Genomic DNA, 57,192 nt, shown 5'->3' with positions numbered 1-57,192 from the left:
AACATAAGGATCCCGGAAGAATGACGCGCCGGACGTTACCCATCGGTATGGGGGTCGGGATAGAGGGTGACGCCGAGATGTCTTGTGCGTCACATGGTGGAGGTGGCTGATATGCAGCCTAGTCCAGGCGTTCGGGAACACGGAAGCAATCGTGGGTCCTCAGGGGGCGTACACCCTTTTTCCGGACCCTCCCGCGAGGTCGCGCGGGCGATCTAGGGTGGGGCCATGCGAGTGCACGTAGTGAGCGATGTACACGGCAACAGCCAGGACCTCGCGAAGGCGGGCGAAGGGGCCGACGCCGTGGTCTGCCTCGGCGACCTCATTCTCTTCCTGGACTACGCCGACCACTCGCGCGGCATCTTCCCCGACCTCTTCGGGGTCGAGAACGCCGACCGGATCGTCGCCCTGCGCACCGCACGCCGGTTCTCCGAGGCCCACGAACTCTCCCGCCGCCTGTGGGCCGGCATCGACCGGCAGGCGGCGACGGAGGCGGCCGTGCGCAAGCAGTACGCGGAACTGTTCGCGGCCTTCCCCTCGCCGACGTACGCGACGTACGGGAATGTCGACATGCCACTTCTGTGGCCGGAATACGCCCGCGCCGGCACCACCGTCCTGGACGGCGAGACCGTGGACATCGGCGGCCGGCGCTTCGGCTTCGTCGGCGGCGGACTGCGCACCCCGATGCGCACCCCGTACGAGATCGACGACGAGACCTACGCCTCGAAGATCGCCGCGCTCGGCGAGGTCGACGTGCTCTGCACCCACATCCCGCCCGATGTGCCCGAACTGTGCTACGACACCGTCGCGCGCCGCTTCGAGCGGGGCAGCTCGGCGCTGCTGGAGGCCGTCCACACCCTCCGCCCCCGCTACCACGTCTTCGGCCATGTCCATCAGCCGCTCGTCCGCAGAATGCGGATCGGCGCCACCGAGTGCGTCAACGTCGGCCACTTCAACGCCACCGGCACCCCCTGGGCCCTGGAGTGGTGACCCGCAGGGCACGGGGGTTCCCCGGCGCGGGGTAGCCTTCGACGGCAGGCGCTCCCCACGCCACACGGACGGGGGAAGCCGGGACGCGCCCCTCCGTGTGGGCGACCCCTGGGAAGCACGCACGCACAGACACACGGGCAGCCGGCGGCATACGGAAATCGGGCACATCGGAGGGCCATGGCGATGGCGGAACACACCAGCTCTAGCATCACCGTCGACGCAGCACCCGGCGCGGTGATGAAGGTGATCTCCGACTTCCCCCGCTACCCCGAGTGGGCGGGCGAGGTGAAGGAGGCCGAGGTCGTCGAGCACGACGAGCGTGGCCGCGCGGAGAAGGTCCGCCTGCTGCTGGACGCCGGGGCCATCAAGGACGAGCACACGCTCGCGTACGAGTGGGTGGGCGAGCCCGAGCCCAACGAGGTCCGCTGGTCCCTCGTGAAGTCCCAGATGCTGCGCTCCCTCGACGGCGTGTACCGCCTGACCCCCGTGGACGGCGGCGAGCGCACCGAGGTCATGTACCAGCTCACCGTCGACGTCAAGATCCCCATGCTCGGCATGATCAAGCGCAAGGCCGAGAAGGTCATCATCGACCGGGCGCTGGACGGGCTGCGCAAGCGCGTCGAGTCCGGTGGCGCCGAGGGGGCCGAGAGCTGAACGCCGACCGGCGGCCCCAGACCGTACTCGTCACCGGAGCCGGCGGCAGCGGACGTACGACCGTCGCCGCCGCCACGGCCTGTGCCGCCGCGGCGCAGGGCCACAGGACGCTGCTGCTGAGCGCCGAGCCCGCCGTACGCCTGGACGCGCTGCTCGGCGCGGTGGCCGGGGACGCCGTGCCCGGGACGGAAGAGACGGACAGCGGTACGCGCTCCGGGCGGCGCCCGCCCGTCACGGTTCCCGCCGTGCCCGGACTGTGGCTTCTGCGAGTCGACGCGGGTGAAGAGTTCCGTACGCAGGCCGTCGCGCTCCAGGAGCACGGCAAAGCGGCACTGGACATGCTCGGCGCCGCACCCCTCGACGAGGACGAGCTGACCGAACTCCCGGGCGCCGGCGCCTTCGCCCTGCTGCGCGCCCTGCGCACCGCACACGGCGGCGCGGGCGACGACGGGAGCGGGGAGGCCGCGGGAGCCGCGGAGGGTTCGGAGTACGGAGGGTACGGAGAGGACACAGAGGAAGCCGAGTACGCAGAGGGCGCGGAGTACGCCGGGGACCCCGCGGAGTACGCCGGGGACGCCGGGTTCGTCGCCGCCTGGGACATCGTCGTCGTCGACATGCCGCCCACGCCCGACGGGCTCAACCTGCTGGCGCTTCCCGAGCAGTTGAGGCGGTACCTGCGCCGCCTCGTTCCGCAGGAGCGGCAGGCGGCACGCGCGCTGCGGCCCATGCTGGCCCAGCTCGCGGGCGTACCCATGCCCGAGCAGTGGCTCTTCGAGGCCACGGCGCGCTGGGGTGCCGAACTGGCCGAGGTGCAGCGCATAGTCGAGTCTCCGACCACCGCCGTACGCCTGGTGACCGAACCCGGGCCGCTCGCCGCCGAGACGCTGCGCACCTCCGGCGCCGGACTGCGGCTGCACGGCCTGGAGCTGGAATCCGTGATAGCCAACAGGCTGCTGCCGGCGGGTTCGCCCGACTCCTGGCTCTCCGCGCTCTCCGGCCAGCAGCAGACCGCGCTGAAGGAACTCCGCGAGAAGTGCGAGGCGGAGTCCGTACCCCTCTGTGAACTGCCCCACCTCGGCCGCGACCCCCGCGGCCCCGAGGACCTGGCTTCCCTGGCGGGCGCGGCCCGTACGGCCGTGACGGCCGGCGCTGGACAGGGCGCCGCGCGGGACTCCGAGCCCGCTGGCAGGCGCGCTGGGCCCGGCACCGATGTCGCACACGGCTGGGTCGAGGACCGTCTCACGGAGGACGGCAAGTTCGTCTGGCACCTCCCGCTTCCCGGCGCTACCCGGGACGAGCTGGAACTGGTGCGGCGGGGCGATGAGTTGACCGTAGGAGTCGGCCCCTACCGGCGTGTCCTCGCGCTGCCCTCCGCACTGCGCCGCTGCCGGGTCTCCGGCGCGGGCCTCAACGCGGGCGCCCTGCACGTGCGGTTCAGCCCCGACCCCTCGCTGTGGCCGGGGTACGGCAGGGAAGACGGCGCGGGTACGGCCCGGAGCGACGGCTCCCCGGACTGAACGGGCGTACTGGTCGGCCGGGCGGGACAGCTGGGCGGAGCGGTAGGGCGGCTGGGCGGGAAATCCGCCGGCACTCAACGACGTGCCGCCGTTCGGGTAACGTCGGAAGGTACACCGGTCCCACCACACCTGGCAGGACCGGCCCGCCATCTCCGGCAAGCAACCGCACTCCGTCGCCCGTAGGAGCCCGCCATGAGCGATGACGCCGAGCGTCCCGACCCCGAGCGCGCCGACGCAGGCGCCCCGTCAGGTTCGCCCGCACCGTCCCCGGCGGATGTGCCGGACGAGCCGGACGAGAAGGACGCGAGGGAACCGGTGGACGCGAAGAACGAGACGGACGCGCAGAAGAACGGCACCGGAGCGGGCACGCCTCCGGACGCCGATGCCTGGGCCACCGCCTGCGAGGAGGACCTCGCGGCGGAGAAGGCCCGCCGCCGCGCACAGTACGGAGCGCCGCCCACCAGCGCCGCCGAGGAGCTGCGCCGCCTGGCCGAGGCCGTGACCGAGAAGGTCGCCGAGTTCGGCAAGCCGTTCGCGGGAGCCGCGGCTTCGGGTGCGGCGCAGGGCGTGGCCCAGCAGCTGATCGCGCAGGCCAAGGCGTCCATCGAGCCCGTGGTCCAGCGCAATCCCCAGCTCTTCGACCATCTCGCAGCAGCGGGCAACGAACTGCTCGCCGCCTACCGCGCCGCCGTGCACGAGTCCGAGCGCCGCTGGACGGAGCCCACGGACGCCAACGGCGACGACGTGACGTCCTCGGGCACCGAGCGCATCGACCTCGACAGGCTCGACGGACCGGACGACCCCCGGCGCGACGGCGGGGACGGTGACAGCGGCAAGGGCGACAGCGGCGGCAAGGGTGAACACGGCGACGGCTGACGGGTGATGGGGCCGGCACCCGTGGAACGCGGTGCCCGGCGGCAGGGCGATACCGCCACAAGCCGGACGGTGCCCAGCGCACGAGGCCCCTCCGGTACGGTGGGCGACGGCGGGGTTCACACCGGATGACCGAGGGACACATGGGACTCACTATTGGGGTCGACATCGGCGGCACCAAGATCGCGGCCGGCGTTGTCGACGAAGAAGGCACCATCCTCGAAACCAGCAAGGTGCCGACACCCTCCACCCCGGAAGCCGTCATCGACGCCATCGCCGAGGCCGTGCGCCGGGCCAGCGCCGCACATGAGGTGGACGCCGTCGGGATCGGAGCACCGGGTTACGTCGACGACAAGCGCGCCACCGTCCTGTTCACGCCCAACCTGAGCTGGCGCCACGAACCCCTCAAGGACAAGGTCGAGCAGCGCATCGACCTCCCCGTCGTGATCGAGAACGATGCCAACGCCGCCGCGTGGGGCGAGTACAAGTTCGGCGTCGGCACGGGGCACGAGGACGTCGTCTGCATCACCATCGGCACGGGCCTGGGCGGCGGCTCCATCATCGGCGGCAAGCTGCACCGCGGACGCTTCGGCGTGGCAGCGGAGTTCGGGCACATCCGGATGGTGCCCGACGGCCTGCTGTGCGGCTGCGGCAACCAGGGCTGCTGGGAGCAGTACGCCTCGGGACGCGCTCTTCTCCGCTACGCCCAGCAGCGCGCCACCGCCACCCCCGAGAGCGCGAGCATCCTGCTCGGCCTCGGCGACGGCACGGCCGAGGGCATCGACGGCAAACACGTCAGCCAGGCCGCACGCCAGGGCGACCCCGTGGCCATCGACTCCTTCCGCGAGCTGGCCCGTTGGGCCGGAGCCGGGCTCGCCGACCTGGCCTCGCTCTTCGACCCGGGGGCCTTCATCGTCGGCGGCGGTGTCTCCGACGAGGGTGAGCTGGTGCTCGACCCCATTCGCAAGTCGTACAAGCGCTGGCTGGTCGGCAGCCGTTGGCGCCCGCACGCCGAGGTGCTGGCCGCGCAACTCGGCGGCAAGGCGGGCCTCGTGGGCGTCGCCGACCTGGCCCGCCAGGGCTGACCGAGGGGAGCGGGCGCTGATGGCAGCAGAGCCGGCGGTCCCCGCCGCACTGTCCGACCTGCCTCCCTCACGGACCGGGCCCGACGGCTCGGCCGTGGTCAGGCTTCTCAGCTACAACGTCCGCTCCCTGCGCGACGACAAGGAAGCGCTCGTCCGGGTCATCAGGGCGTGCGCCCCCGACGTCGTCTGCGTCCAGGAGGCGCCCCGCTTCTTCCGCTGGCGCAAGTACGCCTCGTGGCTGGCCCGCAGGACGGAGCTGACCTACGTCACCGGGGGAGCGACGGCCTCGGGCCCGATGATCCTCGCCTCGCTGCGGCCGTACGTCGAACGTACGGAAGACGTGCTGCTGCCGCGCACCCCCGGGCTGCACCAGCGCGGATTCGCCTCCGCCGTCCTGCGGTTCGGGCCTGCTGCCCGGCTGGGCGTCGTCAGCTTCCACCTGAGCCTCCAGACGCGCGAACGGCAGGAGCAGGGACGGGCGCTGCTCGAACGGGTGCGGGGACTGGGGGAGTTCGCCGTCGCGGCGGGTGATCTGAACGACCGTCCCGGCGGGCGGACGTTCGGCCTCCTCGGGCACGGTCTGCGTGACGCGTGGACGGTGGCGCCGTGGGGCGCCGAGTACACCTCGACGCCGGCCCGTCCCCACCAGCGCATCGACGCCGTCTTCACCACCCCCGGCGTCGAGGTCCTCGGCGCCGGGGTCCCTCGCGGGCTGCCGGGCGTCACCCCCGCCGACCTCAGCGCCGCCACCGACCACCTGCCGGTGCTGGCAGCGCTACGGGTGCCTGGCGTTGGCGCTGCCGCCTCCGCCGGAGAATCGCGCCGGCGCGACGCTTTGACGTGAGGCCGGAGGCTTTGTCGTGAGGCCGGACGCTTTGACGTGAGGCCGGGAGAGCGGCGCGTGCCCCGTCCGCTTCTGCTTCGTACAGCGCCGGGACTCCCGGGGGGCGCGGCTCAGACGACGGCGCCGCGTCCCGGATCGTCCCAGTCGTCCTCGTCGCGGCCGTCGCGCATCCGCGCGACCAGCGTGCCGAAGCCACCGAGGAAACCCCCCACGCCCAGGGTGACGATCCACCAGGTCAGGTCGATCTGGAAGAGGATCGCACCGATGAGCAGGAGCGGCCCGCCCAGTACGGCGAGCCAGGCGAACTTGGTCGTCGTGTCGGTCTCCGGCAGCGGCGGCGGTTCAGGCGGCTCGAAGTGACCGTCGTCGTCCTCGGGGGCGTCCCAGTCACGGGGCCCGGTACCGGCGGCGTAGACGGTGAAGCTGCGTACGGACGGCTCGCCGCCGGCGTCGGCGCCCCCTTCGTCGGGCGCCTGGCGCGGCTTGGTGAGGGTGTCACCGTCAGGTTCGGCGCCGTCGGTCTTCTCCCGCGCTTCGGCGGGCTCTTCGGCCGTCGGCTCGTCGCCGTAAGCGGCCACGATCGCCGCCCACGCCGCTTCCTCGTCGGGAGGCAACGACGGCTCACGCCGCCGCTCGCGCGGGTCTTCGCCCGCACGCGCCTCGTCGCTCTCACGGGGAGCGTCGCTCTCGTGAGGGATGCCGCTCTCGCGCGGCACCTCGCTCTCCTGGGGCAGACCGCCCTCCTGGGGCACACCGCTCTCGCGCGGCACCTCGCCCTCGTGGGGAGTGCCGCCCTCGCCCTCGCGGGGGGTGTCGCCCCCGCGTGGGATGCCGGCCTCGTCGGGGTCGCGCTCGGCGCCCGGGTCACGCTCCGTCACTGGAGGCCCTTTTCGTGAACCGCCGGCCGCGGTGCCGCGAGCCGGGTGATGAATCCGTACGAGTCCGCGAAGATCCGCTCCGCGTCGTGGTCGAGCGTGGCGACGTGGAAGCTGCGTTCCAGAACGGTCTCCGTCACATCGGTCGAGGAGACGCGGCCGAGGACGAGGGCCGAGTCGGAGGGCGGCACCACGTGGTCCGTCCTGCTGCGCAGGAGCAGCAGCGGCTGGGTCACCTGGGGCAGGTCGGAGCGGACGACGCGGCAGAAGTTGCGCATCGCGTACGCCGCCCGGGTCGGCACCCTGGCGTACCCCAGCTCGTGCCTGCCCTCCTTGGCGATGTCGTCGGTGATGCCCTTGACCGACCTGAGCAGGAAGCGGCCGAGCGGCAGCGCATATCCCTCGGCGCGGGGGAACGTCGCCGCCGGGTTCACCACGACGACCCCGCTGACCACGTCGCCGTGCCGCGCGGCGAGCCGCAGCGCGAGGGCGCCGCCCATGGACAGGCCGCAGACGAAGACGCGCTCGCAGCGTTCGCTCAGCACCCGCAGTTCGCGGTCGACGGTCGCGTACCAGTCCTCCCAGCTCGTCTGCTCCAGGTCCTCCCAGCGGGTGCCGTGCCCGGGCAGCAGCGGCAGCGAGACGGTCAGTCCCCGCCCGGCCAGGTACTCGGCCCAGGGGCGCAGGGACTGCGGTGATCCCGTGAAGCCGTGGCAGAGCAGGACGCCGGTCGTTGATCCGTCGCGGTGGAAGGGCTCGGCTCCGGGGAGGATGGGCGGCACGGTGGGCCTCCAGGGGGCTCGGCTGCGGTTCGGGCGCCGTCGGCGGGCGGCTGCCGGCGTTCAGCGGTCGGTCGGCGAGGAGTGCTGCCACCCTACGCGCGCGTGACGACACCGGGTAGCGCCGTCGCGACCGTGAGAGCGCCCCGGGACCTCTCCGTATTCCCCCGGGGACCGTCCGCCTCCTCCGGGGAGTGTGCCGCGGCGCGGCGAGATAAGGTCTGGGCGTCAGACGGAGGAGGTCCAGGTGTTCTACGGCGCGATGAAGCTGTCGGTGGGCAGTACGTTGAAGCTCGCGTTCCGGCCCTGGGTCGAGGGGCTGGAGAACGTCCCTGAGGACGGCCCGGCCATTCTCGCGAGCAACCATTTGTCCTTCTCGGACTCCTTCTTCCTGCCCGCCGTGCTCAACCGCAAGGTCACCTTCATCGCGAAGGCGGAGTACTTCACCTCGCCCGGTGTGAAGGGCAAGCTGACCGCCGCGTTCTTCAAGGGCGTGGGCCAGCTTCCCGTGGACCGTTCGGGCGTGCGCGGTGCGGGTGAGGCGGCGATCAGGAGCGGGCTCGAAGTGCTGGAGCGCGGTGAGCTGTTCGGGATCTATCCCGAGGGGACGCGCTCGCCCGACGGCCGTCTCTACCGGGGCAAGCCGGGCGGCCTGGCCCGCCTCGCGCTGCGCTCGGGAGCCCCGGTCATCCCGGTGGCGATGATCGACACGGAGAAGATCCAGCCGCCCGGCAAGGTGATGCCCAAGCTGATGCGCCCGGGCATCCGCATCGGCACTCCGCTGGACTTCAGCCGCTATCAGGGCATGGACAACGACAGGTTCATCCAGCGTGCCGTCACCGACGAGGTCATGTACGCGATCCTGAAGCTGTCGGGCCAGGAGTACGTGGACATCTACGCGACGGCGGCCAAGCGGCAGATCGCGGAGGCGGCCAAGGCCGAGAAGGCGGAGGAGAAGGCCGCCAGAGAGGCCAAGGAGGCTGAGGTCGCCAAGGCCGCCGGCGCGGAGCAGGCCGAGGACGCCGGGCAGGCCGGGCACGCCGGGAAGCCAGGGCGGTCCGAGGGCGAGACCGGCGCCGGGGGCAACAGGGCGGCGTAGTCCCGCACTTGGTCCGAGGGCGGGAGCCGAAGCAGAACAGGGGGGCCGTCGTGGCCGCGAAGAAGATGTCCGTCGAGCAGCCGCTGTGGCACGCGCTGACCGGATACCGCGTACTGACGGTCCTGTACGCGCTCGTCGTCTTCGGCTGGGCCTACGACGAGTACAGCGCGCCCGTCCCCGGCGGGATCTTCCTCGGGGCGCTCACCGTGTGGACGTTCACCACGCTCCGCAACGTCCAGTCGGCGGCGCGCTGCACGCCCCCGTTCCTCGTCGCCGACATGGGCTTCGCCGTCGTCGGCATCCTGATCTCGCCGCTGATCGACGCCCACGACAAGGTCGGCCCCACGCTGCCGTCCATATGGGTCGCGGGCCCCGTACTGGCCTTCGCGCTCAAGGGAGGCTGGCGCTGGGCAGCGGGTGCCTCCCTCCTGGTGGGCATCGCCAACGTCATCGAACGCGGCATGGTCACCCGGCCCACGCTCCACAACGTGCTGCTCGTCTGCGTGGCGAGCGTGGCCATCGGCTACGTCGTCGAGGTGGCACGCGCCAGTGAACGGACCCTCGCGCGCGCCCTCCAGATCGAGGCGGCCACCCGCGAGCGTGAGCGGCTGGCGCGGGACATCCACGACAGCGTGCTCCAGGTCCTGGCCATGGTGCAGCGCCGCGGCACCGCCATCGGAGGCGAGGCCGCCGAGCTGGGCAGGATGGCGGGCGAACAGGAAGTCGCCCTGCGCACCCTGGTGTCCAGCGGCATCGTGCCCCACCAGTCACGGGCGGCGGACGGGGCGCCCGACGGACTTCCGGCCGGCGACGCGGCGCCGAACGGGTCGGCGCCCGGAGCACGCGGCTCCGAAGCGGCGTACGGCAGCGCGCAGGGGCACACCATCAGCGCCGCCACCAGAGCCGGTACCTACGCCGATGCCGACTCCGACTCCGACAGCGCCCTCTGCGACATCCGTGCCCTGCTCTCCTCGCACTCCGCCGCCCGCGTCTCCTTCGCCGAACCCGGCGCCCCCGTCCTGCTCCCCGCACGTGTCGCCACGGAGCTGACCGGCGCCGTCAGCGCGGCACTGGACAACGTGCGCAGGCATGCCAGGGGCGAGTCCGGGGAGGAGGCACACGCGTGGATCCTGCTGGAGGACGAGCCGGGCGCCGTGATCGTGACCGTACGGGACGACGGCCCCGGCATCCCCGCCGGGCGGCTCGCGGACGCCGAGGCCGAGGGGCGGATGGGAGTGGCCCTGTCCATCAGGGGGCGGCTGCGCGACCTGGGCGGCACGGCGGATCTGGTGTCCGTGCCCGGCCAGGGAACAGAAGTGGAACTGAGGGTGCCGAAGAGAACCGGGGGTGCGGAAGCATGACGAGTGAACGGGGCGGCACGGGATCGCCGCAGGAGGACGGAGCGGGGCAGCCCGTGCGCGTGATGGTCGTCGACGACCACCCCATGTGGCGGGACGCCGTGGCCAGGGACCTGGGCGCGGCCGGATTCGAGGTCGTCGCGACGGCGGGCGACGGCCACCAGGCCGTGCGCAGGGCGCGCGCGACCTCGCCCGACGTCCTCGTACTGGACCTGAACCTGCCCGGGATGCCCGGCGTCGAGGTCTGCCGCGAGCTGGTCGGCCCGGGCTCCTCGCTCCGCGTCCTGGTGCTCTCGGCGAGCGGCGAGCACGCCGATGTGCTGGAGGCCGTGAAATCGGGTGCCACCGGCTATCTGGTGAAGTCGGCGGGCCCCGAGGAGCTGATGGACGCCGTACGGCGCACCGCGCTCGGCGACGCCGTGTTCACGCCGGGCCTCGCGGGGCTCGTGCTCGGCGAGTACCGCAGGCTGGCCTCCGACCCCGCGCCGCCGGCCCAGGACCGCTCGGGGGTCCCGCAGCTGACGGAGCGTGAGACCGAGGTGCTGCGGCTCGTCGCCAAGGGCCTCAGCTACAAGCAGATCGCCGAACGCCTGGTCATCTCGCACCGCACCGTGCAGAACCACGTCCAGAACACCCTGGGCAAGCTCCAGTTGCACAACCGCGTCGAGCTGGTCAGGTACGCGATCGAGAGCGGCCTCGACGGAGAGTGACCGACGAGGGGCACGTCTGTCCTTCGTACGGGTGACTGCCCGGAGCCCAAGTCCCCGATCTCCCAACGGAATCCGCCGCTGACCTCATCCCCTGTGACGTGGATCACCGTTAGCGTGGCGACAGTTGCGCCGTGTTCACGGCGTCTCGTCCATGCGCGTCCACGCGGAGAAGGGAGATCCCATGCGGGTCGGAGTGCTGACCGGCGGGGGCGACTGCCCCGGTCTCAATGCGGTCATGCGGGCCGTGGTCCGTAAGGGAGTCCAGCGTTACGGCTATGACTTCGTCGGGTTCCGCGACGGCTGGCGGGGTCCGTTGGAGGGGGACACCGCACAGCTCGACATCAGCGCCGTACGCGGCATGCTGCCGCGCGGTGGCACGATCCTCGGCTCCTCCCGCACCAATCCACTCAAGGAAGAGAACGGCGTACGCCGTATCAAGGAGAACCTGGCGAAGCACGAGGTCGACGGGCTGATCGTCATCGGCGGCGAGGACACACTCGGCGTCGCGGCCCGGCTCACCGACGAGTACGGCATCAAGTGCGTCGGCGTTCCCAAGACCATTGACAACGACTTGTCGGCGACGGACTACACATTCGGGTTCAACACCGCGGTCACCGTCGCCACCGAGGCGATCGACCGCCTGCACACCACCGCCGAATCCCATATGCGCGTCCTCGTCGTGGAGGTGATGGGCCGCCACGCTGGCTGGATCGCCCTTCACTCCGGCCTCGCGGGCGGCGCCAACTGCATCCTCATCCCGGAACAGCGCTTCGACATCGAGCAGGTCTGCGCCTGGATCACCTCCCGTTTCCAGGCCAGTTACGCCCCGATCGTCGTCGTCGCCGAGGGCGCCATGCCCAAGGGCGGCGAGATGGTACTCAAGGACGGCAGCACGGACTCCTTCGGCCACGTCCGGCTCTCGGGGGTCGGCGAATGGCTCTCCAAGGAGATCGAGTCCCGCACCGGCAAGGAGGCCCGTACGACGGTGCTCGGTCACGTCCAGCGCGGCGGCACCCCCACGGCCTTCGACCGCTGGCTCGCCACGCGGTTCGGGCTGCACGCGATCGACGCCGTACGGGACGGGGAGTGGGGCTCCATGGTCGCGCTGCGCGGCACGGACATCGTGCGCGTTCCGCTCGCCGAGGCGACGGAGAAGCTGAAGACCGTCGACCCCGCGCTGTACGAAGAGGCAGACGTTTTCTTCGGCTGAGCCGTTCCTCCGTTCGTCCCCCGTCCGCGTCCGCGCCGTCCCGTCTGCTCCGGCCTGTCCCCGTCCCTCGTTTCCCGTCCCCCGAAGAACCGCGCCGCATGCTCGTCCTCAAGCTCCCGGAGGTCTGACACCGGGCCTCCGGGGGCACCTCCCGGCAGGAGGCCGGGGGAGTAGGGGAGGGTTTCTCCGTGAGCGCACCACAAGCGGAAGCCCTCTCCGCCACTCTCCTGGCCGCCGTACTCATCTGGGCGGTGGCCCGTCCGCAACGCTGGTCCGAGGCGGTGGTGGCCGTCCCCGCCGCCGCACTCGTCATCGCGACGGGCGCGATCAGCCTGGCCCACGCCAGGGACGAGGCGGCCAGGCTGGCCCCCGTCATCGGCTTCCTGGCCGCGGTACTCGTACTGGCCAGACTCTGCGCCGACGAGGGCCTCTTCCACGCGTGCGGCGCGTGGATGGCGAAGGCGGCGGCCGGCGGCGGAGGACCCCGCCGCCTCCTGGCAGCGGTCTTCGTACTGGCATCGCTCACGACGGCCGTGCTCAGCCTCGACACGACGGTCGTCCTGCTCACTCCCGTGGTGTTCGCGACGGCGGCACGTCTCGGAATCCCCGCACGCCCGCATGTGTACGCGTGCGCGCACCTGTCGAACAGCGCTTCGCTGCTCCTCCCGGTCTCCAACCTCACCAACCTCCTCGCCTTCGCCGCCAGCGGCCTGAGCTTCGCCCGCTTCGCCGGGCTGATGGCGCTGCCGTGGGCGGTGGCGATCGCGGTGGAGTACGTGGTCTTCCGCCGCTTCTTCGCAGCCGACCTGACGGCTGCCCCGATCCCCGACCGGGCCGACGGCCGCACGGGCGGGCTCACCGGCGGCCTTGCCGGTGGACTCCCGCACGGTTCCGCCGACGGCTCTGCCGGCGACCCCGCCGACGGCCCCGGCGCCCCGGATCTGCGCAAGGCCGGGAGCGAGGGTGAGCGCTTCCCCCTCTTTCCGCTGTTCACCGTGGCAGGCACCCTCGCCGGTTTCCTGGTGACCTCGGCGTTCGGGCTCGATCCCGTATGGGCGGCAGCGGCGGGCGCGCTCGCGCTGGGCGTGCGGGCGATGGCACGGGGGCATGCGACGCCGCGCGGCGTCGTGCGGGCCGCCGGGCTGCCGTTCCTGGCGTTCGTGCTCTCGCTGGGGGTGGTGGTGCGGGCCGTGGTGGATCACGGGCTCGCCGACTGGCTGGGCAGGGCGCTGCCGGACGGTACGGGGCTGTGGGCGCTGCTCGGTGTCGCGGCGCTGGCGGCCGTGCTCGCGAACGTGATCAACAACCTGCCCGCCGTGCTGGTGCTGCTGCCGCTGACGGCGCACTCGGGCCCCGGCGCCGTGCTCGCCGTGCTGCTCGGGGTGAACATCGGCCCGAACCTCACGTACGCGGGCTCCCTGGCGACGCTCCTGTGGCGGCAGGCGCTGCACCAGCACGCGCACTCCGTACGGCTGCGCGAGTTCACGCGCCTGGGGATGCTCACCGTGCCGCCCGCGCTGGCTCTGGCGGTGGTGGCGCTGTGGGGCTCCCTGCGCGTGCTCGGGGGCTGACCCGTATATTCGGCGGCATGAAGCGGTCATACGCCGCAGATGCTCAGATGTCGCGCACATCGGGAGAAGCCCGTGGAGATCCTTGCCTTCGGTGTCGTGCCGGACGAGAGGCCGCTGCTGGAGCAGGCGTTCCGGCAGCGGCAGTTCGCTGTCCGCTGCCTCGATGTGTTCCTGCACAGGGACACGGCCCCGCTCGCGGCCGGGTACGAGGTGATCTCCGTCAGCGTCAACGCGCGCCTCGACGCCGAGGTGCTGCGGATCCTCGCCGACGGCGGCACGCGGATGATCGCCCAGCGCGCCACCGGCTTCAACAACATCGCGCTGGACACGGCAGCGGAGCTGGGCATGACCGTCGCTCGGGTGTCGTACTACTCGCCGTACGCGGTGGCCGAGTTCGCCTGGACGCTCGCTCTGGCCGTCAACCGGCGCGTGGCCCACGCCGCACGCCGTACCCGCGACTTCGACTTCCGGCTCGACGGGATGATGGGCCGCGACATGCACGGCCGCACCGCGGGGGTCATCGGTACGGGGAAGATCGGTGAGGCGTTCACCCGTATCGCGCACGGCTTCGGCATGCGGCTGCTCGGCTGGGACGTGGCGCGGAACCCGGCGTGCGAGGAACTGGGCATGGAGTACGCCGAACTGCCGCGGCTGCTCCAGGACGCCGACCTCGTCAGCCTGCACGTACCGCTGGTGCCGGAAACGCACCACCTCATCGACCGCGAGGCGCTGCGCACGATGAAGGACGACGCGCTGCTGATCAACTCCAGCAGGGGCGGGCTGATCGACTCCGAGGCGCTGGTCGAGGAGTTGCGCGGGGGCCGCTTCGCGGGAGTCGGCCTCGATGTGTACGAGGCGGAGGAAGGGCTGTTCTTCCTGGACAGGTCGCTGGAGGTCATGCGGGACGACGTGCTGGCGCGGCTGATGACGTTCACCAATGTGCTGGTCACCTCGCATCAGGCGTACTACACACGCGATGCGGTCACCCAGATCGTCGACACCACCGTCAGCAACATCGAGGACTACGTGGCCGGCCGCACCAGCGCGAACGTCCTGGTCAGCCCCGGGGTGCCCTGACCGGTTCCGGCAGGCCGCCGCCTGAGCCCCCGGGCAGCCGCCAGGTACGTACGTCCGCCAGGAGACCGGCCGTGGCCTTCACGCCGTCGAGCGTCAGCACCGACTCCGGGTGGAACTGCACGCCGGCGAAGCCGGGCCCGCGCAGCGCGTGGATGTCACCGCTGACCGTGTCCCGGCTCAACTCCACGCCGTGCAGGGCCAGTTCCGCTGCCGTCTCCGCATCGCAGCGCGCGGTGTAGGAGTTGTAGAACCCCACGGTCGCCGGCTGTCCGAACAGGTCGATCCGCTCCTGCGCCCCCTGGTACGGCAGGTCCTTGCGTACGAGGTCCAGGCCCAGCTCGGCGGCGAGCAGCTCGTGCCCGAGGCAGACGCCGAGGAGCGGGTGGCGCCGCTCGCGTACGAGGTCGGCCGCCAGGGCGCGCAGGAACCGCATCTTCGGCTCTGCCTCGTCGCGCGGGTCCCCAGGCCCTGGGCCGAGCACCACGGGTCCCTCGTGCGCCGCCACGTCGGCGCGCAGCCCGGCCTCGTCGAAGCGGCGCACGGTGACGCCGTATCCGGTGGAGCGCAGCAGGTGCGCGAGCATCGAGGTGAAGGTGTCCTCACCGTCCACGACCAGGACCTCGCCCCCGGCGGACTCTCCCGCGAACTCCCCGGCGTCCGGATGCGGCCCAGGCTCCGTACGCATCCGCAGCCAGAACGGCGCCAGCCCCGCGCGCCGCCCCTCCAGCGCGGCCTGCACCCGCGGATCGTCGGCGAGCCGGGGCCGCGGCTCGCCGCCCGCTTCCGTTTCCCGGCGTACGGGCGCCTCCCGTACGCCCAGCGCGGTCAGTACACCCGCCGCCTTCGCGTGGGTCTCGGCGACCTCGCTCGCCGGGTCCGAGGCCCGTACGAGCGTCGCGCCGACGGGGACGCGCAGGCTGCCGTCGGCCGGGTCGATGTCGGCGGTGCGGATGAGGATGGGGGAGTCGAGGGTCTGTGCTCCCCCGGCGTCGTGCCCGATCAGCGCGAGCGCGCCCGCGTAGTAGCCCCGGCCGCCGTGCTCGTGCCGCTCGATGACGCGGCAGGCGTTCTGCACGGGCGAGCCCGTCACGGTCGCGGCGAACATCGTCTCGCGCAGCACCTCGCGCACGTCCAGCGTGCTGCGTCCGCGCAGTTCGTACTCGGTGTGTGCCAGATGCGCCATCTCCTTCAGGCGCGGGCCTACGACGACGCCTCCCTCGTCGCCGACGGTGCACATCATCTTCAGTTCCTCGTCGACGACCATGGACAGCTCCTCGCTCTCCTTGCGGTCGGCCAGGAACCCCAACAGCCCTTCCACGTCGGGGCCCTGGGCGGGGTAGCGGTAGGTGCCGCTGATGGGGTTCATGACGACGGTGCCCCCCGCACGCGGCCCGTCACCCGCTTCGCGCCCGCCGATCCCGCCGGTCATCCGCACGTGCACCTCCGGGCTGGCGCCGACCAGCACGCGGTCTCCCGTGTGGACGACGAACGTCCAGTAGGCGCCCTGTTCACCGCGCAGCAGCCGCGCGAAGAGGGCGAGCGCGTCGGCGCGCGAGAAGCCGGGGATCTCGCCCTGGAAGGTGCGCCGGATCACGAAGTTGGCGCCCTCGCCCGTGCCGATCTCGTCCTCCACCACGCGGCGGACGATCTCCTCGTACGCGTCGTCGTCCACGTCGAAGGCGCCCCGCTCCACGCGCACCCGGTGTGCGGGCAGCGCCTCCAGCGCGGCGGCGAGCGGCAGCTCGTGGCGCTCGTCGGGCAGCAGTACGGACAGCGGCGTCCCGTCGTCCCGTACGCCGAAGCCGCGCTCCCTGATCTGCCGGAACGGCACCAGCGCGAGCGCACCGGCCTCACCGCCGTGCACGGTGGGGATGTCGGCCAGCCGCTCGACGGTGCGCACGCTCCCGCTCAGCAGCTCGACCGTATCGGCGTCCCGCCCCGGCGTGCGCCTGCGCAGCAGCGCGAAGGGTGGAGCGTCCTCCCTGGTCAGCCGCTCGATGAGGGCGAGGGGCGAGGGCTTTGGGGTGAGGTCCATGTGCGGGTTCCTTCCGGGTTCGCTACGGGGATTCCGTACGGGGAGGAACGGCCGCTGACATGCGAAAGGCCGCCCTCCGGGCGGCCTGTTTCGCGGCGGATCTGAGAGTTCTCAGTGCGTACGCGCGTCGAGGTGGGCCGCCTGCCAGGCGGGCCACCACCAGTTCATGGTCGACAGCGTCGTGTGCATGCGGGCCACCCTAACCGATCCCCTCCACCCGCCGAGGTCCCCGGATCCGGCGTCCGTCTGCCCTGATGCTGGTCATCCCGGTCTCGCATAGCGGGCAGGGGAACGGTCACCGGGCAGAACACCGTAATCTTGGGATCGTGACTGTGAACGCCAACACCGACGCCAGCGAACAGACCTGGCGAGATCTGCCCGCGGCACAGCAGCCCGACTGGCCGGACCACGAGGCTCTGCGCGATGTTCTCGCGGAGCTGGAGTCCTATCCGCCGCTCGTCTTCGCGGGCGAGTGCGACCAGTTGCGGGCCCGACTGGGCTCGGTCGCGCGCGGCGAGGCGTTCCTGCTCCAGGGCGGCGACTGCGCCGAGGCATTCGACCAGGTCAGCGCCGAGCACATCCGGAACAAGCTGAAGACGCTGCTGCAGATGGGCGCCGTGCTGACGTACGCGGGCTCCGTGCCCGTCGTCAAGGTCGGCAGGATCGCGGGCCAGTACAGCAAGCCCCGCTCCAAGCCGACCGAGACCCGCGACGGCGTGACGCTGCCCACCTACCGGGGCGACTCGGTCAACGGTTTCGAGTTCACCGAGGAGGCCCGCAGGCCCGATCCGGAGCGGCTCAAGCGGATGTACCACGCGTCGTCCTCGACGCTGAACCTCGTCCGTGCCTTCACCACCGGCGGCTACGCCGACCTGCGCCAGGTGCACGCCTGGAACCAGGACTTCGTGAAGAACAGCCCCTCGGGCCAGCGGTACGAGGCGCTGGCGCGCGAGATCGACCAGGCCATGAAGTTCATGCGGGCCTGCGGCACGGACCCGGAGGAGCTGCGCACCGTCGAGTTCTACAGCTCGCACGAGGCGCTGCTGCTCGACTACGAGTCGGCGCTCACCCGCACCGATTCCCGCAGCGGGAACCTGTACGACGTCTCGGGCCACATGATCTGGATCGGTGAGCGCACCCGCCAACTCGACGGCGCGCACATCGAGTTCGCCGCACGCGTGCGCAACCCCGTCGGCGTCAAGCTGGGCCCGACGACCACCTCGGAGGAGGCGCTCGCACTCATCGAGCGGCTCGACCCCGACCGCGAGCCCGGGCGGCTCACGTTCATCACGCGCATGGGCGCCGACAAGATCCGCGACCACCTTCCCGAACTGGTGGAGAAGGTCACGGCCTCCGGCGCGCAGGTGGCCTGGGTCTGCGACCCGATGCACGGCAATACGTTCGAGGCGGCCAGCGGGCACAAGACCCGGCGCTTCGACGACGTGCTGGACGAGGTCAAGGGCTTCTTCGAGGTCCACAAGGGCCTGGGCACCCACCCCGGCGGCATCCACATGGAGCTGACGGGCGACGACGTCACCGAGTGCGTGGGCGGCGGTGACGAGATCTTCGTCGACGATCTGCACCAGCGCTACGAGACGGCCTGCGACCCCCGCCTCAACCGCAGCCAGTCCCTGGATCTGGCCTTCCTGGTCGCGGAGATGTACCGCGACCAGTGATCTCCCGTACGCCGCGTGGGGCCCGCATCCCTTGTGATGCGGGCCCCACGGGCATGTGTGGACACTCCCGGATGGGTAAGGTTAGGTTAACCTCAGCAAGTTTTTGAGCCTGCCCTCACGCCCCGGCCGGAGGTGAACCGCGTGTACGTCTGCTCATGCTTCGGCATCACCGAGGAGCAGGTCCGCGAACACGCGGCGGCGGGGGCCTGCACCCCGCGCCAGATAGCGTCGGAGAGCAAGGCGGGAACCGACTGCGGCTCCTGCGTACGCCGTATCCAGGGCATCCTCGGCCGCGGCACATGCCCGCGCCGCGAGGCCCTGGACCGAGGCGAGCGCACCCTCATCTCGCTCCCCGAAACCCCCGCCGAACCGGCGACAGCGGCCACGACGGCGACCGACCCCAACGCCCCGAACTCCGCCCCCGCCCCACAGGCCCCCGCATACCCGACCCCGGCCGCCGCCTGACCCCCCGGGCCGGGCGGGACGGACGGACGGGACAGTGCTGGTCGGGACGGCGAACGTCGGGCGGTACGGGTCCGGAATCTCCTCCGCCCGTGACGGCGGGAACCCCGGCACACAGGGTCCGGCCGCACGCAGGGGCGCGGCACCGCGACGTACGACGCAGGGCCTCGCCCTAAGCGTCCGGCTGCTTGATCTGCTGTGAGATGTACAGCGCTTCGCCCAGCTTCTCGATCAGATCGAGCTGGGTCTCCAGGTAGTCGATGTGGTGCTCCTCGTCCTTGAGGATGCTCTCGAAGAGCTTGGCCGAGGTGATGTCCCCCTTGGAGCGCATCAGCTCGATACCGCGACGCAGCCGGTCGATGGCCTCGACCTCGATCTGCCGGTCAGCCTGGAACATCTCGGTGACCGTCTGGCCGACCCGGACATGGAAGAGCCGCTGGTAGTTCGGCAGCCCCTCCAGGAAGAGGATCCGGTCGGTCAGCTTCTCCGCGTGCCGCATCTCGTCGAAGGACTCGGCGCGGGTGTACTCCGCGAGCTTCGGCCATCCGAAGTTCTCCTGCATCTTCGCGTGCAGGAAGTACTGGTTGATCGCGGTGAGCTCGGCGGTGAGCTGCTCGTTGAGGAACTCGATGACCTCGGGGTCGCCCTGCATCGTGGCGGCTCCTTCCAGGGGGGCGTGAACGCGGGGAACGGGCAGTGCTGCGTGCGCATCGCGCATCCTCGCACCGCGCCGCAACGCGGTCCAGTAAGTGCAGGCTTACCGAATTTGCCCCTGTTTACGGGTGCGGAAGGCCGCGCCGAATCCGCGTACCGGCCCCTCAAGAGCGTGCCTCAGGCCATCAGGGGGCGGTCAAGAGCATGGCGTGGGGTCTGTCACCATGGAGCCATGGGTCAACCGCAAAGCCGCGAAGGGGAGCAAGCAGAGCTTCCGCCCGGGCAGCGGCTCCAGCGCGGCTGGCCGGTCACGCACTACGGCCCGGTGCCGAAATTCAAGCCCGAGCGGTGGGACTTCCGGGTCTTCGGCGCCACGGCCGACGGCGACAAGCACGGCTGGAGCCACGAGGAGTTCACGGCGCTGCCGTACGAAACCGTCGTGGCCGATCTCCACTGCGTCGCGAAGTTCAGCATGCTGGATGCCGAGTGGGGCGGCGTACGCGCCCGTACGGTTCTCGAACTCGCGCCGCCCGCGCCGGACGTCACCCATGTGATGGTCTGGGCGGAGTACGGCTTCAGCTCGAATCTGCGGCTCGCCGACTTCACCGCGGACGACACCGTCTTCGCCACCCACCGCGGAGGCGAACTGCTCACGGCGGAACACGGCTTTCCGGTCCGCCTGATCGTTCCCCACCTGTACGCCTGGAAGGGCCCTAAGTGGGTCAGGGGCGTGGAGTACATGACCGCCGACAGGCGGGGCTTCTGGGAGGAGCGGGGTTACCACAACATCGGCGACCCCTGGCAGGAGCAGCGTTACTCCTACCAGGAGGAACCGGGCGAGGGCCCCGAGCTGTAGGGCTCCAGGGCTCCCCGGGGCCGGACGCGCCTGAACCCCGGCGCTACGCGTCCCTGAGCTTCTTCAGCAGGTCGACGTCCGCCGCGTGCCCCTCTTTGCCGCCCGGTGTCTCGATCACCAACGGCACGCCGGCCGTCAGGGGATGCGTGAACAGCTCACCGAAGGGCTCGATACCGATGTGCCCGGAGCCGATGTTCTCGTGGCGGTCCTTGTGCGCGCCGGCGACGTCCTTCGAGTCGTTGGCGTGGATGAGCCGCAGCCGTCCTGGGCCCGTGGCCGACTCCAGTTCGTCGAGTGTGCGCCGTACCCCGCCGGGTGCCGCGAGGTCGTGTCCGGCCGCGTAGACATGGCAGGTGTCGAGGCAGACGCCGAGCCGGGGGTGTGCGTCCAGAGCGGCGAAGTACGGGATCAGGTCCTCGACTTGGGCGCAGAGGGAGGCACCCTGGCCCGCCGTCGGCTCCAGCAGCAGCCAGGGGTCGTCGTCGTGCGTCAGCTCGTCCAGCAGCGGCAGCATCAGCTCGCGGGCCTGGACGAGTGCGGTCTCCCGCGCCCGGCCGCCGGTCGCCGAGCCCGTGTGGACGACGACGCCGAGTGCGCCGATCTCGCGGCCTCTGCGCAGTGAATGCCTGAGCGAGGAGACGGACTTGGTCGCGGTTTCCTCGTTGTGGGATCCGAAATTGATGAGATAGGGCGCGTGAATATAGGCGGGCAGGTTGTGTTCGGCGCATGCGGCCCGGAATTCTTCGTCCTGGGCAGGATTTCCTGGGCCTGTGGCCCAGCCGCGCGGATTCGCCACGAAGACCTGAAGTGCCTCGGCGCCGATATCCGCTGCGTAGGAAATGCCAGTGGCGGCCAGGCCCCCGGCTACGGGGACATGGCCGCCAATGGGATTGCGGGCGCGCTGAGTCTGGTTCGTAGTCACACCACTCAGTATGCCGAGTTCACGTTGTCCATCGAACCGTACCTGTCGGCCGCGTAGTTGCAGGCGGCGGCGATGTTGGCGACGGGGTCGGTGAGCTTGTCCGGGGTGCCCTCGACGTGGTACGTGTCGAACGTGGGCTGGATCACCTGGAGCAGGCCCTTGGAGGGCGTGCCCTTCTGGGCATTGACGTCCCAGCCGTTCATCGCGTTCGGGTCACCGGCGGACTCGCGGATGATGTTGCGCTTGATGCCCTCGTACGAGCCGGGGATGCCCTTGGACTTCATGATGTCCCGGGCCTCGCGGATCCAGCCGTCGAGGTTGTCGGGGTAGCTCGGCTTGGCCGGCGCCGCGCGCTTCTCGGAGCGGTTCGCCGCTTCCTTGGAGGCACGCTCGTTCTTCGCCTCGGCCTCGGCCTTGGTGGTCTTCGACGCCTTGGCGGCCTGCGCCGTGGTGGTGGCGTTCCCGGCGCTGTCGGCCTGCTTGCCGTTCGCCTGGACCTGGACCGCGGAGGAGTGGATGCCCTCGCTGGTGATGCTCCTGCCCTGCTTGGGCAGGACGGAGGAGTCGGTGGTGAACGCGACGTTCTCTGCCGAGATCTTCTTCGCCGGAGCCTGGCTGGAGTCACCGTGCGCCGCGGTCCCGGGGACGATCGTCAGGGCGAGTGCAGCCGCGCCCGCTGTGCTGAGACCGATGGTCGAAATCTTCTTGGCCTTGGGACTGAGGGTGAAGCCGGAGATGCTGGGCATAAGGTGAGCGGAACCTTTCCATCGCTGGCGTCGCAGAGGCGGGGAAGCCGGAGAAACGCCGAGTTCTGTTTCCCGGCGCCATGCGACGCTGGCAATTGTTAAAGGGTCCGAAAGTTGAAATCAAAGGTGTGACGTACTACCCGAATGCGGGGCCACCTGACAGGAAAAAGCCGGGGGACGCATTCCATTCCAGGTCGGGACAGTATTCGGCCCCACTAAAGACATTCGTAGGTGACGTGCGTTATATGCCCGGGCTCACATATGAGAGGGGTTTGCGCCACAAAGGGTCACTGTGGATGCGCGCCCTGTTGGTAAGTTTCAGCACTCATCGCGTATGACGGACATATCCGAATCCAGGACCCTGAAACCCCAGGTCACAGCCCTGTGCGGCCCCGGCGAGCGGCGTCCTGAGCCCGATGCGGCGGCAGCCCGTCGCGGGCAATGGACGGTCAGTCGCCGCGTGTGCCGGTCGGCTGCCGCGTGTGCCGGGCGGCCGTACGCCATGAGGAGCCGGATGCACGCCCTGAGGCGCCGGGTGCACGCCCTGCCCTGCGGCATCCCGGGCGTACGGCCCCGCTCGCCCGGGACGTACGGCATGAGGGGCCTCTGGACGTGCGCACTCAGGCGCCCCGTATGTGCGGGGGTGCTCAGCGCAGCCAAATGGTGATGTCGGAGCCACGGGGCGCCTCGTCGTCGCCGTCCGGGTCCTGGTTGAAGACCTTGTCGCCGAAGAAGACCCGCCGCACGGAGACCGTGAAACCGGCCTTCTCCAGCTTCTGACGGGCCTCGTCCTCGCTGCCGCCCTCCACGTCGGGCACCTCGACCATGTCGGGGCCCTTGGAGAGCGTGAGCGTGATCGTGTCGCCCTTCGCGGCCTCGGAGCCCTCGGCGGGTGACTGGCGTGCGACGGTGCCCTTGTCCTCCTCCGAGAAGACGCGCTTGGCCGCGATACGGACCTTCAGGCCCTCGTCGCGCAGCTCCTTCGCCGCGTCGCTCTGCTCGTCCCCGACCAGATCGGGGACCTCGATGGACTCGCCCTTGGAGACGGTGAGCGCGACGGCGGAGCCGGGGCGGCGCTTGGCGCCCGGTGCCGGGTCGGTCGAGATGACGGAGCCCTGCGCGGTCTCCTCGTCGAACCTGCGCTTGACCACACCGGGCTCAAGACCGGCCTTCTTCAGGTCGCGCCTGGCGTTCGAGAGGGGGGTGCCCTTCAGGTCCGGGATCTTCACGACCTCGGGCCCACGCGAGACGGTGAGCGTCACGGAACCCGTCTTCCGGACGCGCTCGCCCGGATTCGGGTCCGAGTCGATGACGTGGCCGCGCTCGACCCGCTCGCTGTAGTCCCGCTCCACCGTCACGTCCAGGCCCGCGTCGGAGAGCGTCTTCGTGGCCTGGGCCTGCGTCTTGTCCAGCACGGGCGGGGTCTGCGTGAACTGTCCCGAGTTGATGTACCAGACGCCCGTGCCCACCAGCAGCACCAGCAGCACACCCAGCGCCACCAGCACACCGAGCCCCGGGCGGCGCTTTCTGCCAGGCCGTACGGGGTCCTGCGGCGCGGGCGGCCCGGACGGCGGGACCGTCAGGCGCGTGGTGTGCGGCAGCGGCTCACTGCCCGGCAGCGGCTCGGCCACAGCGCCGCCCGCCGCACCGGGCGCGATCTGGCCCGCCCCGGCAGCCGGGCGCGGGATCACATACGTACTGGCCTCGTCGCCCGCGTCCCCACCGGCTGTACCGCCCGCCTCGCCGTTCCCTGAGCCGGCCTGCCCCGCCTCGCCGGCGGCCCCGGCGCCGATCGCACCGGCAACGCCGCCGACCACGGAGCCGGCAGCGCCCGGATCGCCCTTCGCACGGGGCGGCACGGCGTCCAGCTCGGTCTCCGACAGCCCGGAGCGGACCGTACGGACCTCGGACAGCATCGCCACGGCGTCGTCGGGCCGCTGCCCGGGGTCACGGGCCGCGGCGCGCGCCACCAGCTCGTCCAGCGCCGTGGCCAGGCCAGGCGCCGCCTCGGACGGCGCCGGCATGTCCTTGTGCAGGTGCAGATACAGCACCTGGGCCGGAGAGCCGCCCGCGTGCGGCTTCGATCCGGTCAGCATCTCGTAGAGCATCACGCCGCACGCGTACAGGTCCGTGCGGGTGTCGGCCGTACCGTTCTCGATCTGCTCGGGCGCCAGGTAGGAGACCGTGCCCAGGATCGAGTCCGTCGTCGCCGACGTCTGGCTGTCCACGGCCCGTACGAGCCCGAAGTCCGCGACCTTCACCCGGCCGTCGTCCCCTATCAGGACGTTCTCGGGCTTCATGTCGCGGTGTACGAGCCCGGCCCTGTGAGCGGCGCCCAGGGCCGCCAGGATGGGCTCCAGCACGTCCAGGGCCGCACGCGGCTGGAGCGCGCCACGCTCCCTGAGCACGTCGCGCAGGGTGCAGCCGGACACGTACTCCATCGCCAGGTAGACGTACGTGCCGTCCGTGCCCTGGTCGAAGACCCCCACCACATTCGGGTGCGACAGCCGCGCGGCCGACTTCGCCTCCCTGATGAAACGGGCCACGAACGCGTCGTCCGTCGCGAGGGACGGGTGCATCACCTTCAGCGCCTGAACGCGGTCCAGGCGTGTGTCCATCGCGCGGTAGACCGTCGCCATGCCCCCGACCGCGATGCGCGCGTCGATGCGGTACCGGCCATCGAGAACCTGGCCGACCAGGGGGTCCTTGAGGGTGGTGTCCATTGCGCAGAGTGTACGAGTCAGCTCCGGCGCCCCGGTCCCGCGGTGCGGGCTACCCGCACGACTGCACCGGAACGGTGACAGCCCCGTGTCCCCTCCGGAGCGGGGCGGGCGCCCTAGAAGGCCGGCCGCTCCGGATCGAGGTGTGCGAGCCCCGCCGTCGGCGAGGACGCCTCGGCGAAGTACCGCCGGGGTATGCGCCCCGCGCGGAAGGCGAGCCGCCCCGCCTCGACCGCGTGCCGCATGCCCTCGGCCATGAGCACGGGCTCCTGGGCCCTGGTGACGGCGGAGGCGAGCATCACGGCCGCACACCCCAGCTCCATGGCGAGGGCCACGTCGGACGCCGTACCGGCGCCGGCGTCGAGAACGACGGGGACCCCGGCCCGCTCGGTGATCAACTGGAAGTTGTGCGGGTTACGGATCCCGAGCCCCGAGCCGATCGGTGACCCGAGGGGCATGATCGCCGCGCATCCGGCGTCTTCCAGCTTGCGCGCCAGAACGGGGTCGTCGTTGGTGTACGGGAGCACGGTGAAGCCGTCGTCCACGAGCGTCTCGGCCGCGTCCAGCAGCTCGACGGGATCGGGCAGCAGCGTGCGCTCGTCCGCGATGACCTCCAGCTTCACCCAGTCCGTACCGAGGGCTTCCCGTGCGAGGCGCGCGGTGAGCACGGCCTCGCCGGCCGTGTAGCAGCCGGCGGTGTTGGGGAGCACACGGATGCCGTGCTTCTCCAGCAGGGAGAGGACGGAACCGGCGACGGTCGGGTCGAGGCGCCGCATCGCGACGGTGGTCAGTTCGGTGCCCGAGGCCAGGAGGGCGCGCTCCATGATGTCGAGGCTGGGCGTTCCCCCCGTGCCCATGATGAGCCGGGAGGTGAAGGTGGTGTCGCCTATGGTCAGCGGGTCGTCGGCCATCGCTGTGTTCAGCCTCCCTGGACTGCGGTCAGTACCTCGATACGGTCGCCCTCGCCGAGCCGCGTCTCCGGCCACTGCCCGCGCGGGACGACGGCCTCGTTGAGCGCGGCGGCGATTCCGGAGGGCGCGGGGGAGAGGGTGCTCACGAGCTGGTCGAGGGTGAGCCCGGCGTCGATGCGGCGGGGTTCACCGTTGACGGAGACGGTCACGTGCGCTGCGGGTGCCTGTGCTGCTGTCATCGGGGCTGCTCCTGGGGCTCCTGGAACGTCTGCTCGTCCGGGGACGACTGGGTGGACCGGGCGGGCCGGGGTGTCTGTGGGGCCTGCGCTGTCCGGGAAGTCCGTGGCGCCTGGAGGTCCTGTGGCGCCTGGCGCCCTGGGGGTGCCCCCGGTGCCTGTGGCGCACCGGCTGCACCGGCTGCCGCGGCCGGGCGCGAGAAGCGCTGCGGGGTGAACGGGCTTGCCAGCGCGGGCAGTTCACCGGTCACCAGCAGTTCGGCCATGATCTCGCCGGTCACGGGGGTGAGCAGTACGCCGTTGCGGTAGTGGCCCGTCGCCAGGTGGAGACCCGGCAGATCCGTGGGGCCGAGCAGCGGTGCGTTGTCGGGTGAGGCAGGCCGCAGCCCCGCGTTGGTCTCGGCCAGCGGCAGCTCCGTCACCCCGGGCACCAGCTCGTGCGCGTCCCGCAGCAACTCGTAGACGCCGCCCGCCGTGACGGTCGTGTCCCAGCCCATCTCCTCGCTGGTGGCGCCGACGACCAGCTCTCCGTTGCCGCGCGGCACCATGTAGAGGGCCCCGCCCCGTACGACGGCGCGCACCGTACGGGAGAGGAACGGGCCGTACGCGCTCTCCGGCATCCGCAGCCGCAGCACCTGCCCCTTGACCGGGCGTACGGGCGGCAGCAGCGCCGGGGGCGTCCCCTCCAGCTGCCCGCTGCGGGAGCCGAGGGCCAGCACCGTCTGCGCCGCCCTCACCTCGGTACCGTCGTCCAGCGCCGCGCCCCGTGCCCGGTCGCTCGCCGTCAGCAGGCGCACGGCGCTCGCCCGCTTCACCGTGACGCCCTCGCGCTCGCAGGCGGCCAGCAGCGCGGCGGCCAGGCGGCGCGGGTCGACCTGGTGGTCGTCGTCCACGCGCAGCCCGCCGCGTACCGAGGGCGCCAGCATCGGCTCCAGGCGGCGGCACTCGCGCCCCGTCAGCCACTCGGGGGCCAGCCCGCAACGCTGTTGCAGCGCGTGCAGGTCGCGCAGATGCGCGCGGTCGTCGGCGTCGAGGGCCACGGCGAGGGTGCCGCACTCGCGCCAGCCGACGGACAGGCCGCTCGCCTCCTCCAACTCCCGTACGAAATCCGGGTAGCGCGCCGCCGAGGCGAGGTTGAGGGAGAGCAGCCCCTCCTCTCCGTAGTGCAGCTCGGTGACGGCGCCGAGCATGCCGGCGGCCACCCGTGCGGCGCCGCGGCCCGGTTCGGGGTCAACGACGGTGACGCGCAGCCCGCGCCGCGCGGCCCGCCATGCGGTGACGAGCCCGATGAGGCCGCCACCGAGCACGAGCACATCGGGGGAGGGCGCGCAGGAGGAGACCGCGGAGGCGGCCGTGGGGGAGGGGTGAGCCGAGGAGGAGGTGGTGGATGCCGGGCCGCGCAGACGCATGCCGCTGCTCCCTTCGCCGGAATGACCCGGATCAGGTTCGGACGGTCGGAGGCCGCCGCAGCCTCCCTCTCAGCCCGGTGCGTCCGGGCTCCCGCGTATTGCCGTTGGTGCCGGGCACCAGCCTACTGCGGGGCCCGCGCGGCCTGTAAGGGGAGTCACAGACGGCGGTGGCCGGAGACCCGGTTTCCCTTGAGCGGCCCGGCATACAGTGATCGGGTGAGTGACAGTCAGAAGCAGCAGAGGGCCGTGATCGTCGGCGCCGGCATGGCGGGCGTACAGACCGCCGTACAACTGCGCGAGCAGGGCTGGCCCGGCGCCGTGCGGCTCATCGGCGCCGAGCCGCACCCGCCGTACGACCGTCCTCCGCTGTCCAAGGCGGTGCTGCTCGGCAAGGGCGACGAGACCGAGATCCCGCACTTCGACATCGACTTCGGGGCGCTCGGCATCGAGGTGGAGCTGGGCAGGGCGGTCACGGGCCTGCGCACGGACGACAGGCTGCTGGAGACCGACGCGGGGCCGGTGCGCTACGACCGTCTCGTGCTCGCCACCGGCGCAGAACCCGTCGCGCTCCCCGGCAGCGAGGGCGTGCCCGGTGTGCACCTGCTGCGCACCCTGGACGACGCCACGCGGCTGCGGCCCGTACTGGCGGCGCGGGGCAGGATCGTGGTCGTCGGCGCCGGGTGGATCGGCGCCGAGTTCGCGACGGCAGCGCGCGAGCGCGGCTGCGGGGTCACGGTCGTGGAGGCGGCGCCGCGCCCGCTGCCGGGAGCGCTGCCCGCCGAGGTGACCGAGCCGATGCGCGCCTGGTACGAGGAGGCGGGCGCCGAGCTGCGTACGGGCGTCGCCGTCGCCTCCGTCGAGCGGGGCGCCGTCGTGCTGTCCGACGGGCAGCGGCTGCCGGCCGACGCGGTCGTCGTCGGTATCGGGGCACGCCCCGCGACGGGGTGGCTGAAGGACTCGGGGGTCGAGCTGGGCCCCGACGGCGCCGTCGTCGCCGACGAGGGCCTGCGCACCTCGGCGCCGTACGTCTACGCGGTCGGCGACTGTGCCTCCTTCCCCTCTCACCGGTACGGCAGGCGGCTGCTGGTGCACCACTGGGACAACGCGCTCCAGGGCCCCCGTACGGTCGCGGCCAACCTCGTGACCGAGGGGCACGCCGACGGGGAGGCCGAGCGCGTCGCCTACGACCCGGTGCCCTACTTCTGGTCGGAGCAGTTCGGCCGCTTCGTACAGTTCGCCGGACACCACGACGCGGGTGACGAACTCGTGTGGCGCGGCACACCGGACGGCGCCGCCTGGTCGGTGTGCTGGCTGCGCGAGGGCAGGCTCGCCGCTGTGCTGGCCGTGGGGCGTCCGCGCGATCTGGCGCAGGGCCGCAAGCTGGTCCAGCAGGGCACGCCCGTCGACAAGGCGCTGGTCGCCGACCCGTCGGTCGCCCTGAAGAAGGCGGCGCGGTAGTGACTGTCGGCGCGGGATGGCACTCTGGAACCCGTGACCGAGATTGACGCAAAGACCGATGCTCTCGTACCCGCCTGGCTCAACCTCCCGGATGCCGCCGAACAGCTCGGGGTCGAAGTGACCCGTGTCCGGCAGCTCGTGAAGGAAGGCCAGCTGATCGCGGTGCGGCGCGGAGAGAACCGTGTGCTCCAGGTGCCCTCCGCCTTCATCGGCGACGGCCGGGTCGTAAAGGGCCTGATGGGCACCATCACGCTGCTGAAGGACGACGGGTTCAGCGACGAAGAGATGCTGGAGTGGCTGTTCACCGAGGACGAGACACTGCCGGGCTCGCCCGTGCAGGCTCTCCGTGAGAACAGGGGCACAGAGGTGAAGCGCCGCGCGCAGGCGCTCGCCGTCTGACACCCCCCGCTCCGGCGCAACCGTACGAGAACGTGCTGTCGCGCCCGGAGCAGGGGCGACACCGTATATCCACCGGGTGCATGGGCAGGCCGCGCGCCGGCCCATGCACCCCTGCCTGGGGGGAACCGCCCACGTGTCCCGCACGCACAGCAGTACGCCCGCCACAGCGCGGGAGCGCCTCGCCGAAGCACGGCTGTATCTGTGCACCGGGGCGCGCAAGGAGCAGGGCGACCTGCCCGAGTTCCTCGACGCCGTCCTCGCGGGCGGGGTCGACATCGTCCAGCTCCGCGACAAGGACATGGAGGCGGGCGAGGAGCTGGAGCACCTCGCCGTCTTCGCCGAGGCATGCCGCCGCCACGGCGCGCTCCTCGCGGTCAACGACCGCGCCGACGTCGCACACGCAGCCGCCTCCGACGTGCTCCACCTCGGCCAGGGCGACCTGCCGGTCCCCGCGGCCCGCGCCCTGCTCGGCGACGACATCCTCATCGGCCGCTCCACCCACGCACCGGCCGAGGCCGATGCGGCGATGACCGAGCCCGGCGTCGACTACTTCTGTACGGGCCCGTGCTGGCCCACTCCCACGAAGCCCGGCCGTTTCGCACCGGGGCTGGATCTCGTCCGTCACACGGCGAAGTCGGCGCCCTCGCGCCCGTGGTTCGCGATCGGCGGCATCGACGCGGAGAACCTCGACGAGGTACTGGACGCGGGAGCGCGCAGGGCCGTCGTCGTACGGGCGATCACGGAGGCGGAGGACCCGGGGGCAGCCGCGGCCTCGCTCGCCGGAAGACTGCGCGAGGCCGCCTGAGCCGGACCCGGGGTCCCTCGCGCTAACACAGCGTGCTTGGCCTGTCCACCAGGTGGACATCAGCCATCCAGGAAACGGGCAGATCCGCTCTTTACGTCTCCTTGTCAAGCCACTCTGCAGGCCAGGCCGTTAGCCTGCACGTATGGCCATCGGTATCTCAGCTCCCAGGACAGACCGTCCGCCGACCGTGCGTGAGCTGCTCGCGAGCGGAGAGCAGTCGTTCTCCTTCGAGTTCTTCGCACCGAAGACCGAGAAGGGTGAGCGCACCCTGTGGGACGCGCTGCGCCGTATCGAAGCGGTGTCGCCGACGTTCGTGTCGGTGACCTACGGCGCAGGCGGCTCCTCCCGCGAGGGCACCGTCCGCAACACCGAGCGCATCGCCACCGAGACCACGCTGACGCCCGTCGCGCACCTCACCGCCGTGAACCACTCGCGGGCCGAGCTGCGCAATGTCATCGGGCAGTACGCCGACGCTGGCATCCGCAACGTGCTCGCCGTGCGTGGTGACCCTCCCGGAGACCCGCTGGGCGAGTGGGTCAGGCACCCCGAAGGGCTCGGCTATGCCTCGGAACTCGTCGAGCTGATCAAGCAGTCGGGCGACTTCTGCGTCGGTGTCGCCGCCTTTCCCGAGATGCACCCGCGTTCCGACAACTGGGAAACGGATGTCCGGCATTTCGTCAACAAGTGCAGGGCAGGCGCCGATTACGCGATCACGCAGATGTTCTTCCGCGCGGAGGACTATCTGAGGCTGCGGGACAAGGCCGTCGCCGCTGGTTGCCAAACTCCCATCATCCCGGAGATCATGCCCGTCACGAACGTGCGGCAGATCGAACGGTTCGCGCAGCTCAGCAATGCGACCATCCCGCAGGAGATGGCCGACCGGCTCCGGGCGGTCGAGGACGACCCCGCGGCTGTACGCTCGGTCGGGATTGAGTACGCCACGGAGTTGTGTGCGAGGCTGATGTCCGAGGGCGTCCCCGGACTGCACTTCATTACCCTCAACCACTCCACGGCGACGCTGGAAATCCACGAGAATCTGGGCCTTAACGAAAGGTCCTAGCCGAGAGAGCTGGCCGGAGCGGCGGCAAGCAGCGGGAAGAGGGGCGTAGATGGGCTGGACGGTCCTCTATATCGCGTTCGGCGTCGTCGCGTTGTGGCTGCTGGGCGAGGTTCTGTTCCAGTACAAGGCCAGACTCCGCTGGCGGCTGCTCGCCTTCGGCGGATTCATGTTCGTCGTGCTGGGCGCCGTGCTGCCCCAGATCCTCGTGATCGGGTTCGGCATCGCGGCGTTCGCCACCGGACAGACCTTCGTCACCCTCTCCTACCGGCAGGGTTTCTCGACCGGCTGGGCACTCGGCGGTTCGCCGGGGTCCAGCCGGCGCCGCCGGGGCCCCGCACCGCGCGAGGCCGACCCGTCACTTGAGGTCTCCGACCTCCAGGCCCACCCCTCCGGAATGCCCCCGGGAATGCCCTCCGAGCCGACCGACGCCTACGGCTACGACGGGTACCAGCAACCGGAACCGGCCACCGCCGGCGCCACCGCTGCCCCGCCCTACGGCGGCGGCGACTTCGCCGGCGGGAACCACCAGGACGGCGACTACTACGGCGGCGGCGAGTACGGCTCCGAGTACGGCGCGTACGGAAACCAGGCCGCCGGGAACCAGCCCTACGCGAACCCGGCGGCGGAGACGCAGACCTACGCACCCCAGCCCGCCGGGACCCAGGCGTACGCCTACGCCGACGACCAGCAGCAGTACGCCGCGTACTCCGACCCGTACGCGGGCTACGACAGCGGCGTCAGCTACGACCCGCAGGGCAACATCACCGGCCAGCAGCCCGCATACGACACCGGCCAGCAGCCCGCATACGACACCGGCCAGCAGCCCGCGTACGACACCGGTCAGCAGCAGCCCGCGTACGACCAGGGATACGCCGACTACGGCAGTTACGCCGACTACGGCTACCAGGCGCCGCAGCCCTCGCAGCCCTCGCAGGAGCAGCAAGCCGCGGCGGGGTGGGCCGCGCCCTACTACCCCGACGTGCCCGAGACACCTCCCGGCGGAGTCTGGGTACCCCAGCAGCGCGACGCGGCCCCGCCGCCCCTGCCCCCCGAGCAGCCCTCGGTCCCGCCCGCGCCGTACGGCTACGACGAGGAGTACCCGCAGTACCCCAACGGCTACTACGGCAGCGACCAGCGCACCGGCTACTGAGAGCCGCGCCAGTCGGCGTCCTGGAACAGCCCGGCGGCCATCGCGCCCGACATGCCCGCCGCTGACAGGCCGCCGCCCGGATGTGACCAGCCGCCCGCGAGCAACAGCCCGGGCAGCGCTGTCTGGTTGGGGGCATGGAGGAAGGCGCCGCCCGCCCCTGGCAGCGCGGGTGCGGGCACCCTGCCGCCGGGCGCCCCGGTCTCCCTCTCGTTGTCGGCCGGCGTCCGCACCTCACGCCACAGCACGCGTGCGACCAGCCCGAGCCCCGCCGCTTCCGTCGCGGCCAGCAGCCGGTCGGCGAGCCGCTCGGCCTCGTCCCCCGCGATCCCGGAACCGGAACCCGTACCGGCCGCAACCGGAACCGACAGCACGGCCGTCTCGCAGCCCTCGGGCGCCAGCGCGGGATCGCCGGGCCGCAGCACGGTCAACGGCTCCCGTGGCGCATCGGCGCGGTGCACGACCGTGCGGTGCGCCGCACCCTCAGGGCGCGCGCCGCGCAGCGCGAGCAGCACCGTGAACCTGGCCGAACCTGGGGTGACACGGTCCGGGCAGCCCGGCGCCGCTGGACCGCCCGCCGCGACGACGGCATCGGCCTCCACGGCCGTACCGTCGGCCAGCCCGAGCCCCGCGGCGCGTCCGTCCTTCTCCCGTACCTCCGTCACCTCCGCACCGAAGCGGAACTCCACGCGGCGCTCCACACAGCGCGCGTACACCGCGTCGGCCAGCTTCCGCATGCCGCCTCGCACGTACCAGGTGCCGAAGGTGTCCTCGATGTACGGCAGCACGGCGGCGCCCGCGGTGGTCGTGGCCGGATCCAGACCGTGCGACCACGCGTAGCTCTCCAGCATCGCGGCCAGTCGGGGGTCCCGCAGTTCGCCGGCCGCCACCTCGGCGAGCGTGGGCCCCGTGGCGCCGGCGCCGCCTGCCCTGAGCGCCCGGGCCAGACGCAGCAGGCCCTTCTTGGGTACCGCCGGGTAGGCCCCGTCGCGCGCGAGCGCCGCGTGCGAGGACGGTTCGTCCCGCAGCGGCTCCTCAAGGAGGGGGCGCCGGGTGGCCTCCCACGCCTCCCTGGCCCGGGTCAGCAGCCCGGCCCAGCGCTCGCCGGCCCCGGCGCCGAGTGCCTCGTCCAGTGCGTCGACGACCTTGCCCCGCGAGGCGTTGGGCAGCGAGACGCCGCTGCCGTCGGGGAAGACATGCCGCGCGGTGAGCGGGACCTGCGTCAACTCGACGCGGTCCTCCAGCTGTTGGCGCCCGGTCTTCACGAACAGGTCGCGGTAGACGGCGGGCAGGTGCAGCAGCCCCGGGCCCGTGTCGAAGGCGAAGCCCTCGCGCTCGAAGCGCCGTACGGCCCCGCCGTAGGTGTCCGAACGCTCATGGACCACGACCTTGTTTCCCGCGACGGCGAGCCGCGCCGCCGTCGCCATCGCGCCCATCCCCGCGCCGATCACCGCAATACGTGCCATGAACAGGGACTCTAGCGACCCGCCCGGCCCGCGGCGGCACCGCCTGAGCCCGCGGCACAAGAGGGCGGTCCGTACCGGTGCGTACGGCTGAGTACTGCTACTCAGGCCCCGGGTTGAGTAGCCGCGCGGATAGGCCCCGACCTGCGCGGACGACAGAGTGGTGCACACGGAAAGGGCGCCGCATCCGGTACCGCCGACACGGGGCTGCGGAACCGCGCGGCGGCCTTTTCCGGGAACCGGGAGACCGGGGGACAACGGGGGTCCACGGGGGGAAGACGGGGGACCCACGGGGGACAGGGGGACACGGGGGAAGACCGGGGGGACAACGGGGGACCCACGGGGGAACAACGGGGGTCCACGGGGGGACACGGGGGAAAGAGGCCGGGACGGCCTCGGTGACCAGCCGCTCTGCGGCGGTCCGGCGCGCGGCGCGATGCCGCCCGGCGCCGCACGGTCACCGGGGCCGTCCCCGGCCACCCACCCGGCCCTGCAACAGCAGTGACAGCGCCCCGTGCACATCCTCCAGCGAGCGCTCCGGCTGAAACGCCTTCCAGTCCAGCGCCGCCACCAGCACCATTCCCACCAGCGCTGCTGCCGTGAGCTGGATGTCGATCTCCTCGCTCAGCTCGCCGGCGGCGACGCCCTCACGCAGTACGCCCTCCACGACGGCGACCGCTTCCTGCCGCACCACCAACAGGGTGTCGTTCCATGCCCTGTTGGTGCGCCACAGCTCCGCCACGTACAGCTGGGTGAAGGCCGGATAGCGGTCGATGAACATCAGCCCCGCGCGGATCATCGCGTCCAGCGCGTCCACCTTGGTGCCGTCGCGCTCCGCCGTCCCCTCGGCCGCGTGCCGCAGATCCGCGCTCAGCAACTCGACGCCGTGCCGCAGCAGTTCCTCGAACAGCTCGGTCTTGCTGGCGAAGTTGTAGTAGACCGTGCCCTTGGCGACACCAGCCCGCTCGGCTATCTCCTCCACCGTGGTCGAGGAGAAGCCCTGCTCGGCGATGAGGGTGACAGCGGCCTGGAAGAGCTTCTCGCGGGTGGCGCTGCGGCTGCGTGAGGTGGTGCGGGCACTCGTCATGCGATCATTCTCCTCTCGGAGCGAGTCTCTCCTCACAGCGAGATCTCCGGACGCAGCCGGTCCAAGGTCCACACTTGCTTGCGGCGTGCGGTGACCGCCGTGAGCGCGAGGGCGCCCACAGTGAACGCGAGCAGGACGGCGCACGCCCTCCACACCGGCCACAGCTCTCCGCCCGTGATCAGGTGCCGCAGCCCCTCGACCACGTAGCTCATGGGCAGGAACGGGTGCAGCGCGTTGAAGAAGCCGGGACTGGTCTGGATCGGATATGTGCCTCCGGCCGAGGTGAGCTGGAGCATCAGCATGGCCAGTACCAGGATCCGGCCGGCGGGGCCGAAGCGCGCGTTCAGGAACTGCACGATCGTGGTGAAGCACGCCGTGACCAGCATCAGGAAGCCCACCGTGCCGGCGCCGCGCGCCATCTCCAGGCCGAGCCCCCAGTGCAGCACGCTCATCAGCGCGCCCACCTGGGCTGCCCCGATCGCGGCCACGGGCAGCCAGCCGGCCACCGCGATCCGCCAGGCCGGTGCCCCGGCGGCGAGCGCGCGCTTGTTGAGCGGCTGGAGCAGCATGTACGCGATCATCGCGCCGACCCAGAGGGAGAGCGGGATGAAGTACGGCGCGAAACCCGTGCCGTAGTTGGGCGCCTCGTGCGCCTTGTCCGAGGACAGCCCGACCGGGTCGGCCATCACGCCGGTACGGTCGTCGCGCTCCTTCTTGCCGTAGTCCGGGATCTGCTTGGCGCCGTCGTGCAGGCCGCCCGCGAGCTTGCCCGAGCCGTCGGCCAGCTTGAACAGGCCGCCGTCGAGCGAGACGGCGCCGTCGCTCAGCCTGCCGAGGCCCGAATCGAGGTCGGCTGCGCCGGTCTTGGCGGTGCCGAGGCCCGCGTGCAGCGTGCCCGCGCCCTGGGAGACCTGGTGCGCGCCCTTGTTGAGCTTGTCGATCTGCTGGACGGCGCTGTCCACGTCCTGCTGGAGATGGGGGGCGCGCTGGGCGAGGAGGGTGGCCTTCTCGTTGAGGTCGTCGAGGTGGCCGCCGAGGTCGTCGAGGTTCTTCTCGTTCTTGACGAAGCCGTTGACGTCCTTGGCCACACCGGCGGACCGCTCGGCCGCCTCGGCCGCCTTCTTCAACTCCGTGCACGAGTCGCCCTGACCGGCCGCGCCCCCGCCGGGTCCACCGGCCCCACCGGCTCCGGCAGCGGGCTTGTCCGCCGTGCCGGCGCCCGGCGTGCCCGTACCTTCCGTGCCCGGCTTGGCCGGTGCTCCGGTGCCCTGGGTGCCGCCGCCCTTCTCGCAGCGCGTCTTGTGGAGCGTCGCGAGCGTGTCGGCTGCCCTGCGTGAGTCGGTCTGCGCGCGCTCGGCCGCGCCCGGCAGCTTGCCGAGGTTCTCCTTGAGCGTCTTGCTGGTGTCCGCGACCCCGCGTGCCGCCTTGCCGATCTCGTCGCTGTGGTCCCGCAGGAACGGGCGTACGTCGTCGGCGGCGCCGTTCACCTTGTCGGCCAGCTTCTGGGTGCCCGTGGCGACCTGGCCGGCGCCCTTCTTGAGGCTGCCGGCGCCCGTGTGCAGCCTGTCCGTTCCGCTCTTCAGGTCGCCGCTGCCGTCCTCGGCGTCCGAGAGGCCGTTCTTCAGCTCACCCGCGCCCTTCTTGGCCTTGCCGATGCCGTCACCGAGGTCGTCGGCTCCCTTGGCCGCCTCGGCGGTCTTGCCGTGCAGGGTGGAGAACGAGACGTAGATCTTGTCGTAGAAGCCGCGCGACGCCTTGCTGGAGGCGGCTGAGCGCACCTCGGAGAAGACGGAACGGGAGATCTGGCCGACTATGTAGTTGTTCGCATCGTTGGCGCGCACCTTGAGTGCACCGGTCTCGGGGGAGTCGCCCGAGCTGGATGACACCCTCTTGCTGAAGTCGGAGGGAATGGTCAGCGACAAGTAGTAGCGCCCTTCCTCGACGCCCTTGCGCGCCTCGGCCGCGCTGGTCTCCTGCCAGTCGAACGTTCCGCTGTCGTGCAGCCCCTTGACGATCGAACCGCCCGCTTCGACGTCCTCGCCCTTGACATGGGCGCCCTGGTCGTCGTTCACGAGCGCGACCGGGATCTTGTCCAGGCGGTCGTACGGGTCCCAGAAGGACCACAGGTAGAGCGCGCCGTACAGCAGCGGGAGCAGCAGCATGGCCGCCATCGCCGCGCGCGGCAGCCTCCCCCTGCCGAACCGCTTCAGCTCAAGCGCGGCTAGCCTCGGCGAGCGCATCGGCCGCCTCCCCCTTCTCGTCGTCCTCAGTGGTGTCGTCGCCCGCAGGCGCTGAACCGTCCGCGCCGCCGGAACCGGCCGTGCCCGCCGCGTCTGCCGGCTCCGTGTCCGTACGGACCACGACCGCGCCCACGTCCTCGCCCGGTGGCTCGCTGCACACGGCGAGCACCGTCGTGCCGCTGTCGGCGAGGGAGCGCGCCATGGCCCACGCCTCGGCCCTCTCGCTCTCCGAGAGCTTCAGATCGAGGTCGTCGACGGCCAGCAGCCGCGGCCGGCCGAGCATCGCGAGCGCGACCGACAGCCGCAGCTCCTCCAGCCGCCCCAGGTCCCGTACGGAGGTGCGCCCGCCCCGTGGCAGCGTGTCCAGGTCGAGCCCGGCGGCGTCCAGTGCGGCCTCCAGCCGTGCACGGCTCGCCGCGGCACGTTCCCGGCGCGGGCGCAGGAGCGAGCGCAGCGAGCTGCCGAACCTCCGCTGGAGCAGCACGCGTTCGCGGAGCTGCTCGGTGACGGTGAGCGCCGGATCGAGGTCGTTGACGCCCGGTACGGGCCCCAGTGCGCTGATCCGGCGTACGGCGGCGAGCCGCTTGGGCAGCGGGTGCCCCGCGATTTTGGCGTGCCCCTCGGTGGCCTTCATCCGGCCGGTGAGCGCGAGCAGCAGGCAGGTGCGCCCGGACCCGGAAGGTCCCGCCACGGCGAGCAGTGCCCCCGCGTCGGCGGAGAAGCTCACGCCGCTGAACACCCGCCCGCGCGGCCCCTTCAGCCCGAAGCCGTCCGCCGAGACGGCGGCCCCCGTATCCCGGCTCTCCGTCACGGGTTTCCCTCCCTGATTTCTTTGGACTGACCGGTCAGTCCAAAGTATGCAACACCGGTCACCGCCCCGGCCAATCGCCCCCGTGTACCCGCGAAGCGCGGCGTTTGCGCAGGTCAGGGCGGATTGTCAGTGGCGTGCGTCACGATGTGCACATACGGCCGATTCCTCAGAACCGGCAACCGCCGACGGGAGGTTGATTCACGTGATGCGACCTTCTCGGGGACCGCGACCCGCGCCCCCGTATCCGAGTGCCACCCCTGCCAGCCGTATCGACCAGACCCAGGACGTCCACCCCGTACTGCGCAGAGCCACGGCCCCACCGGCAGCCCTCGACCTCCTCGCGCAGGCCCAGCACAACCTCGACGAGGCCCTCACCCTGGAGACCGCCAACGAGCGGTACGCCACGGCCCACCTCGCTGCCCTGCGCACGGCCGCCGCCGTCCTCGCCGTGCGCGGCAGGCCCGAGCTGGAGGCGGCCCGCAGGGGAGGCCCCCCGCGCCGCACCCGCAGGCCCGGCATCCGCAGCGCGTGGGAGGTGCTCCCCGAGGTCGCACCCGAACTGGCCGAGTGGAGCGCGCTGTTCGCCTCCGGAGCGCCCCGCCGCGCCCGCGCGGAGGCCGGCATCAACGGCGCGGCGAGCTGGCGCGAGGCCGACGACCTCGTCAGGGACGCGGAGATGTTCCTGCGTCTGGTCGAGCGCATGCTCGTCTCCCAGCCGGCACTCCCGCACCCCCGTGTGGCACCCGCCGACGACCAGCACGCCGACAGACCCCCGCCGCGGCGCCGCGCCGGCTGAGCGGGGGCCGCGGCCCGGCGGTCGACCGGCGGATCGCGGTGGCTCCAGAGGCAATAGGGTGGGTAATGCCCGTCACTGAGCCGAGGAGCAGCCGCATGTCCCGCCCCAGCGCATCACTCCGTACAGCCGTGGTCTGGGAGGTCCTGCGAGGAGCGCTCGATCAGCGGGCCAAGCTGTCGGACCGCGCCGAGCTGGCGGTCCTGGACACCGGAGGCGGCACGGGCAACTTCGCCGTGCCCGCCGCGCGCCTGGGCCACCGCGTCACCGTCGTCGACCCGAGCCCCAACGCGCTCTTCGCGTTGGAGCGCCGCGCGGCCGAGGCCGGAGTGGCCGACCGGGTACGCGGAGTCCAGGGTGACGCACGGGGCCTCTTCGACGTCGCCGAGCGCGGCGCCTACGACGCGGTCCTGTGTCACGGCGTCCTGGAGTACGTGGACGACCCGGCCGAGGGCGCCCGTAACGCGGTGGCCGCGCTGCGCCCCGACGGCGGCACGCTCAGCGTGCTCGCCTCCGGACTGGGCGGAGCCGTACTCGGGCGGGCCCTCGCCGGCCACTTCACGGAGGCACGGCAGGCGCTCACCTCGCCCGGCGGGCGCTGGGGCGAGGGCGACCCGATGCCACGCCGCTTCACTCCCGAGCAGCTCACGGCCCTGATCACCGGCACGGGCCTGGACGTCGTCTCCGTGCACGGAGTGCGGGTCTTCGCCGACCTGGTGCCGGGCGCACTGGTGGACACCGAGCCCGACGCACTGGACGCGCTCGCACGCCTGGAGGCGGCTGCCGCCGAGCTGCCCGCCTTCCAGTCCGTCGCCAGCCAGCTCCACGTCCTCGCGCAAGTGCCGCCCCGCGCGGCGCCCGCCGCGGGTGGCTGACGAGCAGGGGACTGGCTCTCGCCCGCCCGATCATCAGCTACGCGCCGTATGATCGAGGCACACCGTCCGGCATGGCGGAAAGGTGGTGAGGGAATGTACGGAACACGTCGCTCAGCGCCACCGTCCGGCATCTCGGGCTTGGTGGGAGGAATTGGCGTAGAGGGGCGGGTTTCACGGGGGCGATTCCCTGCCTATCCTTGAAGGGTCGCATCCGGTCGCCCCCGCGACCGACGAGTAGGAGGACTCCGTGCCGCTCTCTGAGCACGAGCAGCGGATGCTCGAGCAGATGGAGCGAGCGCTGTACGCCGAAGATCCCAAGTTCGCGACAGCGCTCGAGGGAAGTGAGCTGCGCCGGTACACCCGCAAGCGGGTCTACCAAGCGATCGCGGGCTTTCTGGTGGGTATCGCGCTCCTTATGGCCGGTATGGTCGCGCAGCAGGTCTGGGTCAGCGTCGTGGGATTCCTCGTGATGCTCGGATGTGCCGTGCTCGCGGTAACAGGATGGCGCAAGGCCCCCAAGGCCGGTGAGCAGCAGGGCGAGGGTCAGCCGAAGCAGGACGCCGGTGGCGGCGCCGGCGGCAGCGGCTCGGCGGGCGGGCAGCAGGCCCGCAGGCAGTCCAGGGGCCGCCGGTCGATGATGAACCGTATCGAGGAGCGCTGGCAGCGCCGCCGCGACGAGGGCCAGCACTGAGTGCGCTCGCGCGCCGGCAGACCGCCACATCGACCACACCGATGAAACGAGACGGTGGGTCACGGAGACCGTGAGCCACTGAGTCACCGACACGGTGACGAGAGCGCCAACGAGAGCGGCCCCGGGAGCGCCCGGGGCCGCTCTCGTGCGACCGGGCCCTTGCGCGTGCTGTGTGACCGGGGCCGGTCCTCCACGCGTGCGCACCGGGCTTCTCGCGCGCACCGGGCCCCTTGCGCGTGCCCGCCCCTTGCGCGTGCCGTGCGACCCGGATGCTTGCGTGGTGCCGCGCCGCTTGCGTGTGCGTACGGCTGGGCGCCGCGCCCCGCATGCGCCGGGGCCGGGGCCGGAGGACCGGAGGGGCTGTGGTTCCGGCGTCTCCGGCGTTCCCCATGGCCCGCCCGCGGCGGCAGGCCGAAAGGGCGCTCGCCGTACCGGAGTTGGGGTGCCCGGTTCCGGTACGGCGAGCGTGCGGGACGTGCGGAGCGCGGGGCCGGACGCTACTTCGAGGCGAAGCGCAGGCGCAGGGCGCCTGCCCAGCGGGTCCGCAGAGCCGTCCAGCGCCGTGAGGTGTCCCAGCGCAGCCTGGCCGTCGACGGCGGCAGCAGCAGGGCCCGCAGGCGCAGGCGGCGCGGCGCCGCCTCGCCGAGGCCGGCGCGTACCCGGCGTACGTCGTCGGCCAGACCCGTCGCGGGGCGTGGTGCGGGCGCGTAGAGCACCTGTTCCACCGCGAGGGCCAGCCGGTGCGCCGCCTCGGCCTCCGGTTCCTTCAGCTCGCCGATACGGGCGATGCGCGCTGCGGCCGTGCGCGGGGTCGCCGAGTCCTCCGGGACGACACCGTGGTCCCAGCCGGAGTCGATCAGTTCGCGCCAGGCGTCCAGCACGCTCTCCGTCACCGCCTCAGGGGTGTGGAGCGGGTGGGGCCGCAGCCGCTTGGAGCGCCTCCTCACCCGCCACAGCAACGGCAGCAGGGGGAGGCCCAGCACGACGAGCGCCGCGGCGGCCGACCACGCGACGGTGCCCGTGGGGAAGCCGCCGCCCTGGCCGCTGTCCGGGGGCTGTACGAGGGCGCCGCACTCCGGGTCGGCCCGCTTCTCCTCGGTCGTGCACGTGTCCGAGGACGAAGCGCTCGGCGAGGGCGAGTCGCTCTGGCCCCTTTCGGGGAGCCGCTCCTGCGGGTTCTGGCTGGCGTCGGGGGAGTCGGGCTGCGCGTACGGGGGCGTCGTGCCCCGGGTCGGCGTGGGCTCGAAGCGCGTCCAGCCGACGCCCTCGAAGTACAGCTCGGGCCAGGCGTGCGCGTCCTGGAGACCGATCTCCATCTTCCCGTCGCCGCCCGCCGTCCCGGGGGTGAAGCCCACGGCGACCCGTGCGGGGATGCCGAGGGTGCGCGCCATGGAGGCCATCGCGAAGGAGAAGTGGATGCAGAAGCCTTCCTTCTGCTCCAGGAAGTTGGCGATGGCCGCCGTACCGCTGCCCGAGCGCACCTGGGTGTCGTAGGTGAAGCCGCCCTTCTCGGCGAACCAGTCCTGGAGCATCACCGCGCGCTCGTAGTCGTCCTTGGCGTTACGGGTGACCTTGCGCGCCGTCTCGTTCACCACCGAAGGCAGCGACTCGGGGACGTCGGTGTACTCGCGCTTGAGGTCGGCCGGCGGCTCGGGCGCGTCCCTGAGCTGCTCGGCCGTGGGCTGCACCACGAGGTTCTCCACGTCGTAGCGCGCGCCGCGCGTCGTCTGGCCCTCGTAGCCCACGAGAGTGCGGCCCTCCGGTTCGAAGCGCCACTTTCCCTCAACGCGTACGCGGCTGGCGGGGAACGGCATCGGCAGCCAGTCCTGTGCGTACCAGTCGGCGGCCGTGATCGTGCTGCGTACCTTCGTCGTCCGTACGTCGGGGGACAGGCCGTTCGGGGTGGGCAGCGTGTCGGGGACCTCGCCGATGCGCCGCTCGGAAGGCTTCCATGCCGAGCCGTCGAATTTGTCCAGCGCGACGATGCGCATGTACAGCTCTTGCGTCTCCTCGGTGTCCGTCTTGTACGTGAGCGCCGTACGGTTCTCCGGCTGGTTGAGGCTGTCCTGGAGCGCCACCAGCGGGTTGACGGCCGAGACCGTGCCGCCCCCGCTGTTGCCGCCGCCTCCGCCCTTTTCCCGTGCCGCGTCCAGCAGGCCGCCGCTGAGCGAGGGCAGCACGGCGGGCACGACCAGCGAGATGCCCAGCGCGAGCGCGCCGATCCGCCGCCCCGTACGGACCGGGGCGACGGCGGGGCCGCCCACAGCGCCCGGCTGGTAAGGGGCCGAGCCGGGGCGGGAACGGTCGGCGAAGATCCGCCCCCACTGCGAGAGCCGCTCGCGCCCCTCGGCCAGCAGAAGCAGCAGATAGCCGCCGGCGGCGCACAGGAACCACAGCCAGCGGGCGCCGCCCTGGGAGAGCCCGGCCGCCACCGAGTAGAGCGCGAGCAGCGGCAGCCCCGCGGGCGCCGCACTGCGGTACGTCACCGCGAGCGCGTCCACCAGCAGGCCGATGACCAGCACACCGCCGACCAGCAGCAACCTGATCCCGTCCGTGAGCGGCGCGGGTATCGCGAACCTGCTCACGTCCTGCGTGCCCTGGGTGAGCAGCGTCCCGAACTGCTCGAAGACGTCCGGTCCCGGCAGCACCCCGCCCAGCGCCTCCTGGCGCGTGAACATCAGGACGAGCAGCAGCAGCGAGACGCACGCCTGGAGCACCACGGTCACGGGCCTGGCCAGCGGCACCCTGCGCGCCGCCGCGCCCACCCCCGTCTGCACGGTCACCAGCAGCGCTGCCTGGAGCAGCCACGTCGCCGAGTCCACCAGCGGCAGCAGCGCACAGGAAGCGGCCAGGGTCGCCAGGGCGGCGCACAGCGCGAGCCGCACCCTCCCGCTCATCGCTCCAGTCCCTTCACGCTCGACTTGTCGGCCTCCAACCACAGCCCGTTCAGGGCGATGCCGGGCCCGCCCACCTGGGCCGTCCACCCCGCGTCCCGCAGCGCGCGCAGCGCCGTCTCCGGGCCGGGGTCCGCCATGGCGGGAGTCTCGGGTGCCACCGGGGCGGCCTCGGCGGCGGGCACCTGGGCCGGTCCGGCGACGAAGGCCACGGCGCGGTTCGTACGCTGCCGCATCCGGCCCACCGTGACCGCCTGCTCCTCGTCGAGCGCCCCGAGGAAGCCGACCAGCAGCCCCTCGGTGCCGACCATGCCGCCGCGCAGCGCGTCGTAGGCGGCGGAGAGGCCGTGCTCGGCGGAGTGCTCGACGACGGCCAGCGTGTCCAGGAGCAGCCCTGCCGTGTCCGAGGAGTCGGCAGCGAACGTGCCGCCCTCGGGCCCTGGCGTCATGGCGCCCGTGTCGGTCAGCAGGCGGACGGCGAAGCCGCGCTCCAGCAGGTGCAGGCAGACCGACGCCGCACCCGCGACGGCCCACTCGAAGGGCGAGTCGGGGCCCGAACCCGCGTAGGCGGAGCGCCGGGTGTCCAGGAGCACGGTGCAGCGTGCCTTCTGCGGCTGCTCCTCGCGGCGCACCATCAGCTCGCCGTAACGCGCTGTCGAACGCCAGTGGACCCGGCGCAGGTCGTCGCCGTGCCGGTAGCCGCGCGGGATCACGTCGTCCTCACCGGCCAGCGCGAGAGAGCGCTGCCTGCCCTCCCCGTAACCGCTGGTCTCGCCCGAGAGCCGCCCCGGCACCAGCGCCTCAACGGGAGGGACGACGGTGAGGGTGTCGAACGTGCTGAAGGAGCGCGTCAGTTCGCACATGCCGAACGGGTCGGTCAGCCGTAGCTGGAGCGGCCCGAGCGGATAGCGCCCGCGCAGGTCCGAGCGCACGCGGTACGACACCTCGCGCCGCCCTCCCGGTTCCACCCTGTCCAGTACGAAGCGCGGGCGCGGGCCCAGTACATAGGGCACCCGGTCCTGGAGCATCAGCAGGCCGGTGGGCAGCCGCGAGACGTTGTCGATCCGCAGGTGTACCCGGGCCTCCGAGCGCGCCGGCACCCGCGAGGGCGACAGCCGCCGGGAGCCCGCGACCCGGTAGCGGGTGCGGTGCAGCACCAGCACGCACACCAGCGGCAGCACAGCGAGCAGCAACCCGACCCGCAGGAGTTCGTCCTGGCCCAGCGCGTAGGCGCAGACGCCGGCGGCGAGCCCGGCGGCCAGGAAGGACCTGCCCCGCGTGGTCAGCCCACCGAACGCCGTCCGCAGCGAGCCCCGCGTCTCCTGTCCCGACTGGCCGGACTGTCCGGACTGGTTCGCTTGACCGGGCTGACCGGGCTGACCGGGCTGACCGTGCCGGCCCACCTGGTGCGCGTCGGGTGCGCCGGGTGCCTGGGGAGCGCTGGAGTACGAGGCCGGTCCAGCGGCCATCAGTACCCCCGCGGCTGCCCGGGCTGCTGCGGCCCGCCGTGGGGATGCCCTGGCTGGTGCCCGCCGGGCTGCGCCTGCCCGGCCTGCGGCTGTCCGCGGCCCGGCTGCTGCCCGTACGGGTGAGGCGGTGTGCCGGGCACCGGCGGCGGGCCCACGGCGGGTACGGGCACGCGCTGCACGATCTCGGTGACCACCTGCTCCGCCGTACGCCGGTTCAACTGCGCCTGCGCCGTGGGCAGCAGACGGTGTGCCAGCACGGGAACGGCCAGCGACTGCACATCGTCCGGCAGCGCGAACTCACGCCCCGAGAGCGCGGCCGTCGCCTTGGCGGCGCGCACCAGATGGAGCGTCGCACGCGGCGAGGCGCCCAGCCGCAGATCGGGGTGCGAGCGGGTCGCGGCGACCAGATCGACCGCGTACCGCCGTACCGCGTCCGAGACATGGACGCCCCGTACGGTCTCGACGAGCTTGATGATCTCGTGCGCGTGCGCGACCGGCTGGAGGTCCTCCAGGGGCGAGGCCCCGCCGTGCACGTCGAGCATCTCCAGCTCGGCCGCCGGGCTCGGGTAGCCGATGGAGACCCTGGCCATGAAACGGTCCCGCTGTGCCTCGGGGAGCGGGTAGGTGCCCTCCATCTCCACCGGGTTCTGCGTGGCCACCACCATGAACGGGTCGGGCAGCTCGTAGGTCTGCCCGTCGATGGTGACCTGCCGCTCCTCCATCGACTCCAGCAGCGCCGACTGCGTCTTGGGCGAGGCGCGGTTGATCTCGTCGCCGATGACGATCTGTGCGAAGACGGCGCCCGGCTTGAACTCGAAGTCCTGGCGCTGCTGGTCGTAGACGCTGACCCCCGTGATGTCGGAGGGCAGCAGGTCGGGCGTGAACTGGATGCGCCGTACCGAGCAGTCGATGGATCTCGCCAGCGCCTTGGCGAGCATCGTCTTGCCGACGCCGGGGACATCCTCGATCAGGAGGTGCCCCTCGGCGAGGAGCACTGTCAAAGAGAGCCTGACGACCTCGGGTTTCCCCTCGATCACCGACTCAACGGAGCGGCGTACCTCACCCGCTGTGGTGCTCAGATCGCTAAGGTTCGCTCGCTCGTCATAGGTCGTCACCGGCCCTCCTCGGCCCCATCCCCGCTGTACGTACCCGCCGCGCTCGTCGCGTCTGCCGCGTGAATCGCCGTCGCTCCGCGAGTTCTGCTGTGTGCGTCCTCGTATTCTTCACGGTCACAAGGCTGTTCGTCACTCTCCCCGGGGCATCCCGGGGTCGATCTCACGCAGCAGACCCGTCTTCACATCGAAGACGAAGCCCCGCACATCATCCCTGTGCGGCAGGAAAGGCGAGGTACGCACCCGCTGCATCGACTGGCGCACGTCCTGATCCAGGTCCTTGAAGGACTCGACCGCCCAGGACGGCCGCTGGCCCACCTCCAGCTCCAACTCGTGACGGAAGTCCTCGGTGAGGCTGAGCAGCCCGCAGTCGGTGTGGTGGATGAGTACCACGGAACGGGTGCCCAGCGCGCGCTGGCTGATGGTCAGGGAACGGATGATGTCGTCGGTGACGACGCCGCCCGCGTTGCGGATGGTGTGGCAGTCGCCGAGCTCCAGGCCCAGTGCCTCGTGCAGGTCGAGCCGTGCGTCCATGCACGCCACGACGGCCACCTGCCGTACGGGCCTGGCGTCCATGCCGGGGTCGGTGAAGTCGCGCGCGTAGTTCCTGTTCGCCTCCACGAGGCGTTCGGTCACGGACGAGGCACGCTGCCCTTCCTCCGGGCGGGAGCTGTCCTCGGGGGGAAGGGGCTGTGACGGGGACGTGGATATCGACATGTGTACGACGGTAGACGCAGCCGGGGCGCACGGCCTGCCCGGAGGGTGGCGAAAGCGGTCAGCCGAGTGTGATGTGAGGTAACCCACAGGCACCACCGTGACCTCCCTCATCCGGCGGACAGCACCCCGGTGACCGGGTTGTCAGCCGCTGTCGGGACGCGCCTTGTCCCGTAGTTGACCGAGGGGACGAGTGGACTAAAGTGACGCGAAGTGGGAGGCGCTTTCTCCCCAAGGAACCCCGATTCCCCTCGCGTGCGCGGGCGTGCACGTGCGGCTCGGCCTCCTCCCGCTCCCGGCCCTCCGACGCCTCTCCGGCGGAGGCGGGCCACTCCCCTTCGAGCGGGCGGGGACCAAGGAGCATGTGCACCGGTGCCCGCCAGACTTGAGAGGGCACATGACCACCAACGAGCGTCCCATCGGCGATCTGCACAACCCGGTCATGCTCCGGCGCACCCTGGACCTGCTGGCGCCGGCCCTCGCCGCACCCGGTGCCACGGTCGTCGACTGCACCCTCGGTATGGGCGGTCACAGCGAGGCACTGCTGTCCACCTTCCCCTCGGCCCGGCTCATCGGCCTCGACCGTGACACCGCGGCGCTGGAGCTGGCGCGGGAGCGGCTGGCACCGTTCGGCGACCGGGCCACCCTGGTGCACGCGGTCTACGACGAACTCCCCGAGGTGCTGCGGCGCCTGGGCGTCCCCCGAGTCCAGGGCGTGCTGTTCGACCTCGGCGTCTCCTCGCTCCAGCTCGACGAGGCGGAACGGGGCTTCGCCTACGCGCAGGACGCGCCCCTGGACATGCGCATGGACCAGACGACGGGTGTCAGCGCCGCCGATGTGCTCAACACCTACGCGCCCGGCGACCTCGTACGCATCCTGCGCGCCTACGGGGAGGAGAAGCAGGCCAAGCGGATCGTCGAGGCCGTCGTCAAGGAGCGCGCCAAGGAGCCGTTCAGCAACAGCGCCCGCCTGGTCGAGCTGATCCGTGACGCGCTGCCCCAGGCCGTCAAGCGGACAGGCGGCAACCCCGCCAAGCGCACCTTCCAGGCCCTGCGTATCGAGGTCAACGGCGAGCTGTCCGTCCTGGAGCGTGCCCTGCCGACCGCCGTTGACGCGCTCACCGTCGGCGGCCGTATCGCCGTCCTCGCGTACCACTCGCTGGAGGACCGGCTGGTCAAGCAGGTGTTCGCCGCCGGATCCACGAACACGGCTCCTGACGGGCTGCCCGTGGTGCCCGAGCAGTACCAGCCCCGGCTGAAGCTGCTGACCCGCGGCGCCGAGCTGCCCGGCGAGGAAGAGATCGCCGAGAACCGCCGCGCCACCCCTGCCAGGCTTCGCGCGGCAAAGCGCATCAGGGAGGCCACGTGACAGCACAGCAGCGCCTGGCGCGGCTGGCACGCATGGTGCCGGCCGGGAACCCGAACGCCGCGCGCACCCCCTTCGTCCTGCTGGTCGTCCTCCTCCTCGGCTCGGGACTGCTGGCACTGCTCCTGCTGAACGCCTCGCTCAACAAAGGGTCGTTCAAGCTGAGCAAGCTGGAGCGGGAGACCGAGGAACTGACCGACCAGCAGCAGGCGCTCCAGCAGCAGGTCGACGGCTACTCGGCCCCCGAGGCACTGGAGAAACGCGCCCGCGAGCTGGGCCTCGTCCCCGGCGGCAACCCCGTCTTCCTCACCCCGGACGGCACGGTGCGCGGCAACCCCGGCACCAGTCAGGTGATGCCGTGAGCGAGCGCCCCAGGGACCCCGGCCGCGGCACCCGGCAGAGCGGCGAGAAGCGCCGGAGCCAGAGCCAGGAACGCCGCCGCGACCCGCGCCGTGTACCCCGCCCGGCCCGCCAGGCTCCCGCCCGTACGAGCAAGCCGCGCCAGCAGCAGGGCTTCGGGTCCACCCCGCTCCGCCTCGCGAACCCACGCGCCCGGCTGCGGCTGGTCGCCGTCGGGCTCACCCTGGTGATGCTGGTGTGCACCGTGCGCCTGCTCCAGGTGCAGGCCGTGGACGCCGACGCGTTCGCGGGCAAGGCCGCCGTCAACCGCTACATCACGCTGCCTCTCGCCGCCGAGCGCGGCACCGTCAGCGCCCGGGACGGCTCGGCCCTCGCCACCACCGTCGACGCGTACGACATCACGGCCGACCCCTACCTCTTCACGCGCAAGCAGTCCAAGGTGCGCGACGCGCCCGAGCGCGCAGCCGCGGTCCTCGCGCCGCTCCTGCACCAGAAGCGCAAGGTGCTGGCCAAGAAGCTCGCCAAGCGCGACACCCGCTACGTCGTGCTCGCGCGGCAGCAGACCCCGCAGACCTGGCGCAAGATCAAGAAGCTGAAGGCCGAGCACGCCACGAAGTCCCCCGACGTCCTCGCGGGGGTCTACCAGGAGAAGCACGCCAAGCGCGTGTACCCCAACAAGGAGCTGGCCTCCACCGTCCTCGGCTTCGTCAGCGGCGACGGCAAGGGCGGCGCCGGGGTCGAGGCGATGCTCGACGAGGACCTCGCGGGCGAGGACGGCAAGACGACGTACGCCCAGTCAGGCGGGCGCCAGGTCCCCACGGCGGGCGTCAGGGAAAAGGCGGCGCGGCCCGGCTCCGACATAGAGCTCACCCTCGACCGTGACATCCAGTGGTCGGCGCAGCAGGCGATCACCGACCAGGTCGGCAAGTCGGGCGCCGACAGCGGATACGTCATCGTCCAGGACACCAGGACGGGCGAGCTGCTGGCCATGGCCAGCGCTCCCGGCTTCGACCCCAACGACATCTCCCGCTCGAAGCTCAAGTCGTTCGGCAACCCCGCACTTCAGGACGCGTACGAGCCGGGCTCCACCAGCAAGCTCATGTCCATGGCCGCGGTGCTGGAGGAGGGCAAGGCCACCCCGGGCACGGCGGTGACGGTGCCCAACAGGCTCAAGCGCGCCGACCGCTCCTTCGCCGACGACGTGGACCACCCCACCTGGCACCTCACGCTCAACGGCGTCCTCGCCAAGTCCAGCAACATCGGCACCATCCTCGCCACCGAACAGCTCGGCAGGACCCAGCGCCGGGCCAACAAGGTGCTGCACGGCTATCTGAGGGACTTCGGCATCGGCCGGCCCACGGGGCTCGGCTTCCCGGGGGAGACCGACGGCATCCTGGAGAAGCCCGGCAACTGGAGCGCCTCCCAGCAGTACACGATCCCCTTCGGCCAGGGCCTCTCCCTCAACGCCGTACAGGCGGCCTCCATCTACTCCACGATCGCCAACGGCGGCGAGCGGATCGAGCCCACCCTCGTACGCGGCACCACAGGGTCCGACGGCCGTTACGCCCCCGCGAAGCCGCCCGAGAAGCGGCGCGTGGTGAGCCCGAAGACGGCCAGGACGCTCTCGCGGATGCTGGAGTCCGTGGTGGACGACATGGAGGGCACCGGCACCGCGGCGAAGATCCCCGGATACCGCGTCGCGGGGAAGACCGGTACGGCCAACCGGGTGGACCCGCATACGGGCCGCTACCACGGGTACACCGCGTCCTTCGCGGGCTTCGCCCCCTCCGACAAGCCCAGAATCACCGTCTACTGCGCGGTCCAGAACCCCAAGAAGGGCAGCTACTTCGGCAGCGACGTATGCGGCCCGGTCTACAAGAAGGTCATGAAGTTTTCCCTCAAGTCCCTCCAGGTCCCCCCGACCGGCGCCGCACCCGCGCGACTTCCGGTGCTCGCGGGGCAGGGGCAGGGCGGTTGACGGATGTGCCACGTGAGAACGATCACTGACGACGGGTGCAACCCCAAGGCCCCTCCGCCCCCGCCACGCCCCTCGCTTCGCGGCGCGGGCGCCCCGCCCGGTACGCTCACCGCCGTGCCACAAGCTGATCAGACCTCCCCCGAGTCCTTCCCTGGGCCGCCCCGCCCCGCGCGGGTGACGCCCGTCCCGCTCGCGGAGCTGGCCCGACGGCTGGACGCCGACGCCGCCGAAGCCCCCGAAGCGCTCCTGAGCGGTGGTCCCGCCGATACGGCGTACGCGACCGGCATCACCCATGACTCGCGCGCCGTGCGGCCCGGTGACATCTACGCCGCGCTCCCCGGGGCCCGGCTGCACGGCGCCGACTTCGTTGCGCAGGCCCAGAGCCTCGGCGCCGTCGCGGTCCTCACCGACCCGGGTGGCACCGAGCGCGCCGAGGCCACGGGCCTGCCGGTGCTGGCGGTGCCCGACCCGCGCGGCCGTATGGGCGAACTCGCCGCCACGGTCTACGGGGTGCCGGGCGATGCCCTGCTCCAGATCGGGATCACCGGGACCTCCGGCAAGACCACCACGGCCTACCTGGTCGACGGCGGGCTGCGCAGGGCGGCGGAGAAGGACGGCGCGCTGACCGGTCTGATCGGCACGGTCGAGTCCCGTATCGGCGACGAGCGCATCAAGTCCGAGCGCACCACGCCCGAAGCCACCGACCTCCAGGCGCTGTTCGCCGTCATGCGGGAGCGGGGCGTACGGGCGGTCTCCATGGAGGTCTCCAGCCACGCGCTCGTACTCGGCCGGGTCGACGGGTGCGTCTTCGACATCGCGGTGTTCAACAACCTGAGCCCCGAACACCTGGACTTCCACCCGGACATGGAGGACTACTTCCAGGCCAAGCGGCAGCTGTTCACCCGGGCACGCTCCCGCGCCGGAGTGGTCAACTTCGACGACGAGTACGGCTTCCGGCTCATCAGCGAGTCCGAGGTCCCCGTCACCACGTTCTCGGCCGAGGGCCACCCCGACGCCGACTGGCGCGCCGAGAACGTCGAGGTCGGTCCCCTCGGCTCGACGTTCACAGCCGTGGGGCCCGGGGGCCAGTCCGTGCCGGCCAGCGCCCCGCTCGCCGGCCCGTTCAACGTCGCCAACGCGCTCGCCGCGCTGACGGCCCTGGTCGCCGCGGGGCTCGACCCGTACACGGCGGCCGACGGGATCGGTGCCGTGCCCGGCGTACCCGGGCGCCTGGAGCGGGTCGACGCGGGTCAGGACTACCTCGCCGTCGTCGACTACGCGCACAAACCCGACGCCGTCGAGTCCGTCCTCTACGCCATCCGCAAGGTCACCGAGGGCCAGGTGCACGCGGTGCTGGGCTGCGGCGGCGACCGCGACCCGCACAAGCGCACCGCCATGGGCGCCGCTCTCGCGCGGCTGTCCGACACGGCGGTGCTCACCTCGGACAACCCCCGCTCCGAAGACCCGCTGGCAATCCTGGCGACCATGCTCGGCGGCGCCGCCGAGGTCCCCACGCACGAGCGCGGCACCGTGCTGGTCGAGGAGGACAGGGCCGAGGCGATCAAGGCGGCCGTCGCACGCGCCGACCCCGGCGACACCGTGCTCGTCCTCGGCAAGGGCCACGAGCAGGGCCAGGACATCGCGGGCGTGATCCGCCCGTTCGACGACAACGACGTGCTGCGTACAGCCATCCGCGAACGGGCGGCCGTACACGAGCAGCACGGCAGCACGACCTTCCCCGCAGCCGAGACACCTCACCGGACAGATATCCAGAACCGATGATCCCCCTCTCCCTCGCAGAGATCGCCGCCCTCACCGGCGGACGGCAGCATGACATAACGGACCCGGAAGCACGGATCACCGGGCCCGTGGTGATCGACTCCCGCGAGGCGGGGCCAGGGGCGCTCTTCGCGGCATTCGCCGGGGAGCGCGCCGACGGCCACGACTTCGCGGCCGGCGCCGTCGCCTCAGGGGCCGTCGCCGTGCTCGCCACCCGCCCCGTCGGCGCCCCCGCGATCGTCGTCGACGACGTCACCCGCGCCCTGGGCGCCCTCGCCCGCCACGTGGTCGGCACGCTCGGCACCCAGGTCGTCGCGCTGACCGGGTCCAGCGGCAAGACCAGCACCAAGGACCTGATCGCTCAGCTGCTGGAGCGGCTGGGCCCGACCGTCTGGCCACCGGGCTCCTTCAACAACGAGATCGGGCTGCCGCTGACCGCGCTGCGCGCCGAGGCGGAGACCCGGCACCTCGTCCTGGAGATGGGCGCCCGCGGCATCGGCCACATCCGCTACCTCGGCGAGCTGACCCCACCCCGTATCGGTGTCGTCCTCAACGTCGGCACCGCGCACATCGGGGAGTTCGGCGGGCGCGAGCAGATCGCCGTGGCCAAGGGCGAGCTGGTCGAGGTGCTGCCACCGGCCGAAGAGGGCGGGGTCGCGGTGCTCAACGCCGACGACCCGCTCGTTCGCGCCATGAAAACCCGTACCAGCGCCCGCGTCCTGCTCTTCGGCGAAGCCCTCGAAGCAGACATCAGGGCTGAAAACGTACGACTCACGGAACGCGGCACTCCAGCGTTCACCCTTCACACCCCTACCGGGTGCGGTGACGTGACCATGCGGCTGTACGGTGAGCACCACGTGTCGAACGCGCTTGCCGCGGCGGCCGTCGCCCACCAACTGGGCATGCCTGCCGGGGACATCGCCGATGCGCTCTCCGCGGCCGGCACGCTCTCGCGGTGGCGGATGGAGGTCACCGAGCGCGCCGACGGCGTCACGGTCGTCAACGATGCCTACAACGCCAACCCGGACTCCATGCGGGCCGCGCTCCGTGCGCTCTCCGCCATGGGCTCTGCCCGGGCCACGGGCGGGGAGGCCCGGGGGGGCCGTACCTGGGCGGTGCTGGGCGAGATGGCCGAGCTCGGCGACGATGCGCTCGCCGAGCACGACGCGATCGGACGGCTCGCCGTCCGGCTCAACGTCAGCAAGCTCGTGGCGGTCGGTGGCCGAGAGGCAGCCTGGCTCGACATGGGCGCCAAGAACGAGGGTTCGTGGGGTGAGGAGTCGGTGCACGTGTCCGACGCTGAGGCGGCCGTCGACCTGTTGCGCGGGGAACTGCGCGCGGGGGATGTCGTACTGGTGAAGGCTTCCCGTTCGATCGGCCTGGAGAGCGTCGCGCACGCGCTCCTGGACGAAGGCGTCTCGAATGAAGGCAATGAAGGCGGGGTCGCCACCCGATGAGGCAAATCCTGATCTCCGGGGTTCTCGGACTCTTCCTGTCCCTGATCGGGACCCCGCTGCTGATCAAGCTGCTGGCGTCCAAGGGCTACGGCCAGTTCATCCGGGACGACGGCCCGGAGAACCACCACAGCAAGCGCGGAACCCCCACGATGGGCGGTATCGCCTTCATCCTGGCGACCCTGATCGCGTACGGGCTCACCAAGCTCATCACCGGCTCCCAGCCCTCCTTCTCGGGTGCGCTGGTCCTGTTCCTCTTCGCGGGAATGGGCCTCGTCGGCTTCCTCGACGACTACATCAAAATCGTCAAGCAGCGCAGCCTCGGCCTCCGCGCCAAGGCGAAGATGTCGGGTCAGCTCATCGTCGGCATCGCGTTCGCGGTCCTCGCGCTCAACTTCGCCGACGCGCGCCAGCTGACCCCCGCCTCCACCAAGCTCTCCTTCACCCAGGACTTCGGCTGGGCCCTGCCGCCCGTGCTGTTCGTCGTCTGGGCGCTGTTCATGATCCTCGCGATGTCGAACGGCGTGAACCTCACCGACGGCCTCGACGGCCTCGCAACGGGCGCCTCGGTGATGGTCTTCGGCGCCTATGTGTTCATCTGCGTATGGGAGTACCAGGAGTCCTGCGCCCACATCGCCACGGCGGGACCCGGCTGCTACGAGGTACGAGATCCACTCGACCTCGCCGTCGTCGCCGCCGCGCTGATGGGCGCGTGCTTCGGCTTCCTGTGGTGGAACACCTCGCCCGCCAAGATCTTCATGGGCGACACCGGCTCCCTCGCACTCGGCGGCGCCCTCGCGGGACTCGCCATCTGCTCCCGCACCGAGCTTCTGCTCGCCGTCCTCGGCGGCCTCTTCGTCCTGATCACCATGTCCGTGGTCATCCAGGTCGGCTCCTTCAGGCTCACCGGTAAGCGCGTCTTCAAGATGGCGCCACTCCAGCACCACTTCGAGCTCAAGGGGTGGTCCGAAGTCCTTGTGGTGGTCCGCTTCTGGATCATCCAGGGCATGTGCGCCATCGTCGGCGTCGGCATCTTCTACGCGGGCTGGGCGGCCAGCAATTGAGCACCGCCGACCTCGCCCCGCTCACCAAGGAGCTGTCGGGCAAGCATGTGACGGTCGCCGGGCTCGGCCTCAGCGGCCTCCCGGCGGCCAAGGTCCTGCACCGCCTCGGCGCCCGCGTCACGGCCGTCAACGGCGGTGCGGGCGAGGGCCCACGCCGCCAGGCGGCCGAACTGGAGCAGCTCGGGATCGAGGTACGCCTCGGCGACGACCGTACGCTCCCCGAGGGCACCGACCTCGTCGTCACCACCCCCGGCTTCAAGCCCGCCAGCCCGCTCTTCCAGGCGGCTGCAGCGGCGGACGTACCCGTATGGGGCGACGTCGAGCTGGCCTGGCGGCTGCGCGGCCCCGGCAGTGCGCCCTGGCTCGCCGTCACCGGCACCAACGGCAAGACCACCACCGTCCAGATGCTCGCCAGCATCCTGCGCGCCGCTGGCCTGCGCACGGCGGCCGTCGGCAACATCGGCGTCTCGCTCATCGACGTCGTACTGGAGCAGGAGCCGTACGACGGCCTCGACGTGCTCGCCGTCGAGCTGTCCAGCTACCAGCTCCACTGGGCCCCCAGCCTGCGCCCGCACTCGGCCGCCGTCCTCAACCTCGCGCCCGACCACCTCGACTGGCACGGCTCGATGGAGGCGTACGCCGCCGACAAGGGCCGCATCTACGAGGGCAACGAGGTCGCCTGCGTCTACAACGCCGACGACACGGCGTCCCCCACCACGGAGGAGCTGGTACGCGAGGCCGACGTGGTCGAGGGCGCCCGCGCCATCGGCTTCACCCTCGGCGCCCCCGGCCCCTCCCAACTCGGGGTCGTGGACGGCATCCTCGTCGACCGTGCCTTCGTACCGCACAGGCAGCAGCAGGCACAGGAGCTGGCCGAGGCCACCGACGTCCGCCCCGCCGCACCCCACAACGTCGCCAACGCCCTTGCCGCAGCCGCGCTGGCCCGCGCCTACGGCGTACCCGCAACGGCCGTACGTGACGGGCTGCGCGCCTTCCGGCCCGACGCACACCGCATCGCACATGTGGCGGAAGCCGAAGGCGTCGCGTACGTGAACGACTCCAAGGCCACCAACACCCATGCCGCCGAGGCATCCCTCGCCGCCTACGACCCGATCGTGTGGATCGCCGGCGGCCTGGCCAAGGGCGCCACCTTCGACGACCTCGTCCGCGCCTCCGCACCCCGGCTGCGCGGCGCCGTACTGATGGGCGCCGACCGGCACCTGATCAGGGAAGCCCTCGCGCGACACGCCCCGGATGTGCCCGTGGCCGACCTCGACCGCACGGACACTGGGGCGATGGCGGAGGCCGTCCGCGCGGCGAAGTCCCTGGCACAGCCGGGCGATACCGTACTTCTCGCCCCCGCGTGCGCCTCGATGGACATGTTCGTCAACTACAACGCGCGCGGCGACGCGTTCGCCGAGGCGGTCAGGGCACTCGCCCCCGCCGACGCCAGGAACGAGCAGTAGCCCCGCAGGTCCCCGCGGACCGAGGACGCGGGTGAGACGGAGGGGACACGGATGACGGCGCGATCCGCCAAGCCGGCGACGGCACGGCGCACGACGCGGCAACCCCCGCCCGTGCGCCCGCCCCGGCGCTCTCGTGCACCCCGGGGCTCCTTCAGCCCCAAGGGCCTCTACGCCAGGGCCAGAAGCACCTGGGACCGGCCGCTGACGGCGTACTACCTCATCCTCGGCGGCAGCCTCCTGATCACCGCGCTCGGCCTGGTGATGGTCTTCTCCGCCTCCCAGATCCAGGCCCTCCAGTCCGGGCTGGCCTCCACCTATTTCTTCCGCAAGCAGCTGATCGCTGCGGTCCTCGGCACAGCGCTGCTGCTCTTCGCCTCCCGGATGCCCGTACGGCTGCACAGAGCGCTGGCCTATCCGCTGCTGATCGTCTCGGTCATCCTGATGTGCATGGTCCAGGTGCCCGGCATAGGGCAGGAGGTGAACGGCAATCAGAACTGGATCTACCTCGGAGGCCCCTTCCAGCTCCAGCCCAGCGAGTTCGCCAAGCTCGCACTCGTGCTGTGGGGCGCCGACCTGCTGGCGCGCAAGAACGACAAGAACATGCTCACGCAGTGGAAGCACATGCTGGTGCCGCTCGTCCCCATGGCGCTGCTGCTGCTCGGGCTGATCATGCTGGGCGGCGACATGGGCACCGCCATCATCCTCGTCGCCGTGCTCTTCGGACTCCTGTGGCTGGCGGGCGCCCCCACGCGCCTGTTCACCAGCGTCCTGGCCATCGCGGTCACCGCGAGTGCGTTTCTCATCACATCGAACCCCAACAGGATGTCCCGCCTCGCCTGCATCGGCGCCACCGACCCGGGACCCAACGACCAGTGCTGGCAGGCCGTCCACGGCATCTATGCGCTGGCCTCGGGCGGATGGTTCGGTTCGGGCCTCGGGGCGAGTGTGGAAAAATGGGGTCAACTCCCTGAACCGCACACCGACTTCATCTTCGCCGTGACGGGGGAGGAACTCGGTCTCGCGGGGACGCTGTCGGTGCTCACTCTCTTCGCGGCTCTAGGCTATGCGGGTATCCGCGTGGCCGGACGCACGGAGGATCCGTTCGTGAGGTATGCCGCGGGAGGCGTGACCACCTGGATCACGGCCCAGGCCGTGATCAATGTCGGTGCGGTGCTCGGCCTGCTGCCGATTGCCGGAGTCCCGCTCCCGCTGTTCTCCTACGGAGGGTCCGCCCTGCTGCCGACGATGTTCGCCGTCGGACTGCTGATCGCCTTCGCGCGCAGCGACCCTGCGGCGCGCACCGCTCTGGCCGCGCGGCAGCCCTCTCGTCGGAGGGGGCTGACAGGGGTGCTGGGATTTTCGCGGGTTCCGGGGGCCAACCCCCGGGGCTCCGGCCGGACAAGAGAGAAGAAGATGAGACGGCGTGCCGCACGGCCGCCGT

Annotated in this window: 49 protein-coding genes and 1 riboswitch (1 of these 50 cut by a window edge); of the genes, 31 read left to right on the top strand and 18 right to left on the bottom strand. The window is 71.6% G+C overall.

Annotated features, from left to right (window positions below; genetic code table 11):
• The first annotated feature begins 225 nt into the window (after nt 1-225).
• The 6 genes from NMN56_RS26105 (at nt 226) to NMN56_RS26080 (ending at nt 5,960) form a co-directional block, all read left to right on the top strand.
• The gene (locus NMN56_RS26105) at nt 226-987 is read left to right on the top strand and encodes a metallophosphoesterase family protein (protein ID WP_274041822.1); all 762 of its coding nucleotides are present in this window, start codon (nt 226-228) and stop codon (nt 985-987) included.
• A 183-nt stretch (nt 988-1,170) separates the two neighbouring features.
• Nucleotides 1,171-1,641, top strand: a complete 471-nt coding sequence (locus tag NMN56_RS26100; RefSeq protein WP_274041960.1) for an SRPBCC family protein — start codon at nt 1,171-1,173, stop codon at nt 1,639-1,641.
• On the top strand, nt 1,638-3,158 hold the full coding sequence (locus NMN56_RS26095) for an ArsA family ATPase (protein WP_274041959.1): 1,521 nt from the start codon (nt 1,638-1,640) through the stop codon (nt 3,156-3,158). The genes NMN56_RS26100 and NMN56_RS26095 overlap by 4 nt, the downstream gene beginning before the upstream one ends.
• A 192-nt stretch (nt 3,159-3,350) precedes the next feature.
• On the top strand, nt 3,351-4,034 hold the full coding sequence (locus NMN56_RS26090) for a DUF5304 domain-containing protein (protein ID WP_274041821.1): 684 nt from the start codon (nt 3,351-3,353) through the stop codon (nt 4,032-4,034).
• Nucleotides 4,035-4,174: 140 nt separating this feature from the next.
• Nucleotides 4,175-5,116 carry an ROK family glucokinase gene (locus tag NMN56_RS26085; protein ID WP_274041958.1) on the top strand — a complete coding sequence of 314 codons (942 nt, stop codon included), beginning with the start codon at nt 4,175-4,177 and terminating at the stop codon, nt 5,114-5,116.
• Between the two features lie 19 nt (nt 5,117-5,135).
• A complete protein-coding gene (locus NMN56_RS26080; protein ID WP_274041820.1) occupies nt 5,136-5,960 on the top strand; it encodes an endonuclease/exonuclease/phosphatase family protein in 825 nt (274 codons plus the stop codon).
• Between the two features lie 110 nt (nt 5,961-6,070).
• Here NMN56_RS26080 and NMN56_RS26075 read toward each other — a convergent pair whose 3' ends face one another.
• Entirely contained in the window at nt 6,071-6,658 is a 588-nt protein-coding gene (locus NMN56_RS26075) for a hypothetical protein (RefSeq protein WP_430542712.1), read from the bottom strand.
• A gap of 176 nt (nt 6,659-6,834) precedes the next feature.
• On the bottom strand, nt 6,835-7,617 hold the full coding sequence (locus NMN56_RS26070; RefSeq protein WP_274041819.1) for an alpha/beta hydrolase: 783 nt from the start codon (nt 7,615-7,617) through the stop codon (nt 6,835-6,837).
• A 244-nt stretch (nt 7,618-7,861) separates the two neighbouring features.
• Here NMN56_RS26070 and NMN56_RS26065 point away from each other — a divergent pair, with 244 nt between their 5' ends.
• The 6 genes from NMN56_RS26065 to NMN56_RS26040 all read left to right on the top strand — a co-directional run bounded on the left by NMN56_RS26065 (nt 7,862) and on the right by NMN56_RS26040 (nt 14,639).
• The gene (locus tag NMN56_RS26065) at nt 7,862-8,713 is read left to right on the top strand and encodes a lysophospholipid acyltransferase family protein (protein WP_274041818.1); all 852 of its coding nucleotides are present in this window, start codon (nt 7,862-7,864) and stop codon (nt 8,711-8,713) included.
• 65 nt (nt 8,714-8,778) lie between these two features.
• On the top strand, nt 8,779-10,074 hold the full coding sequence (gene macS / locus NMN56_RS26060; RefSeq protein ID WP_274041956.1) for a MacS family sensor histidine kinase: 1,296 nt from the start codon (nt 8,779-8,781) through the stop codon (nt 10,072-10,074).
• Entirely contained in the window at nt 10,071-10,781 is a 711-nt protein-coding gene (locus tag NMN56_RS26055) for a response regulator (protein WP_274041817.1), read from the top strand. Before macS ends, NMN56_RS26055 begins: the two co-directional genes overlap by 4 nt.
• 181 nt (nt 10,782-10,962) lie before the next feature.
• A complete protein-coding gene (locus tag NMN56_RS26050) occupies nt 10,963-11,991 on the top strand; it encodes a 6-phosphofructokinase (RefSeq protein ID WP_274041816.1) in 1,029 nt (342 codons plus the stop codon).
• Between the two features lie 188 nt (nt 11,992-12,179).
• Nucleotides 12,180-13,562 carry an SLC13 family permease gene (locus NMN56_RS26045; protein WP_274041815.1) on the top strand — a complete coding sequence of 461 codons (1,383 nt, stop codon included), beginning with the start codon at nt 12,180-12,182 and terminating at the stop codon, nt 13,560-13,562.
• 72 nt (nt 13,563-13,634) lie between these two features.
• Nucleotides 13,635-14,639, top strand: a complete 1,005-nt coding sequence (locus NMN56_RS26040) for a 2-hydroxyacid dehydrogenase (RefSeq protein WP_274041814.1) — start codon at nt 13,635-13,637, stop codon at nt 14,637-14,639.
• On the opposite strand, the gene NMN56_RS26035 is transcribed toward NMN56_RS26040, so the two are convergent.
• Nucleotides 14,620-16,674: an anthranilate synthase family protein gene (locus tag NMN56_RS26035; protein ID WP_274041813.1), complete on the bottom strand. Its 2,055-nt coding sequence runs from the start codon at nt 16,672-16,674 to the stop codon at nt 14,620-14,622. The two genes, NMN56_RS26040 and NMN56_RS26035, sit on opposite strands and share 20 nt — an antisense overlap.
• A 332-nt stretch (nt 16,675-17,006) precedes the next feature.
• Between NMN56_RS26035 and NMN56_RS26030 the strand changes: the two genes are divergently transcribed.
• Both NMN56_RS26030 and NMN56_RS26025 read left to right on the top strand, forming a co-directional pair.
• Complete coding sequence (locus NMN56_RS26030) at nt 17,007-18,350, top strand: class II 3-deoxy-7-phosphoheptulonate synthase (protein ID WP_430542711.1); 1,344 nt, start codon at nt 17,007-17,009, stop codon at nt 18,348-18,350.
• 141 nt (nt 18,351-18,491) lie between these two features.
• Nucleotides 18,492-18,815, top strand: coding sequence for a (2Fe-2S)-binding protein (locus NMN56_RS26025; RefSeq protein WP_274041811.1), 324 nt, complete (start codon nt 18,492-18,494; stop codon nt 18,813-18,815).
• A 169-nt stretch (nt 18,816-18,984) separates the two neighbouring features.
• On the opposite strand, the gene bfr is transcribed toward NMN56_RS26025, so the two are convergent.
• A complete protein-coding gene (gene bfr / locus NMN56_RS26020) occupies nt 18,985-19,464 on the bottom strand; it encodes a bacterioferritin (protein ID WP_274041810.1) in 480 nt (159 codons plus the stop codon).
• Between the two features lie 234 nt (nt 19,465-19,698).
• Between bfr and NMN56_RS26015 the strand changes: the two genes are divergently transcribed.
• Nucleotides 19,699-20,322, top strand: coding sequence for a sulfite oxidase-like oxidoreductase (locus tag NMN56_RS26015; RefSeq protein ID WP_274041809.1), 624 nt, complete (start codon nt 19,699-19,701; stop codon nt 20,320-20,322).
• Between the two features lie 43 nt (nt 20,323-20,365).
• Here NMN56_RS26015 and NMN56_RS26010 read toward each other — a convergent pair whose 3' ends face one another.
• The 6 genes from NMN56_RS26010 to thiO form a co-directional block, all read right to left on the bottom strand.
• A complete protein-coding gene (locus NMN56_RS26010) occupies nt 20,366-21,244 on the bottom strand; it encodes a deoxyribonuclease IV (RefSeq protein ID WP_274041808.1) in 879 nt (292 codons plus the stop codon).
• A gap of 5 nt (nt 21,245-21,249) precedes the next feature.
• Nucleotides 21,250-21,990: a transglycosylase SLT domain-containing protein gene (locus NMN56_RS26005; protein WP_274041807.1), complete on the bottom strand. Its 741-nt coding sequence runs from the start codon at nt 21,988-21,990 to the stop codon at nt 21,250-21,252.
• 647 nt (nt 21,991-22,637) lie between these two features.
• A complete protein-coding gene (locus tag NMN56_RS26000; protein ID WP_274041806.1) occupies nt 22,638-24,713 on the bottom strand; it encodes a Stk1 family PASTA domain-containing Ser/Thr kinase in 2,076 nt (691 codons plus the stop codon).
• Nucleotides 24,714-24,826: 113 nt separating this feature from the next.
• Complete coding sequence (locus tag NMN56_RS25995; protein WP_274041805.1) at nt 24,827-25,621, bottom strand: thiazole synthase; 795 nt, start codon at nt 25,619-25,621, stop codon at nt 24,827-24,829.
• Nucleotides 25,622-25,629: 8 nt separating this feature from the next.
• Nucleotides 25,630-25,860, bottom strand: coding sequence for a sulfur carrier protein ThiS (gene thiS, locus NMN56_RS25990; protein WP_274041804.1), 231 nt, complete (start codon nt 25,858-25,860; stop codon nt 25,630-25,632).
• Nucleotides 25,857-27,266: a glycine oxidase ThiO gene (gene thiO / locus NMN56_RS25985; protein ID WP_274041803.1), complete on the bottom strand. Its 1,410-nt coding sequence runs from the start codon at nt 27,264-27,266 to the stop codon at nt 25,857-25,859. The genes thiS and thiO overlap by 4 nt, the downstream gene beginning before the upstream one ends.
• Nucleotides 27,258-27,371: riboswitch (TPP riboswitch) on the bottom strand. Its footprint overlaps the gene before it by 9 nt.
• 159 nt (nt 27,372-27,530) lie before the next feature.
• On the opposite strand from thiO, the gene NMN56_RS25980 reads away from it, so the two are divergent.
• The 5 genes from NMN56_RS25980 to NMN56_RS25960 all read left to right on the top strand — a co-directional run bounded on the left by NMN56_RS25980 (nt 27,531) and on the right by NMN56_RS25960 (nt 32,138).
• Nucleotides 27,531-28,724 carry an NAD(P)/FAD-dependent oxidoreductase gene (locus NMN56_RS25980; RefSeq protein WP_430542710.1) on the top strand — a complete coding sequence of 398 codons (1,194 nt, stop codon included), beginning with the start codon at nt 27,531-27,533 and terminating at the stop codon, nt 28,722-28,724.
• Between the two features lie 33 nt (nt 28,725-28,757).
• The gene (locus NMN56_RS25975; protein ID WP_274041801.1) at nt 28,758-29,123 is read left to right on the top strand and encodes an Rv2175c family DNA-binding protein; all 366 of its coding nucleotides are present in this window, start codon (nt 28,758-28,760) and stop codon (nt 29,121-29,123) included.
• A 133-nt stretch (nt 29,124-29,256) separates the two neighbouring features.
• A complete protein-coding gene (gene thiE / locus NMN56_RS25970; protein ID WP_274041800.1) occupies nt 29,257-29,928 on the top strand; it encodes a thiamine phosphate synthase in 672 nt (223 codons plus the stop codon).
• A 142-nt stretch (nt 29,929-30,070) separates the two neighbouring features.
• On the top strand, nt 30,071-30,988 hold the full coding sequence (gene metF / locus NMN56_RS25965; RefSeq protein ID WP_274041799.1) for a methylenetetrahydrofolate reductase [NAD(P)H]: 918 nt from the start codon (nt 30,071-30,073) through the stop codon (nt 30,986-30,988).
• Nucleotides 30,989-31,037: 49 nt separating this feature from the next.
• Entirely contained in the window at nt 31,038-32,138 is a 1,101-nt protein-coding gene (locus NMN56_RS25960; protein WP_274041798.1) for a hypothetical protein, read from the top strand.
• Here NMN56_RS25960 and NMN56_RS25955 read toward each other — a convergent pair.
• The 4 genes from NMN56_RS25955 to NMN56_RS25940 all read right to left on the bottom strand — a co-directional run bounded on the left by NMN56_RS25955 (nt 32,132) and on the right by NMN56_RS25940 (nt 37,736).
• Nucleotides 32,132-33,601 (bottom strand): phytoene desaturase family protein, encoded by a 1,470-nt coding sequence (locus NMN56_RS25955; RefSeq protein WP_274041797.1) that lies wholly within the window; start codon nt 33,599-33,601, stop codon nt 32,132-32,134. The genes NMN56_RS25960 and NMN56_RS25955 overlap by 7 nt on opposite strands.
• Before the next feature lie 454 nt (nt 33,602-34,055).
• The gene (locus tag NMN56_RS25950; protein ID WP_274041796.1) at nt 34,056-34,685 is read right to left on the bottom strand and encodes a TetR/AcrR family transcriptional regulator; all 630 of its coding nucleotides are present in this window, start codon (nt 34,683-34,685) and stop codon (nt 34,056-34,058) included.
• Between the two features lie 32 nt (nt 34,686-34,717).
• Nucleotides 34,718-36,925: a YhgE/Pip domain-containing protein gene (locus tag NMN56_RS25945; RefSeq protein WP_274041795.1), complete on the bottom strand. Its 2,208-nt coding sequence runs from the start codon at nt 36,923-36,925 to the stop codon at nt 34,718-34,720.
• Nucleotides 36,897-37,736, bottom strand: a complete 840-nt coding sequence (locus NMN56_RS25940) for an ATP-binding cassette domain-containing protein (protein ID WP_274041794.1) — start codon at nt 37,734-37,736, stop codon at nt 36,897-36,899. Before NMN56_RS25940 ends, NMN56_RS25945 begins: the two co-directional genes overlap by 29 nt.
• 205 nt (nt 37,737-37,941) lie before the next feature.
• Here NMN56_RS25940 and NMN56_RS25935 point away from each other — a divergent pair, with 205 nt between their 5' ends.
• The 3 genes from NMN56_RS25935 (at nt 37,942) to NMN56_RS25925 (ending at nt 40,095) form a co-directional block, all read left to right on the top strand.
• A complete protein-coding gene (locus tag NMN56_RS25935) occupies nt 37,942-38,532 on the top strand; it encodes an SAV_6107 family HEPN domain-containing protein (protein WP_274041793.1) in 591 nt (196 codons plus the stop codon).
• Between the two features lie 95 nt (nt 38,533-38,627).
• Complete coding sequence (locus tag NMN56_RS25930) at nt 38,628-39,404, top strand: methyltransferase (RefSeq protein WP_274041792.1); 777 nt, start codon at nt 38,628-38,630, stop codon at nt 39,402-39,404.
• 247 nt (nt 39,405-39,651) lie between these two features.
• The gene (locus tag NMN56_RS25925) at nt 39,652-40,095 is read left to right on the top strand and encodes a DUF3040 domain-containing protein (RefSeq protein WP_274041791.1); all 444 of its coding nucleotides are present in this window, start codon (nt 39,652-39,654) and stop codon (nt 40,093-40,095) included.
• A 497-nt stretch (nt 40,096-40,592) separates the two neighbouring features.
• Here the strand turns inward: NMN56_RS25925 and NMN56_RS25920 are convergent, their stop codons facing one another.
• The 4 genes from NMN56_RS25920 to NMN56_RS25905 form a co-directional block, all read right to left on the bottom strand.
• On the bottom strand, nt 40,593-42,992 hold the full coding sequence (locus NMN56_RS25920) for a transglutaminase TgpA family protein (protein ID WP_274041790.1): 2,400 nt from the start codon (nt 42,990-42,992) through the stop codon (nt 40,593-40,595).
• Nucleotides 42,989-44,458, bottom strand: a complete 1,470-nt coding sequence (locus NMN56_RS25915; protein ID WP_274041789.1) for a DUF58 domain-containing protein — start codon at nt 44,456-44,458, stop codon at nt 42,989-42,991. Before NMN56_RS25915 ends, NMN56_RS25920 begins: the two co-directional genes overlap by 4 nt.
• Nucleotides 44,458-45,573 carry an AAA family ATPase gene (locus NMN56_RS25910; RefSeq protein WP_274041788.1) on the bottom strand — a complete coding sequence of 372 codons (1,116 nt, stop codon included), beginning with the start codon at nt 45,571-45,573 and terminating at the stop codon, nt 44,458-44,460. The genes NMN56_RS25915 and NMN56_RS25910 overlap by 1 nt, the downstream gene beginning before the upstream one ends.
• Before the next feature lie 129 nt (nt 45,574-45,702).
• Nucleotides 45,703-46,287: a beta-class carbonic anhydrase gene (locus NMN56_RS25905; protein ID WP_274041787.1), complete on the bottom strand. Its 585-nt coding sequence runs from the start codon at nt 46,285-46,287 to the stop codon at nt 45,703-45,705.
• 394 nt (nt 46,288-46,681) lie between these two features.
• Here NMN56_RS25905 and rsmH point away from each other — a divergent pair, with 394 nt between their 5' ends.
• The 8 genes in view from rsmH to ftsW are tightly spaced (at most 51 nt apart) and all read left to right on the top strand, a layout consistent with a single transcriptional unit that may run on beyond the window.
• Nucleotides 46,682-47,653 carry a 16S rRNA (cytosine(1402)-N(4))-methyltransferase RsmH gene (rsmH, locus tag NMN56_RS25900; RefSeq protein ID WP_274041786.1) on the top strand — a complete coding sequence of 324 codons (972 nt, stop codon included), beginning with the start codon at nt 46,682-46,684 and terminating at the stop codon, nt 47,651-47,653.
• A complete protein-coding gene (gene ftsL / locus NMN56_RS25895; RefSeq protein WP_274041785.1) occupies nt 47,650-48,012 on the top strand; it encodes a cell division protein FtsL in 363 nt (120 codons plus the stop codon). Before rsmH ends, ftsL begins: the two co-directional genes overlap by 4 nt.
• Nucleotides 48,009-49,988: a peptidoglycan D,D-transpeptidase FtsI family protein gene (locus tag NMN56_RS25890; protein ID WP_274041784.1), complete on the top strand. Its 1,980-nt coding sequence runs from the start codon at nt 48,009-48,011 to the stop codon at nt 49,986-49,988. Before ftsL ends, NMN56_RS25890 begins: the two co-directional genes overlap by 4 nt.
• A 12-nt stretch (nt 49,989-50,000) precedes the next feature.
• The gene (locus tag NMN56_RS25885) at nt 50,001-51,770 is read left to right on the top strand and encodes a UDP-N-acetylmuramoyl-L-alanyl-D-glutamate--2,6-diaminopimelate ligase (protein ID WP_430542704.1); all 1,770 of its coding nucleotides are present in this window, start codon (nt 50,001-50,003) and stop codon (nt 51,768-51,770) included.
• The gene (locus tag NMN56_RS25880) at nt 51,767-53,224 is read left to right on the top strand and encodes a UDP-N-acetylmuramoyl-tripeptide--D-alanyl-D-alanine ligase (RefSeq protein ID WP_274041782.1); all 1,458 of its coding nucleotides are present in this window, start codon (nt 51,767-51,769) and stop codon (nt 53,222-53,224) included. Before NMN56_RS25885 ends, NMN56_RS25880 begins: the two co-directional genes overlap by 4 nt.
• A complete protein-coding gene (gene mraY, locus NMN56_RS25875) occupies nt 53,221-54,285 on the top strand; it encodes a phospho-N-acetylmuramoyl-pentapeptide-transferase (protein WP_274041781.1) in 1,065 nt (354 codons plus the stop codon). The genes NMN56_RS25880 and mraY overlap by 4 nt, the downstream gene beginning before the upstream one ends.
• Nucleotides 54,267-55,751 (top strand): UDP-N-acetylmuramoyl-L-alanine--D-glutamate ligase, encoded by a 1,485-nt coding sequence (gene murD, locus NMN56_RS25870; protein ID WP_430542709.1) that lies wholly within the window; start codon nt 54,267-54,269, stop codon nt 55,749-55,751. The genes mraY and murD overlap by 19 nt, the downstream gene beginning before the upstream one ends.
• A gap of 51 nt (nt 55,752-55,802) precedes the next feature.
• On the top strand, nt 55,803-57,192 hold the 5' portion of the coding sequence (gene ftsW, locus NMN56_RS25865; RefSeq protein WP_274041779.1) for a putative lipid II flippase FtsW. It continues 14 nt past the right edge of the window; only the first 1,390 of its 1,404 coding nucleotides appear in the window; its start codon is at nt 55,803-55,805; the stop codon falls past the right edge of the window.

It is taken from the genome of Streptomyces iconiensis (assembly GCF_028657195.3).
In the GTDB taxonomy this organism is placed as follows: domain Bacteria; phylum Actinomycetota; class Actinomycetes; order Streptomycetales; family Streptomycetaceae; genus Streptomyces; species Streptomyces iconiensis.
The sequence above is the reverse complement of the archived record's forward strand: the minus strand, read 5'-3'. Positions and strand labels throughout refer to the sequence as shown.

Coding starts and splice junctions, on each gene's coding strand:
- NMN56_RS26105 (WP_274041822.1), top strand. CDS start 226: ATGCGAGTGCACGTAGTGAGCGATGTACACGGCAACAGCCAGGACCTC.
- NMN56_RS26100 (WP_274041960.1), top strand. CDS start 1,171: ATGGCGGAACACACCAGCTCTAGCATCACCGTCGACGCAGCACCCGGC.
- NMN56_RS26090 (WP_274041821.1), top strand. CDS start 3,351: ATGAGCGATGACGCCGAGCGTCCCGACCCCGAGCGCGCCGACGCAGGC.
- NMN56_RS26085 (WP_274041958.1), top strand. CDS start 4,175: ATGGGACTCACTATTGGGGTCGACATCGGCGGCACCAAGATCGCGGCC.
- NMN56_RS26080 (WP_274041820.1), top strand. CDS start 5,136: ATGGCAGCAGAGCCGGCGGTCCCCGCCGCACTGTCCGACCTGCCTCCC.
- macS (WP_274041956.1), top strand. CDS start 8,779: ATGTCCGTCGAGCAGCCGCTGTGGCACGCGCTGACCGGATACCGCGTA.
- NMN56_RS26055 (WP_274041817.1), top strand. CDS start 10,071: ATGACGAGTGAACGGGGCGGCACGGGATCGCCGCAGGAGGACGGAGCG.
- NMN56_RS26050 (WP_274041816.1), top strand. CDS start 10,963: ATGCGGGTCGGAGTGCTGACCGGCGGGGGCGACTGCCCCGGTCTCAAT.
- NMN56_RS26035 (WP_274041813.1), bottom strand. CDS start 16,674: ATGGACCTCACCCCAAAGCCCTCGCCCCTCGCCCTCATCGAGCGGCTG.
- bfr (WP_274041810.1), bottom strand. CDS start 19,464: ATGCAGGGCGACCCCGAGGTCATCGAGTTCCTCAACGAGCAGCTCACC.
- NMN56_RS26015 (WP_274041809.1), top strand. CDS start 19,699: ATGGGTCAACCGCAAAGCCGCGAAGGGGAGCAAGCAGAGCTTCCGCCC.
- NMN56_RS26005 (WP_274041807.1), bottom strand. CDS start 21,990: ATGCCCAGCATCTCCGGCTTCACCCTCAGTCCCAAGGCCAAGAAGATT.
- NMN56_RS26000 (WP_274041806.1), bottom strand. CDS start 24,713: ATGGACACCACCCTCAAGGACCCCCTGGTCGGCCAGGTTCTCGATGGC.
- NMN56_RS25995 (WP_274041805.1), bottom strand. CDS start 25,621: ATGGCCGACGACCCGCTGACCATAGGCGACACCACCTTCACCTCCCGG.
- thiS (WP_274041804.1), bottom strand. CDS start 25,860: ATGACAGCAGCACAGGCACCCGCAGCGCACGTGACCGTCTCCGTCAAC.
- thiO (WP_274041803.1), bottom strand. CDS start 27,266: ATGCGTCTGCGCGGCCCGGCATCCACCACCTCCTCCTCGGCTCACCCC.
- NMN56_RS25980 (WP_430542710.1), top strand. CDS start 27,531: ATGGCGGGCGTACAGACCGCCGTACAACTGCGCGAGCAGGGCTGGCCC.
- metF (WP_274041799.1), top strand. CDS start 30,071: ATGGCCATCGGTATCTCAGCTCCCAGGACAGACCGTCCGCCGACCGTG.
- NMN56_RS25960 (WP_274041798.1), top strand. CDS start 31,038: ATGGGCTGGACGGTCCTCTATATCGCGTTCGGCGTCGTCGCGTTGTGG.
- NMN56_RS25955 (WP_274041797.1), bottom strand. CDS start 33,601: ATGGCACGTATTGCGGTGATCGGCGCGGGGATGGGCGCGATGGCGACG.
- NMN56_RS25950 (WP_274041796.1), bottom strand. CDS start 34,685: ATGACGAGTGCCCGCACCACCTCACGCAGCCGCAGCGCCACCCGCGAG.
- NMN56_RS25945 (WP_274041795.1), bottom strand. CDS start 36,925: ATGCGCTCGCCGAGGCTAGCCGCGCTTGAGCTGAAGCGGTTCGGCAGG.
- NMN56_RS25935 (WP_274041793.1), top strand. CDS start 37,942: ATGCGACCTTCTCGGGGACCGCGACCCGCGCCCCCGTATCCGAGTGCC.
- NMN56_RS25930 (WP_274041792.1), top strand. CDS start 38,628: ATGTCCCGCCCCAGCGCATCACTCCGTACAGCCGTGGTCTGGGAGGTC.
- NMN56_RS25920 (WP_274041790.1), bottom strand. CDS start 42,992: ATGAGCGGGAGGGTGCGGCTCGCGCTGTGCGCCGCCCTGGCGACCCTG.
- NMN56_RS25915 (WP_274041789.1), bottom strand. CDS start 44,458: ATGGCCGCTGGACCGGCCTCGTACTCCAGCGCTCCCCAGGCACCCGGC.
- NMN56_RS25905 (WP_274041787.1), bottom strand. CDS start 46,287: ATGTCGATATCCACGTCCCCGTCACAGCCCCTTCCCCCCGAGGACAGC.
- rsmH (WP_274041786.1), top strand. CDS start 46,682: ATGACCACCAACGAGCGTCCCATCGGCGATCTGCACAACCCGGTCATG.
- NMN56_RS25880 (WP_274041782.1), top strand. CDS start 51,767: ATGATCCCCCTCTCCCTCGCAGAGATCGCCGCCCTCACCGGCGGACGG.
- mraY (WP_274041781.1), top strand. CDS start 53,221: ATGAGGCAAATCCTGATCTCCGGGGTTCTCGGACTCTTCCTGTCCCTG.